The 56,727-nt window shown below is 69.2% G+C and carries 49 protein-coding genes and 1 tRNA gene (2 of these 50 only partly in view); 20 read left to right on the forward strand and 30 right to left on the reverse strand.

All coding sequences use genetic code 11. The annotated features are described in order from the left end of the window. Window positions 1–641, forward strand: partial view of a DUF429 domain-containing protein gene (locus RGI145_RS11000; protein ID WP_075798363.1) — the 3' portion only. It extends 304 nt beyond the left edge of the window; only the last 641 of its 945 coding nucleotides appear in the window; its start codon lies beyond the left edge, outside the window; its stop codon occupies window positions 639–641. Here the strand turns inward: RGI145_RS11000 and RGI145_RS11005 are convergent. Further along, window positions 623–1,612, reverse strand: coding sequence for a ketopantoate reductase family protein (locus tag RGI145_RS11005; protein WP_075798364.1), 990 nt, complete (start codon window positions 1,610–1,612; stop codon window positions 623–625). The genes RGI145_RS11000 and RGI145_RS11005 overlap by 19 nt on opposite strands. A 33-nt stretch (window positions 1,613–1,645) precedes the next feature. Continuing rightward, window positions 1,646–2,830, reverse strand: a complete 1,185-nt coding sequence (locus RGI145_RS11010; protein ID WP_075798365.1) for a M20 metallopeptidase family protein — start codon at window positions 2,828–2,830, stop codon at window positions 1,646–1,648. A gap of 388 nt (window positions 2,831–3,218) precedes the next feature. Here RGI145_RS11010 and RGI145_RS11015 point away from each other — a divergent pair, with 388 nt between their 5' ends. The 8 genes from RGI145_RS11015 to RGI145_RS11050 all read left to right on the forward strand — a co-directional run bounded on the left by RGI145_RS11015 (window position 3,219) and on the right by RGI145_RS11050 (window position 15,919). Continuing rightward, entirely contained in the window at window positions 3,219–3,815 is a 597-nt protein-coding gene (locus tag RGI145_RS11015) for a tripartite tricarboxylate transporter TctB family protein (RefSeq protein WP_075798366.1), read from the forward strand. Window positions 3,816–3,828: 13 nt separating this feature from the next. Continuing rightward, window positions 3,829–5,337: a tripartite tricarboxylate transporter permease gene (locus RGI145_RS11020; RefSeq protein ID WP_075798367.1), complete on the forward strand. Its 1,509-nt coding sequence runs from the start codon at window positions 3,829–3,831 to the stop codon at window positions 5,335–5,337. A gap of 112 nt (window positions 5,338–5,449) precedes the next feature. Then, window positions 5,450–6,880: a mannose-1-phosphate guanylyltransferase/mannose-6-phosphate isomerase gene (locus tag RGI145_RS11025; protein ID WP_075798368.1), complete on the forward strand. Its 1,431-nt coding sequence runs from the start codon at window positions 5,450–5,452 to the stop codon at window positions 6,878–6,880. A 151-nt stretch (window positions 6,881–7,031) separates the two neighbouring features. Next, window positions 7,032–7,913, forward strand: a complete 882-nt coding sequence (locus RGI145_RS11030) for a dimethylarginine dimethylaminohydrolase family protein (RefSeq protein WP_075798369.1) — start codon at window positions 7,032–7,034, stop codon at window positions 7,911–7,913. Between the two features lie 38 nt (window positions 7,914–7,951). Further along, window positions 7,952–9,343 carry an FAD-binding oxidoreductase gene (locus RGI145_RS11035; protein ID WP_075798370.1) on the forward strand — a complete coding sequence of 464 codons (1,392 nt, stop codon included), beginning with the start codon at window positions 7,952–7,954 and terminating at the stop codon, window positions 9,341–9,343. 178 nt (window positions 9,344–9,521) lie between these two features. Then, window positions 9,522–10,835 (forward strand): MFS transporter, encoded by a 1,314-nt coding sequence (locus RGI145_RS11040; RefSeq protein ID WP_083670604.1) that lies wholly within the window; start codon window positions 9,522–9,524, stop codon window positions 10,833–10,835. Between the two features lie 491 nt (window positions 10,836–11,326). Beyond that, entirely contained in the window at window positions 11,327–12,742 is a 1,416-nt protein-coding gene (locus RGI145_RS11045) for an efflux RND transporter periplasmic adaptor subunit (RefSeq protein ID WP_075798371.1), read from the forward strand. A 6-nt stretch (window positions 12,743–12,748) separates the two neighbouring features. Continuing rightward, window positions 12,749–15,919 (forward strand): efflux RND transporter permease subunit, encoded by a 3,171-nt coding sequence (locus RGI145_RS11050; RefSeq protein ID WP_075798372.1) that lies wholly within the window; start codon window positions 12,749–12,751, stop codon window positions 15,917–15,919. 100 nt (window positions 15,920–16,019) lie between these two features. On the opposite strand, the gene RGI145_RS11055 is transcribed toward RGI145_RS11050, so the two are convergent. Next, window positions 16,020–16,289, reverse strand: coding sequence for a hypothetical protein (locus RGI145_RS11055; protein WP_075798373.1), 270 nt, complete (start codon window positions 16,287–16,289; stop codon window positions 16,020–16,022). A 118-nt stretch (window positions 16,290–16,407) separates the two neighbouring features. Between RGI145_RS11055 and RGI145_RS11060 the strand changes: the two genes are divergently transcribed. After that, window positions 16,408–18,762, forward strand: coding sequence for a xanthine dehydrogenase family protein molybdopterin-binding subunit (locus RGI145_RS11060; protein WP_075798374.1), 2,355 nt, complete (start codon window positions 16,408–16,410; stop codon window positions 18,760–18,762). Window positions 18,763–18,832: 70 nt separating this feature from the next. Here RGI145_RS11060 and RGI145_RS11065 read toward each other — a convergent pair whose 3' ends face one another. The 3 genes from RGI145_RS11065 to RGI145_RS11075 form a co-directional block, all read right to left on the reverse strand. Next, complete coding sequence (locus RGI145_RS11065) at window positions 18,833–19,486, reverse strand: hypothetical protein (RefSeq protein WP_075798375.1); 654 nt, start codon at window positions 19,484–19,486, stop codon at window positions 18,833–18,835. 33 nt (window positions 19,487–19,519) lie between these two features. Continuing rightward, window positions 19,520–20,458, reverse strand: coding sequence for a 1-phosphofructokinase family hexose kinase (locus RGI145_RS11070; RefSeq protein WP_083670606.1), 939 nt, complete (start codon window positions 20,456–20,458; stop codon window positions 19,520–19,522). 123 nt (window positions 20,459–20,581) lie between these two features. Further along, window positions 20,582–21,289, reverse strand: coding sequence for an SDR family oxidoreductase (locus RGI145_RS11075; RefSeq protein WP_075798377.1), 708 nt, complete (start codon window positions 21,287–21,289; stop codon window positions 20,582–20,584). Between the two features lie 163 nt (window positions 21,290–21,452). On the opposite strand from RGI145_RS11075, the gene RGI145_RS11080 reads away from it, so the two are divergent. After that, window positions 21,453–22,088, forward strand: a complete 636-nt coding sequence (locus RGI145_RS11080) for a DUF938 domain-containing protein (RefSeq protein ID WP_075798378.1) — start codon at window positions 21,453–21,455, stop codon at window positions 22,086–22,088. Window positions 22,089–22,529: 441 nt separating this feature from the next. Here RGI145_RS11080 and RGI145_RS11085 read toward each other — a convergent pair whose 3' ends face one another. After that, a complete protein-coding gene (locus RGI145_RS11085; protein ID WP_075798379.1) occupies window positions 22,530–23,699 on the reverse strand; it encodes a multidrug effflux MFS transporter in 1,170 nt (389 codons plus the stop codon). A 177-nt stretch (window positions 23,700–23,876) separates the two neighbouring features. Next, window positions 23,877–24,410 (reverse strand): DUF2141 domain-containing protein, encoded by a 534-nt coding sequence (locus tag RGI145_RS11090; RefSeq protein WP_075798380.1) that lies wholly within the window; start codon window positions 24,408–24,410, stop codon window positions 23,877–23,879. Between the two features lie 353 nt (window positions 24,411–24,763). Here RGI145_RS11090 and RGI145_RS25045 point away from each other — a divergent pair, with 353 nt between their 5' ends. Then, window positions 24,764–24,910, forward strand: coding sequence for a hypothetical protein (locus RGI145_RS25045; RefSeq protein ID WP_156878493.1), 147 nt, complete (start codon window positions 24,764–24,766; stop codon window positions 24,908–24,910). Between the two features lie 27 nt (window positions 24,911–24,937). On the opposite strand, the gene RGI145_RS11095 is transcribed toward RGI145_RS25045, so the two are convergent. The 10 genes from RGI145_RS11095 to RGI145_RS11140 all read right to left on the reverse strand — a co-directional run bounded on the left by RGI145_RS11095 (window position 24,938) and on the right by RGI145_RS11140 (window position 34,871). Beyond that, window positions 24,938–26,809: an AI-2E family transporter gene (locus RGI145_RS11095; protein WP_075798381.1), complete on the reverse strand. Its 1,872-nt coding sequence runs from the start codon at window positions 26,807–26,809 to the stop codon at window positions 24,938–24,940. Window positions 26,810–26,986: 177 nt separating this feature from the next. Further along, a complete protein-coding gene (locus RGI145_RS11100; RefSeq protein WP_075798382.1) occupies window positions 26,987–27,319 on the reverse strand; it encodes a PsiF family protein in 333 nt (110 codons plus the stop codon). A gap of 110 nt (window positions 27,320–27,429) precedes the next feature. Next, a complete protein-coding gene (locus RGI145_RS11105; RefSeq protein WP_075798383.1) occupies window positions 27,430–28,158 on the reverse strand; it encodes a gamma-glutamylcyclotransferase in 729 nt (242 codons plus the stop codon). A 224-nt stretch (window positions 28,159–28,382) separates the two neighbouring features. After that, window positions 28,383–28,742, reverse strand: coding sequence for a DUF6481 family protein (locus RGI145_RS11110; RefSeq protein WP_075798384.1), 360 nt, complete (start codon window positions 28,740–28,742; stop codon window positions 28,383–28,385). Window positions 28,743–29,046: 304 nt separating this feature from the next. Next, window positions 29,047–29,122, reverse strand: a tRNA-Lys gene (locus tag RGI145_RS11115). Window positions 29,123–29,227: 105 nt separating this feature from the next. Next, on the reverse strand, window positions 29,228–30,379 hold the full coding sequence (gene rodA / locus RGI145_RS11120) for a rod shape-determining protein RodA (protein ID WP_075798385.1): 1,152 nt from the start codon (window positions 30,377–30,379) through the stop codon (window positions 29,228–29,230). Next, the gene (gene mrdA / locus RGI145_RS11125) at window positions 30,379–32,283 is read right to left on the reverse strand and encodes a penicillin-binding protein 2 (RefSeq protein ID WP_075798386.1); all 1,905 of its coding nucleotides are present in this window, start codon (window positions 32,281–32,283) and stop codon (window positions 30,379–30,381) included. The genes rodA and mrdA overlap by 1 nt, the downstream gene beginning before the upstream one ends. Window positions 32,284–32,308: 25 nt before the next feature. Then, window positions 32,309–32,857 (reverse strand): rod shape-determining protein MreD, encoded by a 549-nt coding sequence (mreD, locus tag RGI145_RS11130; RefSeq protein WP_075798387.1) that lies wholly within the window; start codon window positions 32,855–32,857, stop codon window positions 32,309–32,311. 49 nt (window positions 32,858–32,906) lie between these two features. Next, on the reverse strand, window positions 32,907–33,779 hold the full coding sequence (gene mreC, locus RGI145_RS11135; RefSeq protein ID WP_027280379.1) for a rod shape-determining protein MreC: 873 nt from the start codon (window positions 33,777–33,779) through the stop codon (window positions 32,907–32,909). Window positions 33,780–33,827: 48 nt separating this feature from the next. Further along, complete coding sequence (locus RGI145_RS11140; protein ID WP_019461572.1) at window positions 33,828–34,871, reverse strand: rod shape-determining protein; 1,044 nt, start codon at window positions 34,869–34,871, stop codon at window positions 33,828–33,830. 215 nt (window positions 34,872–35,086) lie between these two features. Between RGI145_RS11140 and RGI145_RS11145 the strand changes: the two genes are divergently transcribed. Both RGI145_RS11145 and RGI145_RS25050 read left to right on the forward strand, forming a co-directional pair. Then, entirely contained in the window at window positions 35,087–35,326 is a 240-nt protein-coding gene (locus RGI145_RS11145) for a YMGG-like glycine zipper-containing protein (RefSeq protein ID WP_019461573.1), read from the forward strand. Window positions 35,327–35,828: 502 nt separating this feature from the next. Further along, window positions 35,829–36,815 carry a hypothetical protein gene (locus tag RGI145_RS25050; protein WP_156878494.1) on the forward strand — a complete coding sequence of 329 codons (987 nt, stop codon included), beginning with the start codon at window positions 35,829–35,831 and terminating at the stop codon, window positions 36,813–36,815. 845 nt (window positions 36,816–37,660) lie between these two features. Here the strand turns inward: RGI145_RS25050 and RGI145_RS11150 are convergent. Further along, window positions 37,661–39,238 (reverse strand): 2-isopropylmalate synthase, encoded by a 1,578-nt coding sequence (locus tag RGI145_RS11150; RefSeq protein ID WP_075798388.1) that lies wholly within the window; start codon window positions 39,236–39,238, stop codon window positions 37,661–37,663. A gap of 649 nt (window positions 39,239–39,887) precedes the next feature. On the opposite strand from RGI145_RS11150, the gene mprF reads away from it, so the two are divergent. The 3 genes from mprF to RGI145_RS11165 are packed head-to-tail and all read left to right on the forward strand — an operon-like array spanning window position 39,888 to window position 44,348. After that, on the forward strand, window positions 39,888–42,671 hold the full coding sequence (gene mprF / locus RGI145_RS11155; RefSeq protein WP_083670608.1) for a bifunctional lysylphosphatidylglycerol flippase/synthetase MprF: 2,784 nt from the start codon (window positions 39,888–39,890) through the stop codon (window positions 42,669–42,671). 11 nt (window positions 42,672–42,682) lie between these two features. Further along, window positions 42,683–43,402: a virulence factor family protein gene (locus RGI145_RS11160; RefSeq protein WP_083670610.1), complete on the forward strand. Its 720-nt coding sequence runs from the start codon at window positions 42,683–42,685 to the stop codon at window positions 43,400–43,402. Beyond that, the gene (locus RGI145_RS11165) at window positions 43,392–44,348 is read left to right on the forward strand and encodes a TraB/GumN family protein (RefSeq protein WP_075798389.1); all 957 of its coding nucleotides are present in this window, start codon (window positions 43,392–43,394) and stop codon (window positions 44,346–44,348) included. Before RGI145_RS11160 ends, RGI145_RS11165 begins: the two co-directional genes overlap by 11 nt. 18 nt (window positions 44,349–44,366) lie before the next feature. Here the strand turns inward: RGI145_RS11165 and puuE are convergent, their stop codons facing one another. The 11 genes from puuE to thiS all read right to left on the reverse strand — a co-directional run bounded on the left by puuE (window position 44,367) and on the right by thiS (window position 54,716). Then, entirely contained in the window at window positions 44,367–45,311 is a 945-nt protein-coding gene (gene puuE, locus RGI145_RS11170) for an allantoinase PuuE (RefSeq protein ID WP_075798390.1), read from the reverse strand. A 159-nt stretch (window positions 45,312–45,470) separates the two neighbouring features. After that, on the reverse strand, window positions 45,471–45,608 hold the full coding sequence (locus RGI145_RS25055; RefSeq protein ID WP_156878495.1) for a hypothetical protein: 138 nt from the start codon (window positions 45,606–45,608) through the stop codon (window positions 45,471–45,473). A 5-nt stretch (window positions 45,609–45,613) separates the two neighbouring features. Beyond that, window positions 45,614–46,663, reverse strand: a complete 1,050-nt coding sequence (locus RGI145_RS11175; protein WP_075798391.1) for an ABC transporter ATP-binding protein — start codon at window positions 46,661–46,663, stop codon at window positions 45,614–45,616. Further along, on the reverse strand, window positions 46,660–47,685 hold the full coding sequence (locus tag RGI145_RS11180) for an ABC transporter ATP-binding protein (RefSeq protein ID WP_083670612.1): 1,026 nt from the start codon (window positions 47,683–47,685) through the stop codon (window positions 46,660–46,662). Before RGI145_RS11180 ends, RGI145_RS11175 begins: the two co-directional genes overlap by 4 nt. After that, window positions 47,682–48,620 (reverse strand): ABC transporter permease, encoded by a 939-nt coding sequence (locus tag RGI145_RS11185; RefSeq protein WP_075798393.1) that lies wholly within the window; start codon window positions 48,618–48,620, stop codon window positions 47,682–47,684. The genes RGI145_RS11180 and RGI145_RS11185 overlap by 4 nt, the downstream gene beginning before the upstream one ends. Beyond that, on the reverse strand, window positions 48,617–49,591 hold the full coding sequence (locus RGI145_RS11190) for an ABC transporter permease (RefSeq protein ID WP_075798394.1): 975 nt from the start codon (window positions 49,589–49,591) through the stop codon (window positions 48,617–48,619). The genes RGI145_RS11185 and RGI145_RS11190 overlap by 4 nt, the downstream gene beginning before the upstream one ends. Before the next feature lie 83 nt (window positions 49,592–49,674). Beyond that, window positions 49,675–51,246 (reverse strand): ABC transporter substrate-binding protein, encoded by a 1,572-nt coding sequence (locus RGI145_RS11195; protein WP_075798395.1) that lies wholly within the window; start codon window positions 51,244–51,246, stop codon window positions 49,675–49,677. Window positions 51,247–51,424: 178 nt separating this feature from the next. Next, window positions 51,425–51,889 carry an Lrp/AsnC family transcriptional regulator gene (locus tag RGI145_RS11200; RefSeq protein WP_075798396.1) on the reverse strand — a complete coding sequence of 155 codons (465 nt, stop codon included), beginning with the start codon at window positions 51,887–51,889 and terminating at the stop codon, window positions 51,425–51,427. 115 nt (window positions 51,890–52,004) lie between these two features. Further along, window positions 52,005–53,135, reverse strand: a complete 1,131-nt coding sequence (locus tag RGI145_RS11205) for a type III PLP-dependent enzyme (protein ID WP_075798397.1) — start codon at window positions 53,133–53,135, stop codon at window positions 52,005–52,007. Window positions 53,136–53,682: 547 nt separating this feature from the next. After that, window positions 53,683–54,474 carry a thiazole synthase gene (locus RGI145_RS11210; RefSeq protein ID WP_027280397.1) on the reverse strand — a complete coding sequence of 264 codons (792 nt, stop codon included), beginning with the start codon at window positions 54,472–54,474 and terminating at the stop codon, window positions 53,683–53,685. A gap of 5 nt (window positions 54,475–54,479) precedes the next feature. Beyond that, window positions 54,480–54,716 (reverse strand): sulfur carrier protein ThiS, encoded by a 237-nt coding sequence (thiS, locus tag RGI145_RS26150; protein ID WP_156878496.1) that lies wholly within the window; start codon window positions 54,714–54,716, stop codon window positions 54,480–54,482. A 164-nt stretch (window positions 54,717–54,880) separates the two neighbouring features. On the opposite strand from thiS, the gene aroQ reads away from it, so the two are divergent. The 3 genes in view from aroQ to accC are tightly spaced (at most 10 nt apart) and all read left to right on the forward strand, a layout consistent with a single transcriptional unit that may run on beyond the window. Continuing rightward, window positions 54,881–55,351: a type II 3-dehydroquinate dehydratase gene (aroQ, locus tag RGI145_RS11220; protein ID WP_027280399.1), complete on the forward strand. Its 471-nt coding sequence runs from the start codon at window positions 54,881–54,883 to the stop codon at window positions 55,349–55,351. Continuing rightward, window positions 55,348–55,815: an acetyl-CoA carboxylase biotin carboxyl carrier protein gene (gene accB / locus RGI145_RS11225; RefSeq protein ID WP_075798398.1), complete on the forward strand. Its 468-nt coding sequence runs from the start codon at window positions 55,348–55,350 to the stop codon at window positions 55,813–55,815. The genes aroQ and accB overlap by 4 nt, the downstream gene beginning before the upstream one ends. Window positions 55,816–55,825: 10 nt before the next feature. Continuing rightward, on the forward strand, window positions 55,826–56,727 hold the 5' portion of the coding sequence (accC, locus tag RGI145_RS11230; RefSeq protein ID WP_075798399.1) for an acetyl-CoA carboxylase biotin carboxylase subunit. 451 nt of this gene lie beyond the right edge of the window; the window shows 902 of its 1,353 coding nt (coding positions 1–902); it begins with the start codon at window positions 55,826–55,828; its stop codon lies off the right edge, out of view.

The following is a 56,727-nucleotide window of genomic DNA, read 5'->3' on the forward strand; positions in this document are numbered from 1 at the left end:
AGAGCCCCTTCTACCCGGCGCGTGGCCTGCGCGGCATGACCCGTCTGGAACACGCCCAGGCGCTCGGCATGGACGGCGCCTCAGGACTGTGCCGGCTCTGCGACCTCGCCACGGCGGAACGCCCCGCCGGCGCCCCGCTCTTCTGGACGCTGGGGGCGAACCAGACCGGCAAGGCGGCGATCTCCGCCTGGAGGGACTGGCTGGTCCCGGCCCTCACCGCCAGCGCGCCCTACCGCCTCTGGCCCTTCGAGGGCGGGCTGCACGCTCTCCTGGCCCCGGGCCGGGCCGTGCTGGCCGAGGTCTATCCGGCCGAATGCCTGCGCCATCTCGGCCTGCGCCTGTCCGGCAGCAAGCGCGACCGCGCCGTGCGCCTGCGGGCGCTGCCGGAACTGCGCGAGGCCATGGCCCGGCTGGGCGTCCAGCCGGATGCGTCCCTGGCGGCGGCTATGGCGGACGGCTTCGGCACCGATGCCGCCGGGGAGGACCGCTTCGACAGCCTGCTCGGCCTGCTGGGCCTCGTCGGCGTGCTGGACGGCGCGCGGCCGGACTTCGTGCCGGACGACCCCTGGGTGCGGCGGTGGGAAGGCTGGGTGCTGGGGCAGACCAGCCTCCCAGCCCTGTTCTATCCCTCGGGTACGTAGAGCCCCGCCCCCTCGGCGACGCTCTTCGCCAGCGCCACGACCAGATCGAGGGTCGGCGTCTCCACCCCCGCCATCCGCGCCAGGCGCAGCGGCGCCAGCATGATCGCCTCCACCTCCATCTGCCGTCCAAGTTCCAGGTCCTGCAGGATCGAGGGCTTGTGCGCGCTGCGCCCGACGCCCGACAGCTTCCCGACCGGGTCCTCGTCGAGCGTGATGCCGAGCCCGGCGGCGATGGCCTGCGCCTCGCGGATCATCCGCTCCGCCGCCGCGGAGACCACGGGGTCGGCATAGGTCTCCCGCAAGTTCCGTCGCGTCAGGATGCAGAGCGGCCCATAGGAGATGTTGCCCATCAGCTTGGCCCAGATCTCCTTGCGGATCTCCGTGGTCACGGGCACCTCGCTGAGCCCGCCGGCCCGCAGCACCCCGGCCAGCGCCTCGGCGCGCGGCGTCACCCGCCCGTCCGGCTCGCCCAGGATCAGGCGGCTGCCCTTGCCCTCCACCGACACCACCCCGGGCTCGACCACGGTGCAGGAGGAATAGACCACCCCGCCCACCGTGCGCGCGATGCCCACGGCCTCCCGCAGCACGCCGCCCGGGTCGAGCTCCGGCATGCTCCGCCCCACCAGCACCCCGCCGGCCCCGTCCGCATACCACCAGGGGATGCCGTTCATCGCGAAGACCACCGCGGTCTCCGGCCCGAGCAGCGGCCCGATCGCCCGGGCCACCTGCGGCAGGGCCGGCGCCTTGGTCGTGACGACCACCGCATCCTGCGGCCCTAGCTCCGCCGGGTCCTCTGCCGCGGCGATGCGCGCATGGTGCTCGCCGTCATAGGCCCGCACGGTCAGCCCGCGCGCGCGGATGGCGGCAAGCTGCGCGCCCCGCGCGACCACGGAAACCTCCGCCCCGCCCTTCGCCAGCCGCATCGCCAGATGGCCACCGATCGCCCCGGCGCCGAAGACGCAGACTTTCATGCCGACCTCATTCTCCTGTCAGGCCCGTCACGCTCAGGACAGCAATTCGAGCGCCGCGCGGGACAGCGCCTGCACGCCCAGCGCGATGCAGCGCTCATCGGGCTGGTAGAAGGCGTTGTGCAGCCGGTCGTCCCGCCCCGGCGCGCCGGAGCCGATCAGCATCTGGAAGGCGGGCATCCGCTCGGAGAAGGCGGAGAAATCCTCCGACCCCATGCTCGGCTCCCCCGCCTCCGGCTCGACGCCGAGCTGCGCCCGGATCGCCGCCACCGAGGGATCGAGCACCCGGTCGTCGTTCACCAGCGGCGGCACGCGGCGGGCATAGTTCAGCTCGCAGGTCACGCGCATCCCGACCTCCAGCCCGGCCACCAGCCGGCGGATAGCGGCCTCGGCGGTGTCGCGCGCCTCCGGGTGCAGCGTCCGCACCGTGCCCTTCAGGGCCACGCGCTCGGGGATGATGTTGTAGGTCGTGCCGCCCTGGAACATGCCCACCGTCACCACGGCGGGATGCAGCGGCCGCACCTCGCGGCTCACCACCGTCTGCACCTGCGACACGAATTGCGCCGCCGCCACGATCGGGTCCACCGCCGCATAGGGGTGCGCCGCATGGCCCGACTTCCCCCGGATGGTCAGGTCGAACAGGTCCGAGGCCGCCAGCCCGGTGCCGCGCACATAGCCGAAGCTGCCGACCGGCCTGTCCGGCACGTTGTGGAAGCCGAGCGCCATGTCCACGCCCTCCGCCGCCCCGTCGGCGATCATGGCGGCGGCACCCTCCAGGATCTCCTCCGCCGGCTGGAAGACCAGCGCGACGCGGCCCGCCAGCATCGGCGCGATCTCCCGCAGCACCTCCGCCACGCCGAGCAGCGTCACCGTGTGGATGTCATGCCCGCAGGCATGCATCTTCCCGGCAACAGTGCTGGCAAAATCCTGCCCCGTCTCCTCGTGGATCGGCAGCGCGTCCATGTCGGCGCGGATCGCCAGGGTCGGCCCCGGCCGGCCGCCCTCGATCACCCCCAGCACGCCGGTCCGCCCCACCCCGGTCCGGTGCGCGATGCCCAGGCGCTCCAGCTCCGCCGCCACGATCCCGGCGGTGCGCACCTCCTCGAAGCCCAGCTCCGGATGCGCGTGGATGTCGCGGCGCAGGCCGATCAGCCGCGTCTCGGCGGCTTCGGCGATCGCGGCGATTCGGCGGGTGGGGTCGTTGGGGCGCGGTTCCGTCATCGGAGCCTCCGGAGGGCGCGGGACGGCCCCGGCGGGCGGAGATCGCCCGGGGGCCGCGCGGAATGGAAAGCGGAAGGGCGGAAGCCCCTGCTGCGGGGCAGCATGAAAAAAGGTGGGCCATCCCACAAGGGCGGTCCCTTGCGACGAAGCGTTTCCCCGCATTACGCTTGGTCAACTTCAAAGTCATGGGAGGAAACGGGATGCCGCGTGCCAATGGCGCCGCCGGCCGGTGCGCAGAGCGCCGGATGCCGGGATGTCCGGCGCAACCCGCCCGCCAGTTCCTCCCCATGCCTTTGCTGGACACTGCCTCTCCCCCGTCCGGGGTGGCTGAGGATGAGGCCATGCCCGGCCCGAACCGGCCGCGTAGCGCGATTCGGAGACAAGACGCGTGAAGATCAACACGAAGGACCTGATCTCGGGGGGGCTGCTGGTACTGCTGGCCCTGGTCGGGCTCTGGCTGAACACGGAGCACACGCTGGGCGATGCCCGGCGGATGGGGCCGGGCTACATGCCCATGCTGGTGTTCGTGCTGCTGCTGGTGCTGGGGGCGCTGGTCGTCCTGGTGAGCCTGCGCAGCGGCCCGGACGCGCTGGAGCGCTGGACGAACACGGACCTGACGACGGTGCTGCTGGGCACCGCGGCGGGGCTGGTGGTCTGGCAGGTGCTGGAACGCATGGGGGTCGGCGAGGGCAACTGGCGCCAGATCGGCTTCGCCTTCGTGGTCGGGCTGGGCATCATGGCCGCCTCGCCGGGCTGGCGCCCGCTGGCGCTGGTCAGCGTCTCCATGGCGGTCTTCGCCCTGGCGCTGGAGCCGCTCGGGCTGGTGGTCGCGCTGGTGCTCAGCCTGACCGTCAGTGCCTTCGCCGACAGCAGCCACACGGCGCGGGGCGTGCTCGGCATGCTGGTGGCGCTGATCGTGATGGCCTGGGTCATCTTCATCTGGCAGCTCGACATCCGGGTGCCGGTTTGGCCGACGGCCTTCTGAGAGCACACGCACCATGGACCTCATCGCCAACCTCGCGCACGGCTTCGGCGTCGCGCTCTCCTTCGACAACCTGCTCTTCGCGCTGCTCGGCGCCCTGATCGGCACCGCCATCGGCGTGCTGCCGGGCATCGGCCCGGTGGCCACCATCTCCCTGCTGCTGCCCATCACCTTCGGCCAGCCCGCCACCACCGCCATCATCATGCTGGCCGGCATCTACTACGGCGCCCAGTATGGCGGCTCGACCACGGCCATCCTGCTCAACCTGCCCGGTGAGGTCTCCTCGGTCGTCACGACGCTCGAGGGCTACAAGATGGCCCGCAACGGCCGGGCGGGGGCGGCGCTGACCATCGCGGCGCTGGGCTCCTTCTTCGCCGGCACCGTGGCCACCCTGGTGGTGGCGGCCTCCGGCCCGCTGCTCACCCAGGTGGCGCTCTCCTTCGGCCCGGCGGACTACTTCTCGCTCATGCTGCTCGGCCTGATCATCTCGGCCGTGCTCGCCCAGGGCTCGGTGCTCAAGTCCATCGCCATGGTGGTGCTGGGCGTGGCCCTCGGCCTGGTCGGCACCGACGTGCAGACCGGCCAGCAGCGCTTCACCTTCGGCATCCCCGAGCTTTCCGACGGCCTGGGCTTCGCCTCCATCGCCATGGGCATGTTCGGCATCTCCGAGATCATCCTGAACCTGGAGCGCCCCGAGGCGCGCGAGGTGCTCAAGACCAAGATCGGCAGCCTGTGGCTGACCAAGGAGGAATTCCGCCGCGCCACCCCCTCGGTGCTGCGCGGCACGGTGCTGGGCTCGGTGCTGGGCATCCTGCCCGGCGGCGGCGCCGCACTCTCAGCCTTCGGCTCCTACATGCTGGAGCGCAAGGTCTCCAAGTACCGCCACGAGTTCGGCAACGGCGCCATCGAGGGCGTGGCCGGGCCGGAATCCGCCAACAACGCCGCCGCCCAGACCTCCTTCATCCCCCTGCTCACCCTGGGCATCCCCGCCAACGCGGTGATGGCGCTGATGGTCGGCGCCCTGATCATCCAGGGCATCCAGCCCGGCCCGCGCATGGTGGAGGCCCAGCCCGACCTGTTCTGGGGCCTGATCTGCTCCATGTGGATCGGCAACCTGATGCTGCTGGTCATCAACCTGCCGCTGATCGGCATGTGGGTGAAGCTGCTCAGCGTGCCCTACAAGTACATGTACCCCGCCATCCTGATGTTCTGCGTGATCGGCGTGTACTCGCTCAACAACAGCGTCTTCGACGTCTACCAGACGCTCGCCTTCGGCATCCTGGGCTACGTCTTCACCAAGCTGAACCTTTCCGCCGCCCCGCTGCTGATCGGCTTCGTGCTCGGCCCGATGATGGAGGAACACCTCCGCCGCGCCATGCTCCTTTCCCGCGGCGACGCCTATGTCTTCATCGACTTCGCCAACCGCCCCATCAGCGCCTCCCTCCTGGTCATCTGCGCCATCGTCCTCGGCTCCATGATGCTTCCGGCTCTGCGCAAGAAAAAAGATGAGGCCATCGCGGAATGATCTTGTAAAAGTAACAAGTTTCAAAATTTGAGGCGGGCCTATGGCCCGCTTCCCTTTTATGCAGCGCTCCGCTAGGTCGTGAAGCAACCGAGTGTAAGGACCCGCGCGATCGATGACAGCTGCCGCTGCGTCTCTCATTCCCGTCGTCCTCTGCGGAGGGACCGGCACCCGGCTCTGGCCCCTGTCGCGCGAGGGTTATCCGAAGCAGTTCTGGCCCCTGGTCGGCGAGAAGACGATGCTCCAGGCCACGGCGAGCCGTGCCCAGGGCCCCGGCTTCGCGCCACCCATCCTGGTGGCCTCCGAACCGCACCGCTTCCTGGTGGCCGAGCAGTTGCGCGAGGACGGCATCGAAGGCGCGCGCATCGTCCTGGAGCCGGAGGGCCGTAACTCCGCCCCCGCCATCGCCGCCGCCGCCCTGATCGCCGCCGAGCAGGACCCACGCGCCATCCTCTGGATCATGGCCGCCGATGCCGTGATCCAGGACAAGGACGCCCTGCTGGAAGCGGTGAACCTCGCCGCCGAGGCCGCCAAGGCCGGCTCCATCGTGGCCTTCGGCATGAAGCCGACGGCGCCCGAGACCGGCTATGGCTACATCGAGGCCGGCGACCCGCTGCCGACGGCCGAGGGCCTCTTCAAGATCAAGAGCTTCGTCGAGAAGCCCAACGCCGCCACCGCCCGCCACTTCCTGGAAGGCGGCCGCCATCTCTGGAATTCCGGCATGTTCGTGGCCTCCGCCGCGACCTGGCTGGCGGAGCTGGAGCGCCTGGCGCCCGAGCTGATGGAGGCCGTGCGCGCCTCGGTGGAGGGCGCCAAGCGCGACCTCGACTTCGTGCGCCTCGATGCCGAAGCCTTCTGCAAGGCGCCGTCCATCTCCATCGACTACGCGGTGATGGAGAAGACCCCGCACGCCGTGGTCGTCCCCGCCTCGCTCGGCTGGTCCGATGTCGGCTCCTGGGATGCGCTCTGGGCCGTCTCGGCCAAGGACGAGAAGGACAACGCCACCCACGGCCCCGTCCATCTCGTGGAGGCCGAGGGCTGCTTCGTCCGCTCCGAGGGCATGCTCACCGGTGTGGTCGGCCTCAAGGACGCGGTGATCGTCGTCACCGAGGACGCCGTGCTCGCCATGTCCCGCGACAAGGCGCAGGACGTGAAGAAGCTGGTGGAGAAGCTCAAGGCCGCCGGGATCAAGGAGGCCACGGAACACCGCCGCGCCTACCGCCCCTGGGGCCACTACGAGGGCCTCATCCTCGGCAACCGCTTCCAGGTGAAGAAGATCCAGGTCCGCCCGGGCCAGAAGCTCAGCCTGCAGAAGCACCACCACCGCGCCGAGCACTGGGTCGTCGTGAACGGCACCGCGATCGTGGAGCGGGATTCCGAGCGCATGCTCGTCCGCGAGAACGAGAGCGTCTACCTGCCGCTCGGCTGCGTCCATCGCATGGAGAACCCGGGCATGATCCCGCTGACCCTGATCGAGGTGCAGTCGGGCTCCTATCTCGGCGAGGACGACATCGTCCGCTACGAGGACAACTACGGCCGGGCCTGAGGCCCAGCCTTCCCCCCGGGTGGCGCCACGGCGCCATCCGGTCCGAACGCGGAAACGGGCGCCTCCCACCGGGGGCGCCCGTTTCTCTTTCGCCGCCGCGCACCGGAGGAGGCGTTTCCGCCCGCGCCTGCCACGCGCTACGCTGCGCCCCATGCCCGCCTCCCCCCTCCCCGGCGCGTCCTGGCGCGTCGGCAGCGAAACCGGCCGCCTGAACGACGTGCTGGTCTGCCCGCCGGACCACTACCGCTGGCTGCCGCTGAACAGCATCGTCCGCCGCACCCTCGGCGAAACGCGGCAGCGCCCGGCCATCGAGCACCTGCGCGAACAGCATGCCGAGCTCTGCCACGCCCTGGCCCAGGGCGGCGCGCGGGTCCACCGGCTCGTGCCGGAACCGCACCTTCCCTACATGGTCTATACCCGCGACAGCGTGGTCGTGACCCATGCCGGCCCGGTGCTCTGCCAGCTCGAACGCCCGCAGCGCCGGGGCGAATACGCCCCCCTGATCGACTTCCACGCCGCCCAGGGCTCCACCTTCTGGCGCAAGTCCAGCGCCGGCACGCTGGAAGGCGGCGACATCCATATCATCCGCCCCGGCCTCGCCTGCATCGGCGCCAGCGGCGGCCGCACCGACGAGGACGGCGCCGAACAGCTCGCCGGCTGGCTTCGCGCCGAGGGCTGGGAGGTCCGCGTCGAGCCCTTCGACGAGCACTTCCTGCATCTCGACGTGATCTTCTGCATGGCCGCCCCCGGCCTCGCCGTCGCCTGCCTCGACGTGCTCGATCCGGGCTTCGTCGCCTGGCTGGCGGGGCACGGCATCCGCTGCCTTCCCGTCCCCTACCGCGACGCCATGTCCCTCGGCTGCAACATCCTCGCCCTGGGCGACGGCCAGGTGGTCTCCGCCCGGGCCAGCACCGCGCTCAACGCTGCCCTGCGGGCGGAGGGGCTGACGGTGCTCGATCCGGAGATCACACTCTTCACCCTCGGCGGCGGCGGTCCCCACTGCCTGACCTGCCCCCTGTCACGCGAGGCGTGACCCAATTTTCCTGTCGCGCGAAGCGGAGTGAAACGCCCATGAACATCCAGTCGAGGCCCGTGGACCAGGTGATCGCCGAGGCCCGCGAATTCCTGGGCGACCGCCTTTCCACCAGCCAGGCGGTGCGGGAACAGCACAGCCGGGGGGAGGACACCTCCACCCCCACCCTGCCCGACGCCGTCGCCTATGCGCAGACGACCGAGGAGGTTTCCCGCCTCCTCGCCCTCTGCCACCGGCACGAGGTGCCCGTGACCGCCTTCGGCGCCGGCACCTCGCTGGAAGGCCATGCCAACCCCGTCCGCGCCGGCATCAGCCTCGACCTCTCACGCATGGACCGCATCTTGGAGGTCAGCCAGGAGGACATGGACTGCCTGATCGAGCCGGGCGTCACCCGCCACCAGCTCAACGACCACCTGCGCGACCAGGGCCTGTTCTTCCCCGTCGATCCCGGCAGCCACTGCACCATCGGCGGCATGTGCGCGACCCGCGCCTCCGGCACCAATGCCGTGCGCTACGGCACGATCCGCGAGAACGTCATGGGGCTGGAGGTCATCCTCGCCGATGGCCGCGTCATCAACACCGGCTCCCGCACCCGCAAGGCCGCCAACGGCTATGACCTGACCCGGCTGCTGATCGGCTCCGAGGGCACGCTCGGCATCATCACGAAGATCCGCCTGCGCCTGCACGGCATCCCCGAGGCCACCTCGGCCGCGGTCTGCCAGTTCCAGACCCTGCGCGGCGCCGTGGAATGCGTCATCGCCACCATGCAGGCGGGCATCCCCGTCGCCCGCATCGAGCTGGCGGACGAGATCCAGATGGAAGCCTGCATCCGCTATTCGAAGCTGGAAGGCTACGCCGCCCTGCCCACCCTCTTCCTCGAATTCCACGGCTCGCCCGCCGGCGTGCAGGAACAGGCGGAAACGGTGCAGGAACTGGCCGACGCCTTCGGCGGCAGCGGCTTCGCCTGGGCCACGGATGCCGAAACGCGCAACCGGCTCTGGAAGGCCCGGCACGACGCCTACTGGGCCGCGGTCGCGCTCAAGCCCGGCTCGCGCGGCATGGCCACCGATGTCTGCGTGCCCATCTCCCGCCTCGCCGAGGCGATCGTCGGCGCGAAGGAGGACATCCTCGCCTCCGGCATGACCGCGCCCATCGTCGGCCATGTCGGCGACGGCAACTTCCACACCACCATCCTGGTGGACCAGGAGGACCCCACGGCGCAGGACCGCGCCTGGGAGCTGGACAAGAGGATCGTCGCCCGCGGCCTTTCCCTCGGCGGCACCTGCTCCGGCGAGCACGGCGTGGGCCTCGGCAAGCGGGAATTCCTGGAGACCGAGCACGGCCCCGAGGCCCTGGCGGTGATGCGCTCGGTCAAGACGGCGCTCGACCCCAAGGGCATCCTGAACCCGGGCAAGATCTTCCGGAACTGACGCCTCGCCCTCCCCGGCGCCCTTGGGGCCACGCCGGACGCGGCGGGGAGGATTCAACACGACGGACCGGCCGCCCGCACGGGGGCGCCGGCCCGGCCCGGCATGGCCCAACGGCCGCCGGGCGGCCCGAGGGGCGGCACAAGCCTCCGGGCGGATCATGGGAAGGAAGACGCTCGCCATGTCACGGCGCCAATCCAGGCTCCAGCCACGGGAAGCCCTGTCGCCGGCCGCCCCGCAGGCCGTCGGGGATCAGGCCGCACGGATCGCCGCGCCCGCCGAGGCCGGCTTCGTCCTGCCGGTCCTCGCCCTCGCCCTGGGCCACATGCTGTCCAACGGGCTGCGCACCCTGCCCGCCATCGCCGCCGACCGCATCCAGCTCGATCTCGGCCTCACGGCGGAGGGCCTCTCCAGCCTCACCGGCTCCTACCACATCGCCTTCGCCCTGGGTCAGATCCCCGTCGGCGTGGCGCTGGACCGCTTCGGCGTGCGGCCGGTCTCCCTGGCCCTGCTGAGCATCGTCTGCATCGGCACGCTGCTCGCCGCGCTGGCGGGCGGCCCGGCCGGCTTCCTCGTCGCGCAGCTCGTCCTCGGCCTGGGCTGCGCCGGGGCGCTGATCGCCCCGATGACCCTGGCCGCCAAGCGCATGAGCCCGGCCCGCTTCGGCCTCTGGAGCGGGCTGATCCAGGCCATCGGCAACACCGGCATGCTGCTTTCCGCCTCCCCCCTCGCCTGGCTGGTGGAGCGGGAGGGCTGGCGCGCCGGCTTCTGGGCGGCGCTGGGCTTTGGCGTCTTCGCCCTGCTCTGCACCGCCCTGCTGGTGCGCGACCGTCCGGTGCCCGGCAGCGAGAGTCGCCGCTCCCTGCTGGGCGACGCGGTCGAGGTGCTGCGCCTCGTCGTCTCGCGCCGCCTGCGCGGGGCGGTGGTGCTGGCCTTCTGCTCCTTTGCCATCGTGGTCTGCCTGCGTGGCCTCTGGGGCGGTCCCTGGCTGATGCTGGACAAGGGCCTGGACCGCCTGCACACGGGACATGTGCTGCTGCTGGCCACCCTGGCCCTGATCCTCGGCACCATCGGATGGGGCGTGGTGGACCGCCGGCACGAGGGCTGGCGCCGGCGCCTGCTGATCGGCGGGCATCTCGCCGCCGCCGCCGCCATCGGCCTGCTGGTCGCCGGCGGGCCGGATGGCCTGCTCGGCCCCCTGCCGGTGGGCTGGGACCTCGCCATGCTCACCCTCTTCGGCCTGAGCATCGGGGTGCAGCCGCTGATCTTCGCCGCCACCCGCGCCCTGGTGCCGCCGGAACAGACGGGCAAGGCGCTCTCGGCGGTGAACCTGTCCTTCTTCCTCGGGGCCGCCGTGCTCCAGCCCGGCTCGGGCGTGGTGGCGAGCCATGCCGGCACGGGCGCCGCGCTGCTCTTTCTGGCGTTCGTGGTGGTGCTCTGCACCCTCGCCTTCGCCTGGCTGGGGCGAAGCCGGCCGGCACCGGCCGGCCCGTGACCGGCCCATCCCGGAGGAAACGCGCGGGGGGATGGGCACGCCTACCCCCGGGAGAAACGGGCGCCGTCCCGCCCGCCCCACGAGATCGTTAACAGCCCGCCGGCGATATGGGATTGTCGCTCCGCGGTGCGGATGGCGAGTTGCCGTTCCGCAGCCAGCGCGGAGGGCATCGTCGTGCGAGGTTTCCCCGGTCCCGTTCCGCCCCCGCCCCGCATGGGAAAGGCTGCGGAAAAAGCCCCGCTCCTGCCGGGCGGGAAACATACGGCAGCACAATCATTCACGAATGTAAGTCTTGACCGGTGGCCCTCGCCGGGCCATCCCTCCGTTTGACGCCCTGCCCCGAATCTGTCCGGAGCCGGGGACGGACAAGAACAACGCCGGAATCCCACTCGCGAATCCCTGCGGTTCCGCGGGCGGTGCCGTCCGGAGCCCCATCAGACCGCACCCGGGCCCCTTCCCGGTTGTCCGCGGATACGCCTGGAGTAGCCACGATGTTGGGACGTATCGCCAAGGGCTCGCTCGGCCTCTCGCTGGGCTGGTCGGTGCTCGTTGCGCCAGCCACCCTCGTCGCTTCCACCTTCGCCGCGCCGGTGCTGCTGCCGTCGCTCGGCCTGTCCGCCCTGGCCCCCGCGGCCTGGGCCCAGGGCGCGCCGCAGGGCCCGCCGGCGGTCGGCGTGATCGAGCTGAGGCCGCGCCCGGTCACGGAAAGCACCGAATTCGTCGGCCGGATCGAGTCCACCGACCGCGTGGACCTCAAGGCCCGCGTCACCGGCTTCATGCAGGAACGCCTGTTCCAGGAAGGCCAGGAGGTCAGGCGCGGCGACGTGCTCTACCGGCTGGAGCGTCCGCCCTTCGAGGCCCAGGTGGCCCAGGCCCAGGCCTCCGTCGCCTCGGCGGAAGCGGAGCTGACCAATGCCCGCGTCTCCCTCGCCCGCGCCCAGGACCTCGCGCGCAGCAACTTCGGCACCCGCGCCAACCTGGACACGGCGACCGCCCAGGAACGCACCGCCAACGCCAACCTGCTCTCCGCCCAGGCCCAGCTCCGCGTGGCGCAGATCAACCTCGGCTACACCAACATCATCGCGCCGATCGACGGCCGCATCGGCCGCACCAACCTCACCATCGGCAACGTGGTCAGCCCCGATGTCGGCACCCTGGCGACCATCGTGTCGCAGGACCCGATGCGCGTCTCCTTCCCCATCAGCTCCCGCGCCGCGACCCAGCTCTACGAGCGCTACGCCAACCGCGGCGGCATCGACGCCGTGCGCGTGCGCGTGCGCCTGAACACCGGCGAACTGTATCCCGAGAGCGGGCGGATCGAGTTCATCGACAACCAGATCAACCGCAACACGGACACGATCCTGGTGCGCGCCCTGGTCGCCAACCCGGTGCGCGGCAACAACAGCAGCGGCACGGTGCCCTCGCGCTCGCTGATCGACGGCCAGTTCGTCAACGTCTATGTCGAGGGCGTGGAGCCGGTGCAGGCCATCGTGGTGCCCCGCGCCGCCGTGCTGCAGGACCAGCAGGGCTCCTACGTCTTCATCGTGGACGCGGAGAAGAAGGCCCAGCGCCGCGACATCACCCTCGGCCGCGCCCTGGGCGCGGATACGGTGGTGGAGAAGGGCCTGAACCCCGGCGACACCATGGTGACCGAGGGCATCCAGCGCGTCCGCCCCGGACAGGTGGTGAACCCCGCCCCGGCGGCACCCGCCGCCACCCCGGCCCCCGGCCCGGTCCAGCCCGGAAGCACTCCATCCGGCAACGCCCCCTCTGGCAGTGCCCCCTCTGGCAACGCTCCCTCTGGCAACGCTCCCTCTGGCAGCGCCCCTACCGGCGGCAGCCAGCCCGGAGGCAGCCAGGCGCCCTCGACGCAGCCGGCATCCCCGGCCCAGCGGAATCCCGGCTGACCGACGATGATCTCCTCCCTCTTCGTCGACCGGCCGAGGCTGGCCTTCGTCATCTCCATCGTGATCACCATCGCGGGCGCCATCTCGCTGATGCGCATCCCGGTGGCCCAGTTCCCGGACATTGTGCCGCCCCAGGTGCAGGTCAGCGCCACCTATCCGGGCGCCAACGCCGCGGTGATCGAGAGCACCGTCGCCCAGGTGCTGGAGGCGCAGATCAACGGCGTCGAGAACATGATCTACATGTCCTCGAAGAGCGCCAATGACGGCACCTACAGCCTCACCGTCTCCTTCACCCTGGGCACCAACGGCGACATCGCCACGGTGAACGTGAACAACCGCGTCCAGGCCGCCCTGGCCCGCCTGCCGACGGAAGTCCAGCGCAGCGGCGTGACGGTGCGAAAGCGATCCTCCTCGGTGCTGCTCTTCGGCACCCTCTATTCCGAGGGTAACGCGCAGTCGCCGCTGTTCCTATCGAACTACTTCACCATCAACATGAAGGACACGCTGGCCCGCGTGCCCGGCGTGGGCGACGTGTCGATCTTCGGCGCGCAGGACTATTCCATGCGCGTCTGGTTCAACGTGGACCGCCTGGTCAGCCTGAACCTCACCCCCTCCGACATCGTGGCGGCGGTACAGGCGCAGAACGTCCAGGCCGCGGTGGGCCGCCTCGGCGGACGCCCGGCGCCGGACACGCAGCAGTTCCAGATGACGCTGCAAACCCAGGGGCGCCTGACCAGCCCCGAGGAATTCGGCAACATCATCATCCGCGCCAACACCGACGGCTCGGTGCTGCGCCTGCGCGACATCGCGCGGCTGGAGCTCGGCGCCCAGACCATGGAGACGGAGAACCGCTACAACGGCCAGCCCTCCGTCGCCTTCGCGATCTACCTCTCCCCCGGCGCCAATGCGGTGAACGTCGCCGCCGCCGTGCGCAACACGCTCGACGGCCTGTCCCAGCGCTTCCCGGAGGGCATGAAGACCAACGTCTTCTACGACACCACCGACTTCGTGAACGACACCATCCACGAGGTCATCAAGACCCTGATCGAGGCCTTCGTCCTCGTCGTGGCCGTGGTGTTCTTCTTCCTCGGCTCCTGGCGCGCCACCATCGTGCCCACCGTCGCCGTGCCGGTCAGCCTGATCGGCGCCTTCATCGTGCTGCTCGGCCTCGGCTACTCGGCCAACACCATCTCCCTGCTGGCCATGGTGCTCGCCATCGGCATCGTCGTGGACGACGCCATCGTGGTGGTCGAGAATGTCGAGCGCGTGATGGAGGAGGAACCCCACCTCACCCCGGCCGAGGCCACCAAGAAGGCGATGAGCGAGATCACCGCGCCGATCATCGCCATCACCCTGGTGCTGCTCTCGGTCTTCGTGCCGATCGCCTTCATCCCCGGCCTCTCGGGCGAGATGTTCCGCCAGTTCGCGGTCACCATCTCCGCCTCGATGCTGATCTCGGCGCTCAACGCCCTGTCGCTCTCCCCGGCGCTCTGCTCCATCCTGCTGCGGCCCAGCCCCCATGCGGCCGATGGCGGCGGGCGGCGCGGCATCATGGGCCGCGTCCTGAACGGCATCGACTGGACGCGCGACCGCTATGCCGGGATCGTGGCGCGGCTGGTTCGCGTCTCCGCCCTCTCGGTGCTGCTGATCGCGGTGCTGGCCTTCGGCACCTGGGAGCTCTCCCGCCGCACCCCCACCGGCTTCCTGCCGGCCGAGGACCAGGGCGCCTTCTTCGTCCAGGCCCAGCTCCCCCCCGCCGCCAGCGTTTCCCGCTCGCGCGAGGTGGCCAAGCAGATCGAGGACCTGGTCCGGCAGAACCCGGCCGTGCAGGGCACCCTCTCGGTGGTCGGCTTCTCCCTCATCGACGGCGGCGCGCAGTCCAACTCCGCCTTCGTCGTCGTGCGCATGAAGCCCTTCGCCGACCGCGAGGGCGCCATGGGCAGCGTCCAGGCCGCCATCGGCCGCGTCTTCGGCCAGGTGCAGTCCATCCGCACCGCCAACGCCTTCGCCTTCAACGTGCCGCCCATCCAGGGCCTGGGCACCGGCGGCGGCTTCGAATACGTGCTCCAGGACTACGAGGGCCGCTCCCCCGCCGATCTCGGCTCCGCCGCCATGGGCCTGATCGCCGCGGCGAACCAGGACCCGCGCCTGTCGGCGGTCTTCACCACCTTCACCGCCAACACGCCGAGCCTCTACCTCGACGTGGACCGCGACAAGGCACAGTCCCTCCAGGTGCCGATCAGCAGCATCTTCTCCACGCTACAGGCCACCCTCGGCGGCTACTACGTCAACGACTTCAACCTCTTCGGCCGCACTTGGCAGGTCAACCTCCAGGCCGAGTTCCCCGACCGCGCCAATGTCGAGGACCTGTGGCGCGTCTTCATCCGCAACTCGAACGGGGAGATGGTCCCCCTCAGCGCCCTGGCCACCGCCCGGGTCGTGCTGGGGCCGCAGACCATCGGCCGCTACAACAACTACCGCGCCATCACCATCCAGGGCTCGCCGCGCGCCGGCGTCTCCTCGGGCGATGCGCTGAACGCGATGCAGGAACTGTCGGGCCGCACCCTGCCCGCCGGCTACGGCTTCGAATGGACCGGCACCGCCTACCAGGAACGCCTCGCCTCCGGCCAGACCGGCATCATCCTGGCGCTCGCGGTGCTCTTCGCCTTCCTCTTCCTCGTGGCCCTCTACGAGAGCTGGACCATTCCGGTGCCGGTGCTGCTCTCGGTGATCGTGGCCATCACCGGCGCCTTCCTCGGCGTGCTGTTCAGCGGGCTGTCTCTGGACATCTACGCCCAGATCGGACTCGTCGTGCTCATCGCCCTCGCGGCGAAGAACGGCATCCTGATCGTGGAATTCGCCAAGGAGGCCCGCGAGGGCGGCAAGAGCATCCGCGAAGCCGCCATCGAGGGATCGCGCCTGCGCTTCCGCGCGATCATGATGACCTCGATCGCCTTCATCCTCGGCCTGCTGCCGCTGGTGACAGCGAGCGGCGCCGCCGCCGCATCCCGCCGCGCGGTGGGCACCCCCGTCTTCTGGGGCATGCTCGCCGCCTCGCTGGTCGGCATCTTCTTCATCCCGATGCTCTACGTGACCTTCCAGTCGCTGCGCGAGCGCGTGAAGGGCTGGATGGGCAGCACCGGAGGCGACCGCCCGCCGGCCCAGCCGGCGGCCTGAGCGCCGGGAACCCGAGCGCACCGGGGCCGCACCTGCCCCGGTGCCCGTGCCACCCGAAAACGGATCGCGTCCGGATGGAACCACCCGGACGCGATCCGTCCTATCCGGCGCGGAAGCCCAGGACGAAGTCGATCACTTTGTCGAGCGGCATCTCGCAGGGCCGCAGCAACGCCTTCCCCTCCCTGTCCAGATAGATGTTGCAGCTGATCCGGCCGCTGCCGCCCAGCTCCTCTGCATACAGCCAGCGCCGCCGCCCATCGCCCGAACCGGCGAGCGTGACGCCATAGCGCCGCCCGGCATGGTTTCCCTCGCTATAGCCCTTCGGCAGCCTTCCCAGCCCCGCCAGGAAGGCCTCGACCCTGTCGCTCATCGCGCGACAACGCCCGGGCGGGCGCGATGGTCACGCCCCGACGCCTCCGTCCCCCTTCCCAGCCGCCCCGCTCCCGGCCGATGATGCCCACCGGTTTCCGGGTGGGAGGACAAGAATCATGGCCAAGTTCGGCCTCAGCCAATCCCTGCGTCGCGTCGAGGACCCTCGCCTGCTGAAGGGCGAGGGCCGCTACACCGACGACCTCGCCGTCGCCGGCACCGCGACCGGCTACCTGCTGCGCAGCCCGCACGCCCATGCGACGATCCTCTCCATCGACACCGCCGATGCCCGCGCCATGCCCGGCGTGCTCGCCATCTACACGGCGGAGGATCTGGCGGCGGACGGGCTCGGCCCCCTCCCCCATGCCGGCAGCCTGAAGAACCGCGACGGCACCCGCTCCGCCAATGCCCCGCGCTTTCTGCTCGCCAGCGGCAAGGTCCGCCATGTCGGCGATCCGGTGGCCTTCGTGGTGGCGGAAAGCCTCGACGCCGCCAAGGACGCCGCCGAGGCTATCCTGGTGGACTACGACCCGCTGCCCGCCTGCACCGACCTCGCCACCGCCAACGAGCCCGGCCAGCCCCTGGTCTTCGACGACGTGCCGGAGAACCGCGTCTTCGACTGGGCGATCGGCGACAAGGCGAAGACCGACGCGCTCTTCGACACCGCCGCGCATGTCACGCGCCTGACCGTGGTGAACAACCGCGTCGTCGTCGCCTCGATGGAGGGCCGGGCGGCACTCGCGGAATACGACGCCGCCACGGAACGCTTCACCCTCCAGGCCACCAGCCAGGGCGCCTGGCACCTGAAGGACATGCTGGCCGAGCATGTCTTCAAACTGCCCAAGGAGAAGTTCCGCGTCGTCACCCACGATGTCGGCGGCGGCTTCGGCATGAAGCTCTTCTGCTATGTCGAATACGGGCTGGCCTGCTACGCCACCCGCAGGCTGGGCCGCCCGGTGAAGTGGACGGCGGAGCGCAGCGAGGCCTTCGTCTCCGACACGCATGGCCGCGACAACATCACCCTGGGCGAGCTGGCACTGGACCGGGACGGGAAATTCCTGGCGCTGCGCACCCGCAACCTCGCCAACATGGGCGCCTATCTCTCGCAGTTCGCCGGCTTCATCCCCACCGCCGCCGGCACCAAGGTGCTCGCCAGCGTCTACGGCTTCCAGGCCATCTACGCCAACGTCATCGGCGCGTTGACCCACACCACCCCGGTGGACGCCTATCGCGGCGCCGGCCGCCCCGAAAGCAACTACCTCGTCGAGCGCCTGATCGACGCCGCCGCCCGCGAGCTGGGCATCGACCGGGCCGAACTGCGCCGCCGCAACATGGTGCCACCCAGCGCCATGCCGCATACCACCCCGGTCGGCCAGAAATACGACAGCGGCGACTTCGCCCGGGTGCTGGACGAGGCGCTGGAGCGCGCCGGCTGGGCCGGCTTCCCCGCCCGGCAGGCGGAGGCCCGCGCCCGCGGCAAGCGGCGCGGCATCGGCCTCGCCTATTACCTCGAAGCCACCGGCGGCGACCCGAGCGAACGCGCCGAGGTCCGCTTCACCGAGGATGGCAATGTCGAGGTCCTGGTCGGCACCCAGTCCACCGGCCAGGGCCACGAAACCGCCTACACCATGATCATCGCCGAGCGCCTGGGCGTGCCGGTGGACAGGATCCGCGTCCGCCAGGGCGATTCCGACGAGATCCCGACCGGCGGCGGCACCGGCGGCGCCCGCTCCCTCTATTCCGAGGGCACCGCCCTGCTCGCCACCGCTTCCACCGTGCTGGAGCGCGGCCGGCAGGCGGCGGGCGAGGCGCTGGAGGCCGCTCCCGCCGATATCGAGTTCACCACCACCGGCGCGCTCGACGGCGGCGGCCGCTTCACCATCGCCGGCACCGACCGTGGCATCGGCATCCTGGAGCTCGCCGCCCGCCAGCGCGCCGCCGTGGCGAAGGGCGAGTCCGCGACCCTGCTCGACGCCGCCGAGGTCGCCGAGGTTCCCTTCGGCACCTTCCCGAACGGCTGCCACGTCGCCGAGGTCGAGGTGGACCCGGAGACCGGCCTGATCGAGATCGCCCGCTACCTCGTCGTGGACGATGTCGGCCACGCCATCAACCCGCTGATCGTGCGCGGCCAGGTGCATGGCGGCGTGGCCCAGGGCGTCGGACAGGCACTGCACGAGCGCACGGTCTACGACCCGGAAAGCGGCCAGCTCCTTTCCGCCTCCTTCATGGACTACGCCCTGCCCCGCGCCGAGGACCTGCCCGCCATCGAGGTGGACCTCGTCGAGATCCCCTGCGAGACCAACCCGCTCGGCGTGAAGGGCGCCGGCGAGGCCGGCGCGGTGGGCTCCCCGCCCGCGGTGATGAACGCGCTGGTGGATGCTCTGGCCGCCGATGGCGTCACCCATCTCGACATGCCCGCCACGCCCGAGCGCGTCTGGCAGGCCCTGGGGCAATCCATGGCCAGGGCGGCCTGAGGGAGATGGCGCCGCCGGGTCACCCCGGCGGCGCCGGAATGCGGCCCGGAAAGTCCCCCGGAATGCCCCCTCAGGGCAGGGTGATGCGCGGCATGGCGCAGGTATCGAGGCCCTTCCGGTCCTCCACCCCGCCATCGGCATAGACCACCCGCAGGTCATAGACGCAGGCACCCGCCTCCCGCTCCACCGAGCGTGCCGCCCCGGGCGGGATGGCGCCGCGCGGCCCCAGCAGCTCCGGCCCCCAGTTCCCCCGCGTGGAGGGCGTGGCATAGAGCTGCGTGACCGCGCGGCCGGATCGGTTCACCAGGCTGAAGGCCGCCGCGCCGGGCGCCATGCCCTGGGGGCCACCATAGGCGCCGCGATATCCGGGACCCTGGCCGGGCGATACGGGCGGCACGGGCGCGAAGGCCACCTGCCGCTCACGGCAGACATCGACGCCGCGCCGGTCCAGCACCAGCCCCGCCCCGGTCACGGCCCGCAGGTCCAGCACGCAGCCGCCCGCCCCGTCCAGCCGGATGCGTCGGCTGCCGCCATCAGGCACCGGCCCGCCGCGCAGCCGCTCCGGCCCCCAGTTCGGCACCTGGGCCGGCGTCGCATAGACCGACCGGATCGGCTCCCCCGTGCGGTTGACCAGGGTGAAGGCGGTCTCCTGCGCCCGGGCGGGGCCCACCGCGGCCAGTAGGGCGGCCCCCAGCAGGACGACAGGAACGGCGGGCCGGATCATCTCCGCACTCCTTTCACGAAGGGCCCTCCCGGCTCAGCCCGGCGGCAGGGCGATGCGCTGCCGCAGCATGCGGACATCCGCCTCGCGCGGATGCGCGGTGCCGGGGTTGGACACGGCGGCGGCGCCGGCGGCCATGCCCCAGGCGAAGGCCTCCTCCGGCTCCGCGCCACGGGACAGCGCCATCACCATGGCTGCCAGGAAGCTGTCGCCGGCCCCCACCGCGCCCTTCACCTCGACCTTGAGCGCCGGCAGGCGGATGGTGCGCTTCTCCGTGGCCAGGATCGCCCCGTCCGCGCCCAGCGTGACCGCCAGGATGCGCGTCCTGCCGGAACGGACGATCTCGGTGGCGGCTGCCTCCTGCTCCCGTGGGTCCTTCAGCTCGCGCCCAGCCAGGGTCTGGAACTCGCTCAGGCTGGGCTTGATGAGATCGACCGGCGCCTCCAGCGCCTGGATCAGCGCCTGCCCGGAGGTGTCCAGCACGAAGCGCAGCCCGCGCCCGGCGGCGATGCGCGCGGCCCGGGCATAGAAATCCACCGGCACGCCGCGCGGCAGGCTGCCGCTGCAGACCAGCCAGCCGCCCTCCACGGTCTCCAGCACGCCCAGCGCCGCCTGCCACTCGGAATCGGCGATCAGCGGTCCCTCGGGCACGAAGCGGTATTCCAGGCCGGTGGAACGCTCCAGCACGGTTTGGCTGATGCGGGTGAAGCCCTGCACGGCGATGGACTGGCGCGGCACCCCGGCCTCATCCAGCAGTTCCTCCAGCAGATGCCCCGTGGCACCGCCCGCCAGCATCAACGCCAGCGTCTCGCCGCCGAATTCCTTCACCACGCGCGACACGTTGATGCCGCCGCCGCCGGGGTCATGGGCCTCGGATTCGGTGCGGATCTTGTGGATCGGCCGGATCTTCTCCGCCACGCTGGTCAGGTCTACCGACGGGTTCAGCGTCAGCGTCACGATACGGGACTTCGTCAATGGCGCGTGTCCTGATCCTCGGGGTTTCCCGCCGGAGCATGCCATGCCCCAGCCGCCCCCTCCAACACGGGGCCGGCCACGATGCCGCTATCCGGCATCCTGCTCGCCCCCCTGCTCGACCCCCTACTCGACATAGATCATCTTCCGGGTCATGCCGCCGTCGGTGACGAATTCCGCTCCGGTGACGAAGCCGCTTTCCGGCCCCAGCAGCCAGGCGACCAGCGCCGCCGCATCCTCCGGGCGCCCGACCCGGCCCGCGGGATGCTGGGCATGGTCCTCGGGGCGCAGCGCCTCGCCCTTCGTGTCGATCCAGCCGGGGCTGACACAGTTCACCCGCACATCGGGGCCGAGGCTGACGGCCAGGGCATGGCTCAGCGCCAGCAACCCGCCCTTGCTGGCGGAATAGCTCTCGGTATCCGGCTCCGACTGGTGCGCGCGGGTGGAGGCGACCGTGACCACCGCACCCTTCGCCGCGCGGAGCATCTCCTCGGCCGCCTTCACCAGCAGGAAGGTGCTGGTCAGGTTGGTGGCCAGCACCGAGGACCATTCGGCGAGGCTGAGCTCCCGGATCGGCTTGCGGATCATGAAGCCGGCATTGCAGACCAGCGCATCGAGGCGCCCCTCCCCGTCGCGGATACCGTCCACCAGCGCCCGCACCGCCTCCTCCTCCGCGACATCCGCCCGGACGAAGCGCGCCGCGACATCCGGTGGCGCCTCCCCGCGATCGGCGATCACCACCCGGTAGCCATCCCGGGCCAAGCGCCGGGCCACCGCCAACCCGATGCCGTGGGCGGCGCCCGTCACCAGCGCGACGCGTTGTTCCTGCGGCATGATCCCGCCCTCCTGTCTGCTGCCCATGAAGCGCCCAGGGGGCGCGGCGGCTGCATTCCACCGTGCCGTCCCGGCATGCACGCGGCCACTCCGGAACGGAGGCGGCTTGCCGGCCCTCCGTCTGGAAGGCTCATGATGCCCGGAACGAGAGCGAGGAACGCGCATGAGCGACGGCGAAACGAATGACGCGGAGGACCGGCGGCGCCACGCCCCGGCGGCGGAGCGCAACCGCGCCCCGATCCTGTCGGTGCTGCGGCACCACCTGCCGGCGGAAGGGCTGGTGCTGGAAGTGGCGAGCGGCACGGGACAGCACGCGATACATTTCGCGGAGGCCCTGCCCGGGCTGGTCTTCCAGCCCAGCGACCCGGACCCCTCGGCCCGCGCCAGCATCGATGCCTGGGCGGCCGCGAGCGGCCTGCCGAACCTGCGCCCGGCGCTCGACCTGGATGCCAGCAGCGGCCAGGACTGGCCCGTGCCGCGTGCCGCGGCGGTGCTGTGCATCAACATGATCCATATCTCGCCCTGGGCGGCGACCCTGGGCCTGCTGGCGGGGGCCGCGCGGGTCCTGCCGCCCGGCGGTGTCCTGCTGCTCTACGGCCCCTATCGGCGGGACGATGTGGTCACCGCGCCCAGCAACGAGGAATTCGACCGCAGTCTCCGGCTCCGCAACCCCGCCTGGGGCCTGCGGCGCCTGGAGGACGTGACGGCCGAAGCCGCCAGGCAGGGCTTCCGCCGGTCGGAAGTCGTGGACATGCCAGCCAACAATCTCTGCGTGGTCTTCCGCCGCGAGGGTGACTGATGTGACCGGCGAAATACGCCGGCGCCTGGGTTCGCGAGGCTCCGGCGCCGCGCTCCATGGCCAGCCCCGGGGGGAAAGGCACCGCCTCTCCCCCCGGCCCCCCCCTCACCGCCAGGACGCTACGCGCCCTGAACCCGATGAGCTGGCACTCACGGTGACCGTCGGCCCGAAGGCCCGATCCCGCGCCTCCCAAACGCCCCTTGCTTCCCGAACCCGGCCTAGGCTATAGGAATAAAATCAACATTCCACCACAAGGTCACTGTCCCCTGGAGACAAGAGCCCAACTAGCATCCGCTCGTCCGCAGAGCAAGGCCCCACCTCCATCCGGACGGATAAAGGACTAAAAACCTAAAATCTTAAAGCCCTAAAACCCGGAGCGGCGCACAGGGTGGAAGACCCTGGCCCGCGCAGACGAGGGGAGCGGGCGGCACCGGATGCCGGTCAGGCGGCGCGTCGGCGGAACCAGTCCGCGACCAGCGCGCCGCAGACGCCCAGCAGCATGGTGAAGGCGAGCGGCCGCGCCGTGCCGTCGCTGAGCGCGCCGACCACCAGCGCGGCGCTGGCGGCGATGGTGAACTGCAGCATGCCCATCAGCGCCGAAGCCGAACCGGCCCGCGCCGCCTGCCGCGACAGCGCGCCCACCGCCGCGTTGGGCATGATCAGCGAGGAGGCGGCGATGGCGAAGAAGATCGGCAGGAAGACGCTGAGCAGGCCGAAGGGGCCGGTCAGCGTAACCACGACCAGGACGATGATGGCCGCACAGGAGAACCGCGCCGCCCAGCTCATCACCCGATGATGGCCATAGCGTCCGACCAGCCAGGGATTGACCTGCGACATGCCGATGAAGCCGATGGCATTGATGCCGAAGAGCATGCCGAAGGTCTGCGGGCTGACGCCGAAGATCTCGATGAAGACCGGCGGCACGCCGCCCAGATAGGCGAACATCACGAACATCATGAAGCCGCCCATCAGCATATGGGTGACGAAGCTCGGGTCGCGCAGGATCGCGATATAGCGCGCGAGAAGGCTCGTGAAGCCGAGCGAGACGCGCAGCTCCGGCGGCAACGTATCCGGCAGGAAGCGCCAGACCAGCAGGCAGGACACGACCCCGTAGAAGGCCGAGACCCAGAAGATCATCCGCCAGTCCGCGATGCCGAGCAGGAGACCGCCGAGGGAGGGCGCCAGGATCGGCGCCACGCCCATGATCAGCATCAGGCGGGACATCAGGCGCGTGGCCTCCAGCCCCTCGGCCTTGTCGCGGATCACGGCGCGCGGGATCACCATGCTGGCCGAGCCGCCGAAGGCCGCGAGGGCACGGCATATGGACAGCGTGGCGAGGTCCGGTGCGACGGCGCAGCCGACCGAGGCCAGGGTGTAGATCGCCGTTCCCGCCAGCAGCGGCCCACGCCGGCCGAAGCGGTCGGACAGCGTGCCCTGGGTGATCTGCCCCACGGCCAGCCCCATGAACCAGGCGGCGAGCGTGACCTGCGCCGAGCCGGCACCGCTCCTCAGGCTCTCCTCGATCGCCGGGAAGGCCGGCAGGTACATGTCCGTGGAGATCGGACCGATGGCGGTCAGGAAGCCGAGAAGAAAGGGAAGCCAGGAAGGCATCAGGACACGGGCACCGGTGGGAAGCGGAGATGCGGCGGCATCGGGGCAAGGCGGGGAGCGAGGTCTGGACCCTGCCGCAAACGGGCGGTCAAGGCCATGGGTGCGATCACCGATTCGCCGGGGTGGACGGGATAACCACGGGTGGGGCCCCTTCCCGCCGCACGCTCGTCGCGGCGGTCAGTAGCGAAGGCGGACCGTCACCTCGGTCAGGCCGGGCCCCGCCTGGAAACCGGCCTCGCGCAAGGACGGCGCGCGCAGCGGAGTCGGGGCGTCGTTGGAGAAGCCATACCCCTCCTCCGGCAGGCCGAGCAGGGACCGGTTGAAGTGATGGTCGGCATTCTCGTCGTGATAGATGGAGACGGCATAGAGCCCCGGGCCGGAGATGGCGAAGCAGGCCTCCAACTGGGTCGTGCCGTTCAGCGGCACGCGCTGCCGCGCGATCGACCCGCCACTGGCAAGGAAGCGGTCCGGCTGCGAGCCGTAGAGGGTGACGGCCACTTCGCCCTTGCCGCTGCGCGCGCCCACCACATGGACCATGATCCTCGGGTCCTGGCTGGTGGCGTTGCAAGGCATCGCGCTCTGCTCGGCGGGCGCCGGCCCCTCGGCACGCACCTGTCCCGGCGACAGGGATGCCCACAGCATCGCCCCGGCCCATGCCAGGGCCAGGCTCCGGGCTGTGTGGCGGCCCGGGATTCGGGATCGCTTCGTCATGGCGGACCTCTCCCCTGATCTCGCGCGACCCGGGGCACGGCCGGCTGGGCCGGGTCACGGGCCGTCATCCGGCGTTGTCCACAGGGCGATACCCCTTCGCCGAGAGCTTGTCTGCTGCCGATGGCGCGACCGAGCCATGGCCCGGCAGCAAGTCTTATAAAAGTTATAGAATTTACCGATGACCGAACGAATTCTTGTGCAAGACAGATAACCCCTAGAAAAACCTGCCAGACATACTTGGAAGTCATTGCTTTTGACTTGAATCGCCTGTGTGGAAGGTCCATCTTGCGGTGCAGCGAGACAGGGAAAACGGCGCAGCCAAGCGCCCCCTTCCGCAGATGAGGGAAATCGAGATGAACACGTTCCGTGAGATGGGTGAGTCGATGATCATGGCCCATGAGGGTCAGCGCCAGCTCGCCGAGATGCTCTTCGCCAAGCTGCGCAACTTCTTCAGCCAGATCCGTGCCGCCCGCGCTGCCGCGGACGCCGTCTACCGCTGATCCGGCCGAGCACCAGCCGCCGGCTTCTCAGCCGGCGGGCTGCTCCTCCTCGTCCTTGAGGGCCCAGGCCGACACGGCCTGACAGAGCGCCACAGTCTCCCGCAGGGATGTGGTGATGGTTTCGCCGGGGTTCTCGCTCCTCAGAGCTGAGAGCATCAGACTCCCGGCCGGTGCGTGCCAGAGCGCCACCACGATCCGGGTTTCCGGCAGGCGCCGCCTGATGCGGCGCAGGAAATGCCGCACCCCCGCAGCGCTGCTGCCTTCCTCCAGAACCGACAGACAGCAGAGACGGATCGCCGCGGGGTCCAGCCGCTCCAGATTCGCCGTTTCCAGCACGTTGTTGCTTTCCGCCCGCGCGCCGAAGCCGTGGCGGCGGAAGATCTGCACCGCCATTTCCGCCGCCAGATCGTCGAGCTCGCCCCGGCCCGCGATCACCACCATGGCGCCGTCGGCGCGCCAGGACGGCGCCGGCAGCCCCTGGCGAATCGGGATCGCATCGGTCTCCGCGAATTCGTCGCCGGGAGCAGCGGCAGGCGGCGGCAGGCGGGCCGGCGGGTCCTCGACCCCGACGGCCAGATCCTCCAGCAGCATGGCCACGTGCTGGCGGAGTTGCCCGAACTGCTCGGGGCCCAGCTCTTCGCGCGAACGGTCCTCCTGCGCCAGGGCGAGGCCGCGCAGGGCAACCTCGTCGTAATAGACCGAGAGCGGCGTGTGCCGCAGCATCTGCCGCGCCTGGGTCACCAGCCCGTCCACATCCCCCTCCAGCGCGCGTTGGTAGAAGGTCTCCTCCGGCCTCAGCGGCGGCCCGTCGCCCAGCATGATGTCGAGGAACTGCATGCGCTCCACATGCCGCCCCAGCACCACGAGGCAGACGGTGAGCGGCGTCGCCAGCAGCAGGCCGATCGGCCCCCACATGAAGGCCCAGAAGGTGGCGGAAACGATCACCGACACCGGCGAGAGGCCGGTGCTGTGGCTGTAGAGGAGCGGCTCCAGCGCCTGTCCCATCAGGGGGGCGCTGCAGGCGAAGAGCAGCAGGACATAGATGGCCATGGACCAGCCGGGATCGACCGCCAGGGCCAGCAGAACCGGCGGCACCACGGCGATGGGCGTGCCGACGAAGGGCACGAAACGCATTACCCCGGCGAGGATGCCCCAGAGCACGGGATTGGGCAGGCCAATGAGCCAGAGGCCGGTGCCCACGAAGAGGCCATAGCTGGCGTTGAGCGCGACTTGCGCCAGGAAGTAACGCGACAGTCGATAGGCCGCGTCGGTCATCGCCGTCATGGTGCGATGAAGGTCCCGCGTGCCGGCGAGGCGGATCAACCTGTCGCGCAGGTCCTCCCGGTACAAAAGAACGAAAATGGTGAAGACCACCACGATGCCGGTGGTCGCGATCGGCTTGAACAGCGGCTCCGCCACGCCCCGGGCCAGTTCCAGCGGGGTCAGGTCGGATTGCCCGGAGGCGGGCGGCGGACGGCGGATGGTGCGCGAGGTGTCCTCCAGGTTGCTCATGCCACGCAACAGCGTGTCCACCTGCCGCACCAGTTCATCCAGGCGCAGCGCGTTGACCTTGCGCTGGATGGCGGCCTGGTAGGTGGAGAGGTTCCCCGCCAGTTGCGCCCCTTGGCGGCTGACCGCCAGACCGATCCCGAGCAGCAGGGCGAAGGCCAGCAGCACCGAGATCAGCACGGCGGGCACGCGGGGCAGGCGGAAGCGGCGCAGGACGCGCACCACCGGGGCCAGCACGAAGGCCAGCAGCACCGCCAGCACGATAGGCACCAGCAGATCGCGGCCGAAATAGAGGCCGGCGATCACGATGGCGCTGGCGATCAGGGTCATGATCCCCCGCGCCGGCATGGCAACCGGCAAGGGCGGCCGTCTGGTCTCGAACATATTCATGCAACCGCCTGCTGTGCCGCGCCGCCATGGCCCCCCACCGGAAATGGCGTGGGATGGGGAGGCAACGCGGGCCGGGCATCCGGGTTCAGGCGGGCGACCCGGCCCTGATGCATCGCACCACAGGCCGGGCCTGCCGGGCAATATCGCCGGCGTGGCGCTGCCGGCGCCGGGCCAGGCTCAGTGCCCGGACAGGCAGGTGCTCATGAAGCTGCGCCGCTCATCGCCCGCGAGCTTCTTGGTGCCAGCCTCGGCATTGCAGCTCCGCATGCGGTCCTGCTGGGTCGCGGGCGCGGCGGCGCTCTGGGTGCTGTCCGCCTTGCCGGCGAGGCAGGCGCTCATGAACTGCTTTCGCCCGTCGCCGGACAGGGAACGGGTCTTGGCCGTGGCGTTGCAGTCCTTCATGCGCTGCTGCTGCGCCGTCTGGGACGCCGATTGGGCAAAGGAAGGGGAACAGGCCACCGACAGGCCGAGAAGCGCCGCCGAGGCCAGGAGAGTCGGGAACAACCGCATGGCTGGAAGATTCTCCGCTGCGACGGACTTGTGCCCGCCGGGCGCAGCAGAGACCCGTTTCCCGGAAGGAGGCAAGCCTTCTCGTCCCGCCCCGGCATGGGGCGCGGCGTTCAGGCGGCCGCGCCGAACCCGGCCACCAGCCCGGCGAGACGCTCAATGGCGGGATCGCTCAGTTCGAGGGCCTCCAGGCCCTCCTGCGTCCGGAACAGGTAGTCCGCAGAGGAGCCGATCTGGCCCCGCGCGGTGGCGAGCCGGCGCACCGTCTCCGCCTCGCCCAGCCGCACGCATTGCGGACCGGCGGGGTCGATGACGAAGGCGATCCCATGGCCGAAGACCTGCCCACGGAGATCGCGCAGCGGCACCCAGACAGGGCGATAGGCACCCGTCAGCATTTCCCGCCGCCAGAGCAGGGAAAGCTCGTCCGAGAGATGCGGCTCATCCAGGCGGAGGGCGACGCCGTCGCAATGCCCGCCTTCGTCGAGGGCAAGGACAAGGCCGGGATTCTCGGGCGTGCCACGGCCGATCGGAGTCGAGAGACAGAAGGAACGGTGCCACCCCTCCACCCTCGCCACGCGCCGTTCGGCATGGTGGATGGTGGGGTTCCACATCAGGGAGCCGTAGGCGAAGACCCAGGCGCCGTCCGCACCGCCGGGCCGGGCCGCCAGGGTCTGCCGCAGCGAGGCCTCGCGCTCGGCATCGCTCATCAGGCGCAGGCCGGGCACCGCCGCGGACACCATCCGGTCCAGCTTGCCCGAACGCAGCAGGTCGCGTGTCAGGGCGCCGGAGATGGAGATCTCTTCGTCGGGATCGGATGGAGAGGGTGGATCGGTCAGGGACATGGGCTCCGGGTCGCCGCGTCTCTCGCGGGTGCGACGATTCGGAGCTCCCTATGCAACAGACCCGGTGTGCCGGGAATGCGCCAAATCCCGATCCAGGACATCACGGAAACCGATGGTTCACGCGGCTGCCGCGACAGGCCGGGTGATCCCGCAAGGCCGATCGGGCCGTCGCGGAGGCCTTTCCCGGGCTGCGGGGCAGCCCCGGGACGACCTGGGAGGGGCGGTCAGCGCTGATGCTGCGCCTTGCGGGCTTCCCGGGCCGCCTGATGGCCGGCCAGGATGGAAGCGACGCGCGAACGGGTCATGGGCTTGCGCTGGCTCTGCTCGCGCAGGGCGGCGGCGCGGGCTTCGGCCTTGGCCTTGCGCTCCTCCTTCTGGCGCTCGATCTCGGCCAGGCGCTCGGCACGGCGGGCAACCTCGCGGGCCTCGCGGACCTGCTCCGCGGCGAGACGCTCGGCGCGGCGGGCGGCGAGTTCGGGGTCGTCCTGGCTCGGGCGTGCACGGAAAGCCTCCAGCATCGCCTGCTTCGCCTTGGCCTGATCCTCAAGCCGCTGGGTCAGGCTTCCTGGGGTATGCTTGCTCATGCTCAGGCTTCAGCCTCCTTGCTGTGTGGAAAGGGAATGGTCCGTCACGGTTCCGCCGGGCATGGATGGGAGACGCCTTCCGGCCCCTGCCCGCCACGAGCGGGCGGCGAAGGCGCGGGACAGGACGAAAGGACCATGCTGCACCAGCATAGTCCCCAAATCTCGGTTCCGGAACAGAAACGGTTCAGCGACCCGCATGGACAGGGCTCGGGGCTCTTCGCCCGGACGAGGTTCCCGATGGGACCCCGGATGTGCCGTCCACAGTGACAGTGGGTCGAATACCAGATAAAGTTATGGAAGGAATTGGTGGGCGCACTAGGGCTCGAACCTAGGACCCGCTGATTAAGAGTCAGCTGCTCTACCAACTGAGCTATGCGCCCGACCTTTTCGAACCGCCCCGCTTTTCAGCGGCGCCGTCCGTGTCGGTGGCGCCTATTTACCGCCTCCAACGGCAGGGTCAACCCCCCTGCCCCAACTCTTTGCCGCTATTCCTTCGCCGCGGCGAATTCGGCGTCGCGATGCACCCAGACGCTGGCCAGCAGGCCGAAGCCGACCATCGCGGTGATCATCGCCGAACCGCCATGGCTGATCAGCGGTAGCGGCACGCCGCCCACGGGGATGGAGCCGGTGACCATGGCGATGTTGATGAAGACATAGAGGAAGAAGTTGGTGCCGAGCCCGATCGCGACCAGGCGGCCGTACTGGTGGCGGCAGCGGATCGCGACGAGGAAGGCGAAGACGACGATCAGCGCGAGCAGCCCCAGCGTGGCGATGGCGCCGAAGAAGCCGAATTCCTCGGCGATCATGGTGAAGATGAAGTCCGTCTGCTTCTCGGGCAGGAAGTTCAGGTGTCCCTGGGTTCCCTGCAGGAAGCCCTTGCCCCAGAGCCCGCCGGAGCCGAGCGCGATCTTGGACTGGATGATGTTGTAGCCGGCGCCGAGCGGATCGCTCTCCGGGTCGAGGAAGGTGGTGATCCGCGCCTTCTGGTAGTCGTGCAGGTGGTCGTAGGCGATGGGCGCCGCCGTGCCGATGGCGGTGAAGAGCAGGGCGAAGAGGTACCAGCGCGCGCCGGAGGCCCAGAAGATCGCCAGGCCGATGGCGCCGGTGATGAGGGCCGTGCCCAGATTCGGCTGCTTCAGGATCAGCGCCATCGGCACCAGCACGGCGATGGCGGGCGGGATCAGGAAGAAGAGGTTCCCCATCCTTTCCCAGGAGGCGCGGTGGAACCAGGAGGCGAGCGCCAGGACCAGGAGGATCTTCATCAGCTCCGAGGGCTGGAGCTGGACCGGGCCGATATCGATCCAGCGCTGTGCGCCCTTGCCCACTTGCCCGTGCAGCATCACCAGGACAAGCAGGCCGATCCCGAAGGCGTAGCCGAGCCAGGACAGCTTCGCGATCACGCGGATGTCCACCAGTGCGATGCAGACCATCAGGATCAGCCCGAAGGCGAAGCGGATAGCGTGCTTGCTGGCATAGATGGCCGGGTTGCCGCCGCCCGCCGAATAGAGCGCGACATAGCCGACGCCGGCCAGGGCGCAGAGCATGAGGATGAAGAGCCAGGGCATGGCCCAGAGCTTCTCCAGCACACCGAAGCCGCGCTCGACGCGCAGCAAGCGGCGCTCGTAGAGGCCGGACATCAGCGCCTCCCCCCCGGGGGCCGGGGATTGGGGTCATCCATCGGGCCGGCATCGGCCACGCGGGGTCCGGCGGGATTCGGCACCTGCCGGAAGCGCTCGATGGTGTCCATCATGATCTGCTTGCCCAGGGGTGCGGCGGCGGCGGAGCCGGCGAGGCCGTGCTCGACCACCACCGCCACCGCGTAGCGTGGGTCCTCATAGGGGGCGAAGCAGACGAAGAGCGCGTGCGGGCGCCATTCGCGCGGCAAGTTCTCGGCCCGGAAGCCGCGCTCGCGCTGCTCCCGGGTCACGCGCTTGACCTGCACGCTGCCCGTCTTGCCGGCGAGAATGCCGTAGCTCGCGGGGATGCGGCCGGCGGCACCGGTGCCGCGCTCCTCGTTCACCACGGCGAACATGCCCTCCCGCATCAGGCGCAGGTCGCGTTCCGACATGCCCATGGAGGGCCAGTCCTCCGCCTTGACGCCACGGACCAGCTTGCCGCCGACCGCATGGGTCAGGTGGGGCTGCACCGCCCTGCCGGTGGCGAGGCGGGCGGTCATCGTGGCCAGGGAGAGCGGGGTAAGCTGGTAGAAACCCTGCCCGATGCCGTGGACGACGGTGTCGCCGAGATTCCACGGCTTGCCCTGCTTCAGGCGCCATTCGCGGGTGGGAACGAAGCCGCTGCGCGTGCCGGGGAGCTCGATCTGCAGATCCACGCCCAGGCCGAAGCGCTTCGCCATGGCGGCGATGCGGTCGATGCCGGTGCGCTTGGCCATCTCGTAGAAATAGACGTCGCAGGAGAACTTGAGCGCGTTGCGCATGTTGATCGAGCCGTGGCCGTAGCGCGACCAGCAATGGAAACGCGTATCGCCCAGGTCGTAATAGCCGGGGCAGAAGACCCGGTCCTCCGGCGTGACCACCTTGGCATCCAGCGCCGCCATGCCCACCACCATCTTGAAGGTGGAGCCCGGCGCGTAGAGGCCGTTCGTCACCTTGTTGATCAGCGGCGTGGAGCGCTTGCTGGTCCATTCCTTCCATTGCGCGGCGGAAACGCCGGAATCGAAGAGCGCGGGATCGAAGGAAGGCTGGCTTGCCATGGCCAGCACCTCGCCCGACTTCGCATCGAGCACGATGGCGCTGGTGCCTTCCTCGCAGCGGCCGCGCACGGTGCGCTGGAGCTGGGCATCGACGCTGATCTGGATGTCCTGCCCCGGGACGCCCTCGCGCCGGTCCAGCTCCCGGATCACGCGGCCGACGACGTTCACCTCCAGGCGCTGGGAGCCGGCGCGGCCGCGCAGGACGGTGTCGTGGAAACGTTCGACCCCCGCGCGGCCAACGCGGATTCCTGGCAGTTCCAGCAACGGGTCGTTGCCGATGTCGCGTTCCGCCGGCGGGGCGACATAGCCCACCACATGGGCAAGCTGCTCGTGCTCCGGATAGTCGCGCGTGGTGCCAACATCGACGCTGATGCCCGGCAGGTCCGGCGCGTTGACCTCCAGCAGCGCCATCTCGTCCCAGGTCAGGAAGTCGCGGACGGTGACGGGGATGAAGCGGCGGCGGCGGCGGATGTCGCGCTCGATACGGGCCTTCTCGTGATCCTGCAGGGGCAGGAGCCTGGAGAAGGTCTCCAGCACCGCCGGCACGTCGCCCGCGGACTCGGCCGTCAGCAGCGCGCGCCAGTTCAGCCGGTTGGCGGCGACGATCTCCCCGTTGCGGTCCATGATGCGGCCGCGCGGCGGCGCCAGCAGGCGGGTGGAGATGCGGTTCTCCTCCGCCAGCGTGGCATAGCGGTCGCCCTCGTCCACCTGCAGCCGGTGCAGGCGGTAGCCGAGGAAGCCCAGCCCGCCGAGCTGGATGCCGCCCAGCACCAGGGCGCGGCGGGTGAAGATGGAGCGGCGGCGCTCCTCCTCCCCCCGGCGGCTCATGGATGGCCTCCCGGGCGCCGGCCGCTCATGCCAGGCTCTCGGCCTGCTGCATGGCCACGTGAATCCGGGTCAGGATGGCCGCCACGGCCGGATAGGCCCCCGCGGCTAGGCCTGCCTGGACCAGGGCAGCCATGGGGGGGGTGAGCTGCCAGCTGAGCACCATTTGTAGAAGGTAGGAGAGCCCCGCCACCGCAAGGGTGAAGGCGCAGAAGATCAGCCAGACCGTGGCGAAGGAGCGCCGGGCGATGAAGCGGCGCAGGCGGAAGGCCGTGCCATGCACCAGCAGCAGGGTCAGGATTCCCTGGCCGAGCGGGGCGAAGTTCAGCAGGTCCTGCAGGAAGCCCAGGCCGAAGACCGCCAGGGCGGGCATGGCCGAGGGGCGGAAGACCGTCCAGAAGAAGACGCAGCCCAGCACAAGCCCAGGCCCCAGCGTCGGCAACCCGACCGGAGTGGCGGCGAGGATGAGGACCAGGGCGGCGCCAGCCACGGGGATGGCGGCGCGTGCGACGGCATCCAGCCGGCGCAGCAGGCCGGGTGCCGGGTCCGGCTGCCCCAGGGGAGGACGTCGCCACATCAAAGGGAGGACAGGCCAGGGGGCTGGGGCGGGAGGATAGGCACCGGCGCTATTTCCGGGGTTCCGTCCGGGGCTCCGGACGGGCCACCGCTTCCGGTGGCAGGATGCCGGCGAGGCCGAAATCGAAGATCCGCACCATGTCCAGACGGCCGAGCTGCGCGAAGAGCTCCACCTCCGGCGCGCCGGAATCCTCCGACCAGTGGACCACGCCGACGGGCAGGCCCGTGGGAAAGGCGGCGGCCTCGGCGCTGGTCACCACGCGCTCGCCCTCCTGTGGCGGCGTGCCCTCGGGCCAGTGCTGCAGGCGCGGGCGGGCGCCGTTGGTGCCGACCATCATGGCGCGGGAGCGCGATCCCTCCAGCACCACCGGGATGCGGCTGTTGATGTCCGTGAGCAGCAGGATGCGGGCGGAGCGTTCGCCGACCTCGGTGATGCGGCCGGCCAGGCCGCGCTCGTCCAGCGCCACCTGCCCCTTGCGCAGGCCGAGCCCCGGCGCCTTGGCCACGAGCACCGCCCGGGCATAGATGCCCCCGGCATCGGCCACCACACGCACGGTGTGGTAGGTGGCGGAGGCGCTGGACACGAAGGAGAGCTGGCGCCGGAGCTGGGCGTTCTCGGCCTCCAGCGACAGGGCGGCGTTCTGCCAGCGGCGGAGGAACTCGTTCTCCTCGCGCAGCCGGGCATTCTCGCTACGGAGCTGCCAGAGCTCGGTGGCCTGCTGCCCCAGTCCCTGGACAGCCTCGACCGGCCGCGACAGCACCGCGTAGAGCGGCGCCAGCGAATCGGCCAGGGACATGCGCAGGCGCTCGACCAGCAGCGGATCGGCCTTGCCCAGGAGCATCGCCCCGAAGGCCGCAGCGATCAGCACGGGCAGAGTCAGCCGTGACAGGGCCTGCCGGAGCGGGATGCTCAGTCGGATCATTCACACGAGTCCTGGCGGGCACCCGGCATGGCCCCGCGTTGGGAGTCCTCAATACATCGAGGACAGGACGTGGCGAAGCCGCTTCATTTCCTCAAGGGCCCGGCCGGTGCCGAGGGCGACGCAGGACAGAGCCTCGTCCGCCACGGAAACGGGCAGGCCGGTCGCATCGCGCAGCACCTGGTCCAGCCGGTACAGCAGGGCGCCACCGCCGGTGAGGACGATGCCCTTGTCCACGATATCGGCCGCCAGCTCGGGCGGCGTGTTCTCCAGCGCCACCTTCACCGCCTCGACGATCGCGGTCACCGGCTCGCTCAGGCTCTCGGAGATCTGGCGCTGGCTGACCCAGACCTCGCGCGGCACGCCGTTCATCAGGTCACGGCCGCGGACCTCGATGACCGGACCTTCCTCGCCGTAATCCGGCACGGCGGCGGCGCCGATGGCCATCTTGATGCGCTCGGCCGTGCTTTCGCCGATCAGCAGGTTGAACTGGCGGCGGATGTAGCTGATCACCGCCTCGTCCATCTTGTCGCCGCCGACGCGGACGGAGCGGGCATAGACGATGCCGCCCAGCGAGATTACCGCGACCTCGGTGGTGCCGCCGCCGACATCCACGACCATGGAGCCGGAGGGCTCGGTGACCGGCAGGCCGGCGCCGATGGCCGCCGCCATGGGCTCCTCGATCAGCAGCACCTTGCGGGCGCCGGCGCTCTCGGCGCTCTCCTGGATCGCGCGGCGCTCGACGGCGGTGGAGCCGGAAGGCACGCAGATCACGATCATCGGCGAGGCAAAGGAGCGGCGATTGTGCACCTTGCGGATGAAGTGCTTGATCATCTCCTCCGCCACCTCGAAATCGGCGATCACGCCGTCGCGCATCGGGCGGATGGCGGCGATGTTGCCGGGGGTGCGGCCGAGCATGTGCTTGGCTTCCTCGCCCACGGCGAGGACCTGCTTGCGGCCACGGAGATCGGCGATGGCCACCACGGAGGGCTCGTTCAGAACGATGCCGCGGCCCTTCACATAGACGAGGGTATTGGCGGTCCCAAGATCGATGGCCATGTCGGCCGAAAGGAAGCCGAACATGCGGGAGAACATGCGCTTGACGCCTCGTGCGTGAGGAATGGGTAGCGGGGGAGCGCGCCTGACTAGCCCCGCTGGCGCGCAGGCTCAAGCCCCTCTTGCACCCGTTGCCGGCATGGCAGGGCGTCTCGGCGTGTCTCGAAAATGCAACCGTGCGCTGTGCGGCACGTTACCGGGCCGGAAAGCCAAACAGGGATTTGGCTGCAAGAATGCAACGATGGAGTGAAGCCATGCGTAAGTCCACCCTCACCGTCCTGGCCCTGGCGGGACTGACCCTGGGCGCCTGCGGCTACAGCACGGGAGACAGGGCACTGTCCGGTGGTGCGCTGGGCGGCTTGGCTGGTGCGGGCATCGGATCACTGTCCGGTAATGCGGGGACCGGTGCGCTGATCGGCGCGGGCGCGGGTGCGATCGGCGGTGCCGCGACCAGTGGCAACGACGTCAATCTCGGCCGGCCGGTCTGGCGCTGAGGTTCTGGCGCTAGGGTCCTTAGCCTCACGTAACCGGATAGAAAACCGGCAAGACATGGGCGTCATCCCCGGATGGGGTGGCGCCCTTTCCGTTTCGGCCCGCCTTCGCGCTGCGGTGGCCCGCCCATCATGCCTGATGTGGCATTGGAAGCGGCGAGGGTCATGGCTCTCCAGGAGGCTGCCACGCCGCCTGAACACATCAAAATGGCACATACCACCGCATAGGAATATATTGCTAGTTCGCTAAATAGGAATAATGCCATAGCAAGGAGGTGAACAACGCCCTTTGTGAAACCGACTGAACCCGGTCTCCGGGCCGCGATGCGGGACCCTCGCTATTGAGACTTCTATCACCCGGAGCAGAAGAGTCAAAACAGCCCTTGGACCGAATACGCTACTGTCAACAAGAATCCACCTGTTGACTGCAGCATTACTAAACCATAATAGATCATAACAATCTATGGTTGATTTTGTAACAAACAATACACTCTGGAAAACACCCATGCCCATTTTTGAAGCGGTGTCACAAAGAAGTCTTTCGGCAAAGTCGAACCGATATCGATTGATCGCGCTTTTTATATTTCTAGTCATAACTTTATTACTTTTTGAAGCGCAACTAGCCGGTGCCTTTGGACAGATCGCTACCACAAACCCACCTACTGCCTATAAAAATTATTGGATAAGTCAAGATGCAAACGGGAATAAAACCTACAACTTCCGATGGTCGTTAGGAACTCCCGAGAAGATAGTCACCATGCAGATCCCGCTATCATACGTCGACTTTCCAGAGTCGTGTGGAACAACGACTTCCGGTGAGATAGGCGGAAATTGCCGCCAACCATATGCGCTGGCCGGCCCATTGCTGCGAGTGCTTCTACCGGATTTAGAAACGATCCCCGACAAAGGACCCAGAGTGAGTACGGGTCGAGCATTATCAATAAACATGACATCGGCAACGCCCAAGGGATTTGGCCCTTTGAAGGAGGCGTTGCGACGACTTGCTTACTCTGGAATTTGGAGAGTTCTAGCAAATATGCCCCAGAGCAGCTCTCAATCACAACATACCAGCGAAGACCATCCTCTCACTTATCGAGAGGATCGCGCCGGCATGGCTCGGATCGGCGTCAAACACGTCGACGTCGGAGAGGCCGCCATTCGATACCACGACTTCCTCTATCTGCCTACGAATAACGATAACAGGAACATAGACAGTTGCAAGGCTGATGAAGATCCACTTCTAACAGGTATATTGGCGAAGGTTCGTATCTGCCAAGAATGGGCTGCAGCAAAGGATTTTATGATCTGCAATGACGAGGCAGTCGCTACGCGAGAAACACCGGGCGCAAAATACAGACCGTTATGCACCCAATACTTCGGGATAGATGAAATTGATGCTGTGGTTTGGATCACGTATGAGAGACAGCACCAAAAGGAATGGCGTAGCATCAAAGAAAAAGTAACAGCCCTTCTGCTGTCCTTTGTTCATTAAAGGTTAAAGGCAATAATGTACGATACGATGAGCGCTTCCACGAGCAGGCTGAGCAACGATGATTTCTCAACTAGGACATTTCGCTGGGAACGGTGATCGTTACTCTTACTGGAGCTTATTAACAAATCGCGGAAGCACCTACGGCGGATTGGCACTGGCCGTCGTAACAAATGAAGACAAGGCAGGATTTATCGCTAATTCATATCGCCTGATGGCGATGAGGCAGCGCGTGAAATGTTTTCACATCTGACGATGGGCCAGGGAGGTGTGGATATTAATCCACCGACGTACCCCCCCCTGGCGGGAGGATGATCGAATTACCTGATGGCAGTAGGATAGGTTACAGGCCTGATTCCAAAACGGGCACCGACTATCGACATTGGAGTGCCTGGAATGTGGGACATTATACGCCGCATTCACTTTAACTGAAGGCCTTAAAACTTGGATAAAACGATACAGTCTATTATTGATGAATACGCTCGAGAAGCCAAAAGCGATTATATCCCATTAAGCTGGCTATGTTGGGATGCCGCAAATACATTGGATATCGATAAATCCTTGGAGGTCATGGACAGGTCCATAGTCCTTCTCACAGCCATGCTCTACGCGGCTTCCAGGCCGTCGATTTGATCGATCACGGTGGCTGTATTGCTTGGCCCGACCAAGCCCCCCGATGCCGTCATGGCCCGCATCAGACGTGAATGGAAAGCACTCGGACGGGGGGGAGCCCAACCTCGGCGACATCTGCTGGTTCAACCTGCCGGACGAGTTGCAGGATCATCCCCCGGCCCAGGTCTGAGCATCCCCGCTGGCGCGGGCGGTCCTATCCGCCCGCGCGCCGCCGGTCAGGCCGTCATCGCCGCCGGGGCGGTGCGCTCGCGCTTCACCAACAGCTTGTTCAGCGCGTGGATATAGGCGCGGGCGGAGGCGACGATGGTGTCGGTGTCGGAGCCCTGCCCGTCCACCAGCTTGCCGCCTTCCTCCAGCCGCACGGTGACGCGTGCCTGGGCATCGGTGCCGCCGGTGACGGACTGCACGGCGAAGAGGCGCAGCCCGACCTCGTGCGGGAAGGCGGCGCGGATGGCGTTGAAGGTGGCGTCCACCGCGCCGTCGCCCACCGCCATGCCCTCATGCGCCTCGCCATCCACCTCCAGCTTCAGCGTCGCCATGGGATGGGTGTGCAGGCCGGCGGTGACGGTCAGCGCGGTCAGCCTGATGCGGTCATGGGTGCGCAGGATCTGGTCGTCCACCAGCGCGACGATGTCCTCGTCATAGACGACCTTCTTGCGGTCCGCGATCTCCTTGAAGCGGGCGAAGGCGTCGTTGAGCTGGTTGTCACCGACCTCGTAGCCCAGGGCCTTCAGCTTGTCGCGGAAGGCGGCGCGGCCGGAATGCTTGCCCATGACCAGGGAAGAGTTGGTCCAGCCGACGCTTTCCGGCGTCATGATCTCGTAGGTGCCGCGGTCCTTCAGCATGCCGTCCTGGTGGATGCCGGACTCGTGCGCGAAAGCGTTGCGGCCGACGATGGCCTTGTTGGGCTGCACGTCGAAGCCGGTGATGGTGGCCAGCAGCCGCGAGGTCTTGAGGATGTTGGGAGTCTGGATGCCCGTGGTCTTGCGCAGGGCGTTCTGCCGGGTGCGGATCGCCATGGCGACCTCCTCCAGGCTGGCATTGCCCGCGCGCTCGCCGATGCCGTTGATGGTGCATTCCACCTGCCGCGCCCCGGCCTGAATGGCGGCCAGGGTGTTCGCCACGGCCAGGCCCAGGTCGTTGTGGTTGTGGGTGGAGAAGATCACCGTGTCGGCACCCGGCACGCGCTCCCGCAGCATGGTGAAGATGCGGGCCATGTCTTCCGGCACGGCATAGCCGACCGTGTCGGGGATGTTGATGGTGGTGGCGCCGGCGCGGATCGCGGTCTCGACGCAGCGGCACAGGAAGTCGTCATCCGTGCGGCTGCCATCCTCGGCGGACCATTCCACGTCGGCCACGTGCTGGCGGGCCAGGGTGACGGAGGCGGCGACGGCCTCCAGCACCTGCTCCTGGGTCATGCGCAGCTTGGCGCGCATGTGCAGCTCGGAGGTGGAGATGAAGGTGTGGATGCGCGGACGGGCGGCGGTCTTCACCGCCTCGGCGGCGCGCAGGATGTCCTTGGGCGCGGAGCGGGACAGGCCGCAGACCACGGGGCCGGACTTCGCGAAGCGGTCGGCGATGGACTTCACGCTGTCGAAATCGCCCGGCGAGGCGATGGGGAAGCCGGCCTCCAGCACATCGGCGCCCAGCTCGGCCAGGGCGTCCGCCATGCGCAGCTTCTCCTCCAGGTTCATGGAGAAACCGGGGGACTGCTCGCCGTCGCGCAGCGTGGTGTCGAAGATGATGACCCGTTCGTCCGGGATGGTGCCGAAGGAGGGATGGGTGATGGACATCGGAAGGCTCTCGACTGGTTTACCGTGGCTGGACCACCACCGGGACGGATGTTCCGGTGGCTGATGGGCCCTGGCGCGGAAGGTCTCGCGGCGCGAAGGGCCCTGATCCCCAGGGAAGGGTCCTAGGGGAAGATCCCCTGAACGCGGCCGGCGGCTTTCCGCCGGGGTTACGCCCAGGGGCCGGTAAGTCGAAGGAGAAGGAGGCGCGCGCCATCGCGGGCCGGAAGGCCCACGGAAAAGGCAGCGATGTTGCCGCGCGCGGTCATGGCGACAGCGTTAGCAGCACTTGCCGGGCTGGACAACCACTTCCCGTGCGGCTTCTGTCCGCGCCGGAGCGAGCCGCCGGTCCCGCGAGGGTGTCCGGACCGTCATGGGGCGGAAAACTTTGGTGCGGTGTCGTCCGCTATGAGGCAGGCGCCCTTGCGGCGAGGAAGTCCGGGGACCATGCAGCCGCGTGAGGGAATCAGGCTCCGCCCCGAGGGGGAGCAGGCCGGAAGGCCATGGGCGGCGGGGCGCGGCGGACCGGATGCGAATCCGGCCCGCCCCCGGCAGGCCGGGCCAGACCAGAGGTATGATGGGAAGCAAGGCGGGAACCAGGGATCTGGCGAAGCCCCGGAAGCAGGATGATGAGGCCGGAAGTGATGGTGCCATGACGGATCGGCCGGATGGAGAGCCACGGGTGGCTCCGCCGGGGGATGCCGCCCGCCGCGGCCTCCGGGAAGCCGGCCCCGCCACCGCCCCGGCTGGCGCGCCCGGTGCCACCGTGCCCGGTTCCGCCATGCCCGGTGCCGCCATGGCGGATGAGGCAGCGGTGGTGCCGGATGCAACGGAGCCCGCGTTGGCCCCGGCCTCGCCCGGCTCCGCCTGGGGCCGTTGGCTGGCCAGGGTCCGGCCCTGGCTGCTCGGCGCGGTCTTCCTGGCTCTGGCGGTTCTGGTCATCCTCGCCGTGCGCGGCCTTTCGGCCGAGCTGGACTACGATGCCGTGGTCGAGGCGCTGTCGGGCGCGCGGCCGGGCGTGCTGGCGCTCGCGCTCCTCGCCACGGCGGTCAGCTATGCCAGCATGGTGGGCTATGACCGCGCGGCGTTGCGCTATGGCGCGCCCGGTACGCCGGTGTCGCTTCGCGTGACGGCGCTGGCCTCCTTCACCGGCTTCGCGCTGAGCAACACGGTGGGCGTCGGCGCCTTCACCGGCGGGGCGGTTCGGTGGCGGATCTACACGGCGGCGGGGCTGCGGCCCTCGCAGATCACGCGTGTCATCGGCTTCATCGGCCTGTCCTTCGGCCTGGGCGTGGTGGCCGTGGGGGCGGCGGGGCTGATCGCGGGCGCCGGCCATGTGGCGGCCTGGCTGGGCACCTCCGCCGGGCTGCTGCGGGGCATCGGCGGGGCGGCGCTGCTGGCCCTGGCCGCCTTCGTGGGCCTTTGCGCAGGGACCGATACGCTCTCCCTCGGCCGTTTCGCCCTGCGCCTGCCTTCGGCACGGCTGGCCCTGGCGCAGCTCGCGATCTCGGCGGTCGATGTCTGCGCCGCCGCCACCGTGCTCTGGGTGCTGTTGCCGGAAGGGGCGGTGGGCCTGTCCACCTTCCTGCCGATCTACGCCATCGCGCTGGTCCTGGCGCTGCTCAGCCACCTGCCTGGCGGCATCGGCGTCTTCGAGGCGGTGGTGCTGCTGGCCTTCCGCGATTCGCCCGTCTCGCTGGACGAGGTCGCGGCGGCGCTGCTGCTCTACCGCATCGTCTACTACGTGCTGCCTCTGGCCCTGGCGGTGGCGCTGCTGGTGCTGCCGGAAGCGAGGCGTGGTGCCAGCCTGGCCGGGCGGTCCCGGCCCGTGCGGGCGGCGACGAGGCTGGCGCCGCGTTTCCTGGGGGCGCTGGCCTTCATCACCGGGGCGGCGCTGCTGATCGGCGGCGTGGCGCCCAGCGGCGAGGATGGGCCGGGCATGCTGGCCCCTGCCCTCCCCGGCCTGCTCTTCGAGGCCTCGCACCTGATCTCCAGCGTCGCGGGGCTGGTGCTGCTGCTGGTCGCGGACCGGCTGGTGCACCGGCTGGACGCGGCCTGGTGGGTCACGACGCTCTGCGCTCTCGGCGGGCTGGTGCTCTCGGTGGCGCGCGGCGGCGGGCTGCTGGAGTTGGGTTCGCTGCTGCTGCTGCTGCTGGCGCTGCTGGCGACGCGGCACCGCTTCGACCGGCGCACCCGGCTGTTCGCCCAGCCCTTCACCCTGCGCTGGCTGGTGGCGGTGGGCTGCGTGGTGGCGGCGGCGGTCTGGCTGCTCTTCTTCGCCAACCGGGACGTGCCCTATTCCAACGAGCTCTGGTGGCGCTTCGAGTTCGACGAGGATGCGCCGCGTGGCCTGCGCGTGACCCTGGCGGCGGCGATGGGGCTGGGCGCGGTGGGGCTCTGGAGCTTGCTCCGCCATGCCCAGGGGCGGCAGGAGGAGCCGAGCCCGGCGATGCTGGTCCAGGCGGCCGAGATCGCGGATGCGAGCGACCGCGCCGATGCGCAGCTCGTGCGGATGGGCGACAAGTCGCTGCTCTTCTCCGAGAGCGGCGATGCCTTCGTGATGTATGGGCAGCGCGGGCGCTCCTGGATCGCGCTCTTCGACCCGATCGGTCCGCGCACCCGCTGGCCGGACCTGATCTGGAGCTTCGTGGAGGCGGCGGATGCCCAGGGGGCGCGGGCAGCCTTCTACCAGGTGAAGGCGGAGAGCCTGCCGCTCTACCTCGATGCCGGGTTCCGGCCGATCAAGCTGGGCGAGGCGGCGCGGGTGGATCTGTCCCAGTTCGACCTCAAGGGACGCGCGCGGGCCAATCTCCGCAACGCGCTGAACCGGGCGGAACGGGACGGCATGACGCTCGCCGTGCTGCCGCCGGCGGAGGTCCCTGCCCTGCTGCCGGAACTTCGGGTGGTGTCGGATGCCTGGCTCGCGGCGCATGAGACACGGGAGAAGGCCTTCTCTCTCGGGGCCTTCGCGCCGCATTACGTCTGCGCCCAGCCGGTGGCGGTGGTGCGGGACCGGACCGGGCGGGTGGTGGCCTTCGCCACGATCTCGGAAACGCCGGTGACCAAGGCGGAGGCCTCGGTGGACCTGATGCGGCATCTGCCGGATGCCCCGGGCGGCACCATGGACTTCCTGTTCATCAAGCTCCTGCTGCGCGCCAAGGAACTCGGCTACCGGAACTTCGACCTCGGCATGGCGCCGCTCTCCGGCCTGGCGGCGCACCGGCTGGCGCCGCTCTGGCACCGGCTCGGCGGCTGGGTCTTCCGGCGGGGCGAGCGGTTCTACAATTTCCGCGGCCTGCGCGCCTTCAAGGAGAAGTTCGATCCGGTCTGGGAGCCGCGCTACCTCTGCGCGGCGGGCGGGCTCGATCCCTGGGTCGTGCTGGCCGATGTGGCGGCCCTGCAAGCCGGCAGTCTGCGCGGGGTGGTGGGCAAGTGAGGCGGCGCGGCATGGCGCGCCACCCGGTGCAGCGTCGGGCACTGGCCCTTTCGGTGCTGGCGGGCTGCCTCCTGGCCGGCGAGGCGCAATCGCCGGGAACACGCGACCATTTCCCCTATCTGATCGAGATCCCGGCCGACCCGGTGCGCTTCGACAGCTTCGCCCTGATCATCTCCGGCGATGGCGGCTGGGCGGACCTGGACCAGCAGCTCGGTGAGATCCTGCAGGAGCGCGGCATGTCCGTGCTGGGCTGGGATTCGCTGAACTACTTCTGGAAGCACCGGAAGGCGGAGGAGGTGGCGCAGGATCTCGACAAGGCGATCCGCACCTATTCCGAGTTGTGGAACCTGCCGCGGGTGGTGCTGATCGGCTTCTCCTTCGGGGCGGATGTGATGCCCTCCGCCTATAACCGCCTGCCGCCCGAGACGCGGGAGAAGGTGGCGCTGATCTCGCTGCTTTCCACGTCCAAGGACGTCGATTACGAGGTGACCGCCTCGGGCTTCATCGGCATGGGTGGTTCCGACGAGATCCCGATCGGGCCGGAGCTGGCGCGGATGGACCAGACCAAGGTCCAATGCGTCTATGGCGAGGAGGAGGCGGACGAGACCGGCTGCCTTCTGCTCGACCCGGAGAAGGCACAGGTGATCCGCACCGCCGGCGGGCATCATTTCGACGAGGACTACGCGAAGCTGGCAGACCGCATCCTGGCGAGGCTGGCCGATGCGAGCTGAGCCGAGGCCGACAGGCCGGCGTGGCCTGCTGCGGGCCGGGGCGGCACTGGGGCTGCTGGCCGGTTCCTCCCGCCTGGCGCCGGGCCGCGCCGGGGCGCCGGATGGAAGGACGGCGGAGGCGGGGCTGCTGGCCTTCCGCATGATGCCCACGGGGCGTGGCGGAATCCCCCAGGGGCCGGTGAGCTTCATCCTGCCCAGCTCGCACGCCCCGGACCCGCGCCTGCCGCGGCTGCCGGTGGAGCGGCTCCTGGCCGGGGCTCGGCTGGTGCTGACCGAGAGCGGCTATGCCCCGGGCGAGGAGGCGGGCGAGGAGTTCTTCCGGCCGGACGGGGAGCCCACGCTGCGCGGGTTGAGCCCGGCGGAATGGGAAGCCTTGCGGCGGAGCGCCGCCTGCCAGGGGTTGGAGACGGTCATGGCGCGGCTGCGGCCGATCCTTCTGCTGTCTCTGGCCCGGGAAGCCTGCCCCACTCCCGGCGCCGGCCGCGCGGGCCGTTCGCCGGAGGACTGGCTGAGTGGGGCGGCCCGGGCGATGGGCCTGCGCACCGGGGCGCTGGAAAGCATCGGCGAGAGCATGGCGGCGGCGGATACCGTGCCGGAGGCGGTCTATCTGGGAGCCCTGCGCCGGGCGCTGGCCGATCCGGCGGGTGTGGCCGCGGAGGACCGGGCCTTGCAGCGCGCCTATGAGGATGGCGACCTGAACGAGGTCCGGCGACTCACCGTGGCGGCCATGGGCGGGGACGAGGCCGGGCGCGCGGGTTTCGACCGGATCGTGATCAGCGCCCGCAGCCAGCGGATGGCGGCGCGGCTGGCCGAGACCGCCTCGGCCCTGCCGGTGGTGGCAGTGGTGGGCGCGGCGCATCTGGCGGGGTCGGACGGGATGCTCGCGCTGCTCCAGGCCCAGGGCTTCCGCCTGGAAGCCATCCGGATGCGGCTGGCGCCGGGATAGGGTGCCCGCCGGCCCGGCTCAGGCGGGTGGGTGTTCCTTCCACCAGTGCCGGGCGATCTCGGCGCGGGTGCAGACCCAGACATCCGGGCAGGCCACGACATGGTCCAGGAAGCGGGCCAGGGCGGCGGCGCGGGCGGGGCGGCCGACGAGGCGGCAATGCAGGCCGACGCTCATCATGCGCGGCGTGGTCCGGCCTTCCTCCCGCAGGAAATCCAGCGAGTCCTTCAGATAGGCGGTGAAGGCATCGGTGGTGCCGAAGCCGGGCGGCACCGCGAACTTCATGTCGTTGTTGTCGAGCGTGTAGGGGATGACGAGGTGCGGCTTGCCGCCCACCGGCACGTAGTGCGGCAGGTCGTCGTCATAGGCGTCGGAATCGTAGAGGAAGCCACCATGCTCGGCCACGAGGCGTCGGGTGTTGGCGCTGATGCGGCCTGTGTACCAGCCGACCGGGGTGGTGCCGGTGGTCTGTTCCACCGCCGCGATGTTGCGGGCGATGTGGTCGCGCTCCGTGGCCTCGTCCACCTCGGCATAGTTGATCCAGCGGTAGCCGTGGCAGGCGATCTCATGACCCGCCTCGGCGAAGGCCCGGCCGGCGGCGGGGTTCAGCTCCAGCGCCCGGCCCACGCCATAGACGGTGAGCTTGAGCCCGCGTTCCCGGAACAGGCGCAGCACGCGCCAGACGCCGACGCGGGCACCGTAGTCGAACTGGCTTTCCGTGCTTTCGTCGCGCATGCCGCGGCGCGGCTGGCCGCCCGGGACCTCGTGCAGATAGGCCTCGGTGATCGGATCGCCGTTCAGCGGCGTGTTCTCGCCGCCTTCCTCGTAGTTCAGGACGAAGGACAGGGCGACGCGGGCGCCGTTGGGCCAGCGCGCATCGGGCGGGTTGGGGCCATAGCCCGCGAAATCCCGGGGGAAACCGCTTTCGGCGGCCAGGATGGTGCCGCCGGTCTTGCCGTCGCTCATGCTCTCGTCCTTCGGTCCCTGGCATCTCCCGCTCCAGGCGCGGTCCCGGCCTGTCCCGCGGCGGAACCCCGGGGAGGGTTACGGCCTTGGGATGGGCCGGAACCCGTTCCTGTCGGGACATGGGCAGAAGCACAAGCCCCCTGCCCGCGCCATCGAAGCTCAGCGCGCGTTGACGCCGGCGGAGCCGCCCACATAGGCGCCACGAGGGCTGCTGCCGTCATTCGCCGGGCGCTGGCAGGCCGCCAGGGGCAGTGTGGCAAACGCCAAGGCGAGAAGCGCGAGGACAAGGCGCCTCATCGCCATCATACCGCCGGCAGGTCGTTCAGGTGGCAGCGCGAACGGTGCCCCGGCGCGATCTCCTTCAGCACGGGCACCTCCAGCCGGCAACGGTCGAAGGCATGCGGGCAGCGGGGGTGGAAGTGGCAGCCCTTCGGCGGGTTCAGCGGCGAGGGAATCTCGCCCTGGACCACAGCGAAGCTCTTCTTCCGGGCCTCGATGCGCGGCACGGCGGCCAGCAGCGACTGGGTATAGGGGTGGTTGGCGCGGGCGAAGACCTCCTCCGCCGGCGCTTCCTCCACCACCCGGCCGAGATACATAATCACGACCCGGTCGGAGAGGTGTTCCACCACGCCCAGGTCGTGGCTGATGAAGAGGTAGGTGAGGTCCAGCTCCTGCCGCAGGCGCATGAACAGGTTCAGCACCTGGGCCTGGATCGAGACGTCCAGCGCCGCCACGGATTCGTCGCAGACCAGGAATTCCGGCTGCACGGCGAGCGCACGGGCAATGCCGATGCGCTGGCGCTGGCCGCCGGAGAACTGGTGCGGGTATCGGCGCTTGTAGGCCGGGTCGAGGCCGGCGCGGCGAAGCTGCTCGTCCACATAGGCATCGAGGCCGGAGCGCGTGGTCATGCCATGGACCAGCGGCGCCTCCCCCACGATGTCGGTAACCCGCAGACGCGGGTTCAGCGAGGACATCGGGTCCTGGAAGATCATCTGCGCGCGGAGCTTGGCCTCGCGTGCCTCTTTCGCGGAGAGCGTGGCCCGGTCGCGGCCGCGCCAGAGGATCTCGCCATCCGAGGGCGGCAGGATGCCGGCCACCATGCGGCCGAGCGTGGACTTGCCGCAGCCGGATTCACCGACCAGGCCGACCACCTCGCCCTTGCGGACGGTGAGATCAACCTTGTCCACGGCATGGACGGTCTCCTCCCGGATAGGGGCGCCGATCTTCTTCGCGATCTTGCCAGCGAAGTCGAGGGTCTTGCTGAAGCGGCGGGAAACGCCCTTCACCTCGATGATGGGCGCGCCCAGGCTCCGGGCGGCGACGGCGTCAGGGCGGTCGAGCGTGGTGCTCATGCGGCCTCCGCGCGTTCGAAATGGGGGAAGAAACAGCGGGCCAGGCGGTTGGGCAGCTTCTCGTCCAGGGCCGGGTACTCGCGGCACTTCTCGGCCGCCCGGGGGCAGCGCGCCTGGAAGGGGCAGCCAGGCGGCAGGCTAAGCAGCGAGGGCGTCATGCCCGGGATCTGCCGCAGCGGCTCACCGCGCTTGTTGCGGCTGGGCACGGAACCCAGCAACCCGACCGTGTAGGGATGCAGGGGCGCGTCCAGCGTCTCCCCCACATCGCCGTACTCGACGACGCGGCCGGCATACATCACCGCAAGGTCATCGGCGAGGCCGGCGACCACGGAGAGGTCATGGGTGATCCAGATCAGCGAGGTGCCGGTGTTCGCGGCGAGCTTCTGCACCTCGGCCAGGATCTGCCCCTGAATGGTGACATCGAGCGCCGTGGTGGGCTCGTCCGCCACGATCAGCTCGGGACGATTCAGCAGGGCGATGGCGATGGCCACGCGCTGCCGCATGCCGCCGGAGAACTGGTGCGGATAGGATCTCAGCCGCTCGTCCGGGCTGGGGATGCCGACCATGCCCAGCGTGTCGCGGGCCCGCTGGCGGGCATCCTCGCGCGAGATCTTCTCGTGCGCCTGCAGCGTCTCGATCATCTGGGTGTCGATGCGCAGGACCGGATTGAGCGTCATCATCGGGTCCTGGAAGATCATGGCGATGCGGTTGCCGCGAAGCTGCCGCATCTCCTCCTCCGGGATGGTGGCGAGGTCACGGCCCTGGAACAGGATGTGACCGCCCACCACGCGGCCCGGCGGATCGACCAGGCGCATGATGGAGAAGCCGGTGACGGACTTGCCGGAGCCGGACTCGCCGACGAGGCCCAGCACCTTGCCGCGGCCGACGGAGAAGGAGACGCCGTCCACCGCCTTGATCACGCCGGCGCGGGTGAAGAAGTGGGTCTGGAGGTCGCGGACCTCCAGCGTCGGGGCGGCGCTGGTGGCAGGAACCCCCATGGGAGATTGCTTGGCGGCGCTCATTTCTGCAGCCTCGGGTTCAGCACGTCGCGCAGATGGTCGCCCACGAGGTTGATCGAGACGATGGTCACGAGCAGCGCGATGCCAGGATAGAAGGAGATCCAGTACTTGCCCGAGAGCATGTACTCGTAGCCGTTGGAGATCAGCAGGCCGAGCGAAGGCTCGGTGATGGGCACGCCGAGGCCAAGGAAGGAGAGCGTCGCCTCCAGCGCGATGGCGCGGGCCACCTGCATGGTGCCGACCACGATCAGCGGCGGCAGGCAGTTCGGCAGCAGGTGGCGGAAGATGATGCGGTGCGTCGGCAGGGCGAGGCACTGCGCCGCCTCGATGTATTCGCGCCGCCGTTCCACCAGCGCCGTGCCGCGCACGGTGCGGGCGTAGTAGGCCCATTCCACGATGATCAGCGCCAGCACCACGTTCATGACGCCCTTGCCGAGGAAGGCCAGGATCATCAGCGCGGCGAGGATCGAGGGGAAGGAGAGCTGGAGGTCCACCAGCCGCATGATGAAGGTGTCGGTGCGGCCGCCGGCATAGGCAGCGAGCATGCCGAGCGAGGCCCCCACCAGCGCGGCGCAGATGGCGGAGCCGGCGCCCACGATCAGGCTGATGCGCAGCCCGTAGAGGATGCCCGAGAGCATGTCGCGGCCCTGGTCATCCGTGCCGAGCCAGTAGGTCATGGTGTCGTCGGCATTGCGCGACCCCGGCTCCAGCCGCCCGTCCATGATGTCGAGCTGGGCGAGGTCGTAGGGGTTCTGCGGTGAGATCCAGGGCGCGAGGATCGCCAGCAGCACGATGATCGTGAAGACGATCAGCCCGAACATCGCCAGCTTGGAGGAGGCGAAGTCGCGGACGAAGCGCTTGAAGGGGGTCTCGACCTTCGGAGCGGGCGTGGCGGCGGCCGGGGCGGTGGCCCCGGGCTTGGCGGCGGTGGCGCTCATGCCTTGCCCTCCAGCCGGACGCGCGGATCAAGCGCGGAATACATCAGATCCACGGTCAGGTTGATGATGATGAACATGAAGACGATGATCATGAGATAGGCCACGATCACCGGGCGATCGAGCACGTTGATGCTGTCGATGATCAGCTTGCCCATGCCCGGCCAGGCGAAGACGCTTTCCGTCACCACCGAGAAGGCGATGGTGGAGCCGAGTTCCAGCCCGACCACGGTGATGACCGGGATCAGGATGTTCTTGAAGACATGCACGAAGATCACGCGGCTGTTGGTCAGCCCCTTGGCGCGCGCGAACTTCACGAAGTCCATCAGCATGGTTTCGCGCACGCCGGCACGGGTCAGGCGCACGACCAGGGAGATCTTGAACAAGGCGAGGTTCAGCGCCGGCATGGCCATGTGCGCCAGCCCGTCCCGGGTCAGGAAGGACCAATGCACGCCCAGGAACTCCGCCGTCTGGCCGCGGCCCGTGGAGGGCAGCCAGCCGAGCTGCACGGCGAAGACCATGATCAGCATCAGCCCGACCCAGAAGGTCGGCAGCGAGAAGCCCAGGATGGAGCCCGCCATGATGCCGGAGGAGATCGGCGAATGCGGCTTGAGCCCGGCATAGAGGCCGAGCGGGATGCCGATGATCAGGGCCAGGAAGGTGGCGCCGAGGGCGAGTTCCAACGTCGCCGGCATGCGCTGGAGGATCAGCTGCAGGGCGGGCTCGTTGAACACGAAGCTGCGGCCGAGGTCGCCGTGCAGCGCGTTGCCGAGGAAGGAGAGGTACTGCATCCAGAGCGGCAGATCGAGGCCGAGCGCCTTGATCGCCCGCTCGCGCTCCATCTGGTCGGCATCGGGGCTGATCAGGATCTCCACCGGGTCGCCGATGGCATAGACGCCGACGAAGACGATGACCGACATCGCCAGCATCACGAGAGCCGCCTGGATCAGCCGGCGCAGGAGGTAAACGGTCATGGATTCAACTCGTCATGGTCCCGGACGGCGCGGATGGGCCGCGCCGCCGGGCTGGAAATTCCGTAGGTGCAGAATCTGCCCATTTACTGGGCAGCCGGGCGGATATCCTGCGCCCGGGTCAGTTCATCGGCACGGGCCTCGTGCACCAGGGTCGGGCGCATCGCCCAGATGTTCTTCTGGATGTGAATCGGGATGATCCCCACGTCGTCGAGCGCGATCTGGCTGGCCTCGCGCAGCAGTTGCTCGCGCTTGTCATCGTCCAGCGTCTGCAACGACTGTGCCAGCTTCGCATCCATGGCGAGGTTGCTGTAGGAGCCCCGGTTGGAGGTGCCCCAGCCCTTTTCCGGTGTCGGGGTGGCAAGCAGGGCGCGCAGCGGGGAGGTCGCCTCGCCCGAGGAGATACTCCAGCCGACGAGGCCGGCCGCGATGTCCCGGCGGGCCGCCTTCTGCACATAGGCGGCCCAGGGCTGGGCATCGACCTGGGCGCGGATGCCGATCCGGGCCCACATCTGGCCGATCGCCTGGATGATGCGGGCGTCGTTGATGTAGCGGTCGTTGGGGCCGCTCAGCACGATGCGGAAGCCGTCCGGATAGCCGGCCTCGGCGAGCAGCTTCTTCGCGCCCTCCGGGTCGGCCTTGGCGGGCTGCAGGCCGGGGACCGAGCCGAAGGCGCCGATGGAGAGGAACTGCGCGGTCGGGGCGGCGGCGCCTTCCATGACCCGCTGGGTGATCGCCTGCCGGTCGATGGCCATCGACAGCGCCTGACGGACCTTCAGCTCCTTGAGCGGGTTCTTCTCCAGCGGCTTGCCCGCATTGTCGGTGATGAAGGGTGACTGGGGGTGGAGATGGTCCAGGAACAGGAAGATCAGGCGCAGCCCGTCCGCCTCGCTCATCCGCACGCGGCTGTCCTTGGACAGCTTGGCGAGGTCGCTGGTCGGCACCTGGTCGATGAAGTCCACATCGCCCGAAAGCAGCGCCGCGGTGCGGGCGCCGTCATTCGGGATCATGCGGTAGGTGACCTTCTTCCAGACCGGCTTCTCGCCGAAATAGCTCTCATTGCGCTCGTAGATGATGCGGTCGCCGTTCCGGTAGGAAGTGACGCGGAAGGGGCCGGTGCCGATGGCGACCTTGAGGCTGTTGAAATCCTCGGTCCCCGCGCCCTGGTGGGTCTCGCGGTCCAGCATCTCGACCTGGGCGAGGTCGGTGGCGAGCAGCGGATAGGGGCCGTCCGTGTGCAGGCGGATCGTCAGCGGATCGACGATCTCCACCCGCTTCACCCCGCGTGTATAGATAGCATAGGAGGAAGGGCTGTTCGGGACGTTGGGCACGCGCTCCAGCGTGAAGGCCACGTCTTCGGCGGTGAAGTCGTTGCCGTTATGGAACTCCACCCCGGGGCGCAGCTTGAACTCCCAGACATCCTCGGCCACCGGCTTCCAGCTCTCGGCCAAGCGCGGCTGCAGCCGGCCCTTCGCGTCGAAGGTGGTCAGGCTGTCGAAGAGCATGTCCGCCACGGCGTAGTTCGGCGAAAGCGCATGGTAGTGAGGGTCGAGCGAGGTGACCGGCGCGCCGACCGCAAGGTTCAGCTCCTGCGCCCGGCCGGGGCCCGTCAATGCCACAAGGGCGGCAAAACCCGCCGCCACGAGACGAACTGTCATGTCCAAGGGAGCTCCCGACAACTTCGGACGCGAATATGTCTATGCTGCGGGGTTCTAGCAGCCCTGCAATGCGGTCGCCAGCTTTCGGACAGAACAAGGACAAATTATCGTCAAAGGATCGTCCGGCGAAACATTTTGGTTCCGGCACAGGCGGTCCATGCTGGATGGCCCTCGGGGATCAGTCCTCGTCCGCCTCCGCGACGGGAAGGATGGAGGTCTCCTTGGCTGTGGCGGTGGCCACGATGGTCTCGGTGCGCTCCACCCCGGGGAGCGTGCGGATCTCGCGGTCCACGAACTGCTCCAGGGCCGCCAGATCGGGCAGGCGCAGCTTGAGCAGCCAGGACCAGCCCCCCGTCACCGAATGGCATTCGAGCACGGGCTCCAGCGTCTGCACGGCTTCCCGGAAATCCGCGCCGTCGCGGCCGGCACGCATGCCGACGAAGACGAAGGAGAGGAGTGGGCAGCCGATCGCGGCGGGGTCCAGGTCGGCCCGCCAGCCGCGGATGGTGTGGCGCTCCTCCAGCCGCTTCACCCGCTCGGCCGTGGCGGAAACGGAGAGCCCGGCGATCTTGGCGAGTTCCGCGAGCCCGGCCGCCCCGTCCTGCTGCACGGCGATAAGGATATTGCGGTCGATCTCGTCCATGACCGCAGCCTAGCCCGGCTTGTCACATTCCGAAAAGACGAACGGCCCGGCTCGCTGCGGAAGCGGGCCGGGCCGTGCGTTCGCGGCTGGGGAGGAAAGCCCCTCCCCGCCATCGTCAGACGTAGTGCTCGGCCAGCGGCGCGAAGCCATTGAAGCGCTGGCTGGCGTAGGTCGTCACATAGGCGCCGGTGGCCAGCAGCTCGATCCGGTCCCCGGCATCGAGGGCCAGGGGCAGGCGGTAGTTGGACTTCTCGTAGAGGGTGTCGGTGCTGTCGCAGGTCGGCCCCGCGATCGTCACCGGCCCCTCGTCCTCGCCATCATGCGGGGTGCGGAAGTCGTACTTGATCGACTCGCCTTCCGTCTCGGCCAAGCCGCCGAAGCGGCCGATGTCGAGATAGACCCAGCGGACCGGGTCGTTCTCGGCCTTGCGGGAGACCAGCACGACCTCAGCGGAGACCACACCCGCGTCGCCGACGATGAAGCGGCCCGGCTCGATGACGATGTCCGGCAGGGCATTGCCGAAATGCTGCGCCATCGCGCCCATGATGGCGGCGCCGAAGGCGTCGATCTCCGGCACCTCGGCCCGGTAGCGGACGGGGTAGCCGCCGCCCAGGTTCACCATGCGCACCTTGACCCCCGCTTCCTGCAGGTCGGTGAAGAGCATGGCAGCCTTGGCGATCGCCGCCTCGTAGGCGGTGGTCTTGGTCTGCTGGGAGCCGACATGGAAGGACAGGCCGAAGGGATCGAGGCCAAGCTCGGCGGCCTGGATCATCAGCGTCTTTGCCATCTCGATCTCGCAGCCGAACTTGCGGCTGAGCGGCCACTCGGCGCCGTCATTGCCGACCAGGATGCGACAATAGACGCGGGCGCCGGGGGCCGAGCGGGCGAGCTTCTTCAGCTCACCCTCGGAGTCGAAGGCGAACATGCGGATGCCACGGTCGAAGGCCGCCTTGATGGCGGATTCCTTCTTGATGGTGTTGCCGTAGGAAATGGAATCCGGCGCGGCACCAGCGTCGAGGCAGGCCGAGATCTCCTCGTAGGAGGCGGCATCGAAGCTGGAGCCGAGGCCGACCAGACGGTCGAGGATCGGCGCGGCGGGGTTGGCCTTCACCGCGTAGTAGATGCGGGCCTGCGGCATGGCGGCCCGCAGGCGGCGGTAGTTCTCCTCCACCCGATCCACGTCGAGGACGAGGCAGGGAGTGGCCGGCGCGGCGTCGCGCAGGAATTGGGCGATCTTGGGGGTCATCGCGGCACCCTCCCAGAAAGCGGCAGGGCAGCCGCCTTTCCGGCAGCCGGCCCTGTCAGTGTTGCGAACGGTCGAACGAACCAGCGACCAGAGGTTGCCAGGACGCTTGACGTCGTTGCGTAACCACCCAGGGCCAGAGGCACGTGCGTACTGCGTTGGACGGGCAGATAGAGGCAGGCTGGGTGCGGCACAAGTGGCAATTCCGGCTATGGCCGTTTTTTTTCCGCAGAAAAAGTTTGGGGGCCGGAAAGCCCTCCCATGTTTTCCTTGGCCGTCCGGCTTATTCACCGGCCGTTCATGGCTTTGGCCGGGAGTCTTCCGGTCAGACCGGCGTCTATCGCAGGCCTGTCGCGAGACGGACGCAAATCTACCCCGGATGGATGCGGCGCGGGGGCTTCCCGGCCGGGCGCCGAGTGGCCGGGAATCGGGAGAATCCGCAGGGAGGACGATAGCAGGCCGAGCGGAAAGGGCCGCTCACGGTACCTGGATTGCCGGGGGCGGTCCTACCGGAGTGGCCGGGGGATGGGGCCCCTCCCCCGGCCGGGGATCAGCGGATCAGGCCGCCGGTCGGGGAGGACGGATCGGCGGCGTAGTTGCGCGGCATCCGGCCGGCGAGGAAGGCATGGCGGCCGGCCTCCACAGCAGCCTTCATGGCGCGGGCCATGCGGACCGGGTCTTTCGCATGGGCGATGGCGCTGTTCAGCAGCACGGCGTCGCAGCCCAGTTCCATGGCGAAGGCAGCCTCCGAGGCCGTGCCGATGCCGGCATCCACCAGCACGGGGACCTTGGCCTGCTCCTTGATGGAGCGGATCATGAAGGGGTTGGCCACGCCCAGGCCGGAGCCGATCGGGGCACCCAGAGGCATGATGGCGACGCAGCCCATCTCCTCCAGCCGCTTCGCCGCCACCGGATCGTCGGCGCAATAGACCATGACCTCGAACCCATCGGCGATCAGGGCCTCGGCGGCCTCCAGCGTCGCCTTCATGTCCGGGTAGAGGAAGGGCGGCGGGCCCAGCACCTCCAGCTTCACCAGGTTCCACCCCCCCGCCTCGCGTGCCAGTCGCAGGGTGCGGACGGCATCCTTCGCGGTGTGGCAGCCGGCGGTGTTGGGGAGATAGGTATAGCGGTCGGGCGGAACGAAATCCTGCAGCATCGGCGCGCCGGGGTCGGACAGGTTCACCCGCCGCACCGCGACCGTGACGATCTCGGCGCCGGAGGCCTCGATAGCTTCGGCCGTCTCTTCCAGCGACTTGTAGCGGCCGGTGCCGACGATGAGGCGCGAGCGGAACCGGCGGCCGGCCACCTCCCAGCCGTCATCCGCCGTCTGAATGCCGTCCATGAGCCTCAGCCTCCGCCGATGAAGTGCACGATTTCCAGGGAATCCCCGGCCTCCAGCCGCGTCGTGGCATAGGCCGAGCGCGGCACGATCTCCTCGTTCCGCTCGACCGCGACCTTGCGGGTGTCGAGGCCGAGCCCGGCCAGCAGGACGACGAGCCCGGCACCCTGCGGAACATGGCGCGCTTCGCCGTTGACCGTGATCCGGATCGTGTCCGGCCGGGTGGCGGAGGTGATCTCTGACATGGGTCGGATGTGGCGCGCTCCCGGTCGGGACGCAAGCGCCTTGCGGGCAATCCGGGCATTCTCCGGGGTGACTCCGAGGCCTTCTCGCAGATGCGAAGATGCAGGCCGTGCTTGCCCCTTCCCTCGCGCCCTGCTAGCCCCGCGCGGTTCAAGAGGTCACAACCTTGTCCCCGCCCCTGATCGCTGTCCTGAACGGCCCCAACCTGAACCTGCTCGGCACCCGTGAGCCCAAGATCTACGGGGCCGATACGCTCGACGACATCGAGGCGCTCTGCGCCGAGGTCGCGGACCAGGAGGGGCTGGCCATCGACTTCCGCCAGACCAATGGCGAGGGCGAGCTGGTGTCCTGGGTTCAGGAATGCCGTGGGCGGGCCTCCGGGATCGTGATCAACCCGGCGGGCTATTCCTTCACCTCCATCGCCCTGCTGGATGCCCTCGTGGCGGTCCGGCTGCCGGTGATCGAGGTCCATCTCACCAACATCCACCGGCGGGAGGCGTTCCGGCATGTCTCCTACGTTTCCCGCGCGGCGACCGGCGTGATCTGCGGGCTGGGACCACAGGGCTATGCCCTGGCGCTCCGGGCCATGGCGGACATGCTGGCGACCGCACAGACCGAACTGGACGACGACGCATGAGCGGCCTTTCCTTCGACCCCGACGCCATCAAGGCACTCGCCGAGATCCTGCGACAGACCGATCTGACCGAGATCGAGCTGGTCGAGAAGGACAGCCGCATCCGCGTGGCCCGGGAGGTGACCGTGGCCGCCCCGATGATGACCCAGATGGCGGCACCCGCGATGCAGGCCGCGCCGGTCCCCGCGCCCGCGGCGGTCGCACCCGCCCCTGCCGAGGCGCCGGTGTCGCATGCCAATGCGGTGACCTCGCCGATGGTGGGCGTGGCCTATCTCTCGCCCGAGCCGGGCGCGGCGCCCTTCATCACACAGGGCCAGCAGGTGAACGCCGGGCAGACCCTGTTGCTGATCGAGGCGATGAAGACCTTCAACCAGATCAAGGCCACCAAGTCCGGCACCGTGACCCGCATCCTGATCGAGAACGGGACCCCGGTGGAATTCGGTGAGCCGCTGATGGTGATCGAGTAAGGGCGGCCACGTGTTCCGCAAGATCCTGATCGCCAACCGGGGCGAGATCGCGCTCCGCATCCACCGGGCCTGCCAGGAGATGGGCATCCGCACGGTGGCGGTGCATTCCACGGCCGATGCCACGGCGATGCACGTTCGCCTCGCCGATGAGAGCGTGTGCATCGGCCCGCCCTCGCCGCGCGAGAGCTACCTGAACGTCGCCAACATCCTGGCGGCGGCCACCATCACCGGGGCGGAGGCGATCCACCCGGGCTATGGCTTCCTGTCGGAGAACGCCCGCTTCGCCGAGATGGTGGAGGCGCATGGCCTGACCTTCATCGGTCCGACCGCGGAACACATCCGCATGATGGGCGACAAGATCGCCGCCAAGGATGCGATGCGCAGCCTGGGCGTGCCGCTGGTACCTGGCTCGCCGGGGGCGCTGGCCTCCATCGAGGAGGCGCGCGAGGTCGCCGACCAGATCCTGTACCCGGTGCTGATCAAGGCGGCGGCGGGCGGCGGCGGGCGCGGCATGAAGGTGGCACGCTCGGCGGACGAGCTGGAGGAAGCCTGGCAGGTGGCGCGCACCGAGGCCAAGGCGGCCTTCGGCGACGACGCCGTCTATATGGAGAAGTATCTCGACCGGCCGCGCCATATCGAGATGCAGGTCCTGGCCGACAACCACGGCAGCGTGGTGCATCTGGGTGAGCGCGACTGCTCCTTGCAGCGGCGCCACCAGAAGCTCGTGGAGGAGGCCGGGAGCCCGGTGCTCACCGCCGAGGACCGCAACGCGCTCGGCAACACGGTGACGAACGCCCTGAAGCAGCTCGGCTACCGCAACGCGGGCACGCTGGAATTCCTGTGGCAGGACGGGCAGTTCGCCTTCATCGAGATGAACACCCGGTTGCAGGTGGAGCATCCTGTCACCGAGAT

This window comes from Roseomonas gilardii, assembly GCF_001941945.1.
Classification (GTDB): domain Bacteria; phylum Pseudomonadota; class Alphaproteobacteria; order Acetobacterales; family Acetobacteraceae; genus Roseomonas.

Coding starts and splice junctions, on each gene's coding strand:
- RGI145_RS11005 (WP_075798364.1), bottom strand. CDS start 1,612: ATGAAAGTCTGCGTCTTCGGCGCCGGGGCGATCGGTGGCCATCTGGCG.
- RGI145_RS11010 (WP_075798365.1), bottom strand. CDS start 2,830: ATGACGGAACCGCGCCCCAACGACCCCACCCGCCGAATCGCCGCGATC.
- RGI145_RS11020 (WP_075798367.1), top strand. CDS start 3,829: ATGGACCTCATCGCCAACCTCGCGCACGGCTTCGGCGTCGCGCTCTCC.
- RGI145_RS11025 (WP_075798368.1), top strand. CDS start 5,450: ATGACAGCTGCCGCTGCGTCTCTCATTCCCGTCGTCCTCTGCGGAGGG.
- RGI145_RS11030 (WP_075798369.1), top strand. CDS start 7,032: ATGCCCGCCTCCCCCCTCCCCGGCGCGTCCTGGCGCGTCGGCAGCGAA.
- RGI145_RS11035 (WP_075798370.1), top strand. CDS start 7,952: ATGAACATCCAGTCGAGGCCCGTGGACCAGGTGATCGCCGAGGCCCGC.
- RGI145_RS11040 (WP_083670604.1), top strand. CDS start 9,522: ATGTCACGGCGCCAATCCAGGCTCCAGCCACGGGAAGCCCTGTCGCCG.
- RGI145_RS11045 (WP_075798371.1), top strand. CDS start 11,327: ATGTTGGGACGTATCGCCAAGGGCTCGCTCGGCCTCTCGCTGGGCTGG.
- RGI145_RS11050 (WP_075798372.1), top strand. CDS start 12,749: ATGATCTCCTCCCTCTTCGTCGACCGGCCGAGGCTGGCCTTCGTCATC.
- RGI145_RS11055 (WP_075798373.1), bottom strand. CDS start 16,289: ATGAGCGACAGGGTCGAGGCCTTCCTGGCGGGGCTGGGAAGGCTGCCG.
- RGI145_RS11060 (WP_075798374.1), top strand. CDS start 16,408: ATGGCCAAGTTCGGCCTCAGCCAATCCCTGCGTCGCGTCGAGGACCCT.
- RGI145_RS11065 (WP_075798375.1), bottom strand. CDS start 19,486: ATGATCCGGCCCGCCGTTCCTGTCGTCCTGCTGGGGGCCGCCCTACTG.
- RGI145_RS11075 (WP_075798377.1), bottom strand. CDS start 21,289: ATGCCGCAGGAACAACGCGTCGCGCTGGTGACGGGCGCCGCCCACGGC.
- RGI145_RS11080 (WP_075798378.1), top strand. CDS start 21,453: ATGAGCGACGGCGAAACGAATGACGCGGAGGACCGGCGGCGCCACGCC.
- RGI145_RS11085 (WP_075798379.1), bottom strand. CDS start 23,699: ATGCCTTCCTGGCTTCCCTTTCTTCTCGGCTTCCTGACCGCCATCGGT.
- RGI145_RS11090 (WP_075798380.1), bottom strand. CDS start 24,410: ATGACGAAGCGATCCCGAATCCCGGGCCGCCACACAGCCCGGAGCCTG.
- RGI145_RS25045 (WP_156878493.1), top strand. CDS start 24,764: ATGAACACGTTCCGTGAGATGGGTGAGTCGATGATCATGGCCCATGAG.
- RGI145_RS11095 (WP_075798381.1), bottom strand. CDS start 26,809: ATGAATATGTTCGAGACCAGACGGCCGCCCTTGCCGGTTGCCATGCCG.
- RGI145_RS11100 (WP_075798382.1), bottom strand. CDS start 27,319: ATGCGGTTGTTCCCGACTCTCCTGGCCTCGGCGGCGCTTCTCGGCCTG.
- RGI145_RS11105 (WP_075798383.1), bottom strand. CDS start 28,158: ATGTCCCTGACCGATCCACCCTCTCCATCCGATCCCGACGAAGAGATC.
- RGI145_RS11110 (WP_075798384.1), bottom strand. CDS start 28,742: ATGAGCAAGCATACCCCAGGAAGCCTGACCCAGCGGCTTGAGGATCAG.
- rodA (WP_075798385.1), bottom strand. CDS start 30,379: ATGTCCGGCCTCTACGAGCGCCGCTTGCTGCGCGTCGAGCGCGGCTTC.
- mrdA (WP_075798386.1), bottom strand. CDS start 32,283: ATGAGCCGCCGGGGGGAGGAGGAGCGCCGCCGCTCCATCTTCACCCGC.
- mreD (WP_075798387.1), bottom strand. CDS start 32,857: ATGTGGCGACGTCCTCCCCTGGGGCAGCCGGACCCGGCACCCGGCCTG.
- mreC (WP_027280379.1), bottom strand. CDS start 33,779: ATGATCCGACTGAGCATCCCGCTCCGGCAGGCCCTGTCACGGCTGACT.
- RGI145_RS11140 (WP_019461572.1), bottom strand. CDS start 34,871: ATGTTCTCCCGCATGTTCGGCTTCCTTTCGGCCGACATGGCCATCGAT.
- RGI145_RS11145 (WP_019461573.1), top strand. CDS start 35,087: ATGCGTAAGTCCACCCTCACCGTCCTGGCCCTGGCGGGACTGACCCTG.
- RGI145_RS25050 (WP_156878494.1), top strand. CDS start 35,829: ATGCCCATTTTTGAAGCGGTGTCACAAAGAAGTCTTTCGGCAAAGTCG.
- RGI145_RS11150 (WP_075798388.1), bottom strand. CDS start 39,238: ATGTCCATCACCCATCCCTCCTTCGGCACCATCCCGGACGAACGGGTC.
- mprF (WP_083670608.1), top strand. CDS start 39,888: ATGACGGATCGGCCGGATGGAGAGCCACGGGTGGCTCCGCCGGGGGAT.
- RGI145_RS11160 (WP_083670610.1), top strand. CDS start 42,683: ATGGCGCGCCACCCGGTGCAGCGTCGGGCACTGGCCCTTTCGGTGCTG.
- RGI145_RS11165 (WP_075798389.1), top strand. CDS start 43,392: ATGCGAGCTGAGCCGAGGCCGACAGGCCGGCGTGGCCTGCTGCGGGCC.
- puuE (WP_075798390.1), bottom strand. CDS start 45,311: ATGAGCGACGGCAAGACCGGCGGCACCATCCTGGCCGCCGAAAGCGGT.
- RGI145_RS25055 (WP_156878495.1), bottom strand. CDS start 45,608: ATGAGGCGCCTTGTCCTCGCGCTTCTCGCCTTGGCGTTTGCCACACTG.
- RGI145_RS11175 (WP_075798391.1), bottom strand. CDS start 46,663: ATGAGCACCACGCTCGACCGCCCTGACGCCGTCGCCGCCCGGAGCCTG.
- RGI145_RS11180 (WP_083670612.1), bottom strand. CDS start 47,685: ATGAGCGCCGCCAAGCAATCTCCCATGGGGGTTCCTGCCACCAGCGCC.
- RGI145_RS11185 (WP_075798393.1), bottom strand. CDS start 48,620: ATGAGCGCCACCGCCGCCAAGCCCGGGGCCACCGCCCCGGCCGCCGCC.
- RGI145_RS11190 (WP_075798394.1), bottom strand. CDS start 49,591: ATGACCGTTTACCTCCTGCGCCGGCTGATCCAGGCGGCTCTCGTGATG.
- RGI145_RS11195 (WP_075798395.1), bottom strand. CDS start 51,246: ATGACAGTTCGTCTCGTGGCGGCGGGTTTTGCCGCCCTTGTGGCATTG.
- RGI145_RS11200 (WP_075798396.1), bottom strand. CDS start 51,889: ATGGACGAGATCGACCGCAATATCCTTATCGCCGTGCAGCAGGACGGG.
- RGI145_RS11205 (WP_075798397.1), bottom strand. CDS start 53,135: ATGACCCCCAAGATCGCCCAATTCCTGCGCGACGCCGCGCCGGCCACT.
- RGI145_RS11210 (WP_027280397.1), bottom strand. CDS start 54,474: ATGGACGGCATTCAGACGGCGGATGACGGCTGGGAGGTGGCCGGCCGC.
- thiS (WP_156878496.1), bottom strand. CDS start 54,716: ATGTCAGAGATCACCTCCGCCACCCGGCCGGACACGATCCGGATCACG.
- accB (WP_075798398.1), top strand. CDS start 55,348: ATGAGCGGCCTTTCCTTCGACCCCGACGCCATCAAGGCACTCGCCGAG.